The sequence below is a fragment of the Saccharopolyspora endophytica genome (genome assembly GCF_018070075.1).
GTDB lineage: Bacteria > Actinomycetota > Actinomycetes > Mycobacteriales > Pseudonocardiaceae > Saccharopolyspora > Saccharopolyspora endophytica.
This window is the reverse complement of the sequence record NZ_JAGPXE010000010.1, coordinates 1-55,173: the sequence shown is the minus strand read 5'-3', so window position 1 is coordinate 55,173 and position 55,173 is coordinate 1. Positions and strand designations below refer to the sequence as shown.

61 protein-coding genes, 1 tRNA gene and 1 pseudogene (1 of these 63 only partly in view) are annotated in these 55,173 nt (G+C 67.3%); 37 read left to right on the top strand and 26 right to left on the bottom strand.

Annotated elements, in window-relative coordinates; genetic code table 11:
- From KBO27_RS22190 to KBO27_RS22170, 5 genes are all read left to right on the top strand, one after another.
- Positions 1-647, top strand: the 3' portion of a protein-coding gene (locus KBO27_RS22190; protein ID WP_210971818.1) for a hypothetical protein. Its footprint begins 202 nt before the window's first position; only the last 647 of its 849 coding nucleotides appear in the window; its start codon lies off the left edge, out of view; its stop codon occupies positions 645-647.
- A complete protein-coding gene (locus KBO27_RS22185) occupies positions 640-1,422 on the top strand; it encodes a TRM11 family methyltransferase (RefSeq protein ID WP_210971817.1) in 783 nt (260 codons plus the stop codon). Before KBO27_RS22190 ends, KBO27_RS22185 begins: the two co-directional genes overlap by 8 nt.
- The gene (locus KBO27_RS22180) at positions 1,419-2,471 is read left to right on the top strand and encodes a DNA-methyltransferase (protein WP_210971816.1); all 1,053 of its coding nucleotides are present in this window, start codon (positions 1,419-1,421) and stop codon (positions 2,469-2,471) included. Before KBO27_RS22185 ends, KBO27_RS22180 begins: the two co-directional genes overlap by 4 nt.
- A gap of 417 nt (positions 2,472-2,888) precedes the next feature.
- Positions 2,889-3,269 (top strand): hypothetical protein, encoded by a 381-nt coding sequence (locus tag KBO27_RS22175; protein ID WP_210971815.1) that lies wholly within the window; start codon positions 2,889-2,891, stop codon positions 3,267-3,269.
- 284 nt (positions 3,270-3,553) lie between these two features.
- Positions 3,554-5,359, top strand: coding sequence for a recombinase family protein (locus KBO27_RS22170; protein WP_210971814.1), 1,806 nt, complete (start codon positions 3,554-3,556; stop codon positions 5,357-5,359).
- On the opposite strand, the gene KBO27_RS22165 is transcribed toward KBO27_RS22170, so the two are convergent.
- Positions 5,325-5,396, bottom strand: a tRNA-Ala gene (locus KBO27_RS22165). The genes KBO27_RS22170 and KBO27_RS22165 overlap by 35 nt on opposite strands.
- Before the next feature lie 330 nt (positions 5,397-5,726).
- Entirely contained in the window at positions 5,727-6,188 is a 462-nt protein-coding gene (locus KBO27_RS22160; protein ID WP_210971813.1) for a nuclear transport factor 2 family protein, read from the bottom strand.
- A gap of 88 nt (positions 6,189-6,276) precedes the next feature.
- Here KBO27_RS22160 and KBO27_RS22155 point away from each other — a divergent pair, with 88 nt between their 5' ends.
- Entirely contained in the window at positions 6,277-6,843 is a 567-nt protein-coding gene (locus KBO27_RS22155; RefSeq protein ID WP_210971812.1) for a TetR/AcrR family transcriptional regulator, read from the top strand.
- A gap of 279 nt (positions 6,844-7,122) precedes the next feature.
- On the opposite strand, the gene KBO27_RS22150 is transcribed toward KBO27_RS22155, so the two are convergent.
- Positions 7,123-7,785, bottom strand: a complete 663-nt coding sequence (locus tag KBO27_RS22150) for a hypothetical protein (RefSeq protein ID WP_210971811.1) — start codon at positions 7,783-7,785, stop codon at positions 7,123-7,125.
- A 26-nt stretch (positions 7,786-7,811) separates the two neighbouring features.
- Between KBO27_RS22150 and KBO27_RS34920 the strand changes: the two are divergent.
- Positions 7,812-8,219, top strand: a pseudogene (locus KBO27_RS34920) (phage terminase small subunit); the annotation flags it as partial.
- A 56-nt stretch (positions 8,220-8,275) separates the two neighbouring features.
- Here KBO27_RS34920 and KBO27_RS22145 read toward each other — a convergent pair.
- Genes KBO27_RS22145 through KBO27_RS22135 form a run of 3 tightly spaced genes read right to left on the bottom strand, consistent with a single transcriptional unit; the run spans position 8,276 to position 10,206 of the window.
- On the bottom strand, positions 8,276-8,722 hold the full coding sequence (locus KBO27_RS22145; RefSeq protein WP_210971810.1) for a hypothetical protein: 447 nt from the start codon (positions 8,720-8,722) through the stop codon (positions 8,276-8,278).
- A gap of 6 nt (positions 8,723-8,728) precedes the next feature.
- The gene (locus KBO27_RS22140; protein WP_210971809.1) at positions 8,729-9,871 is read right to left on the bottom strand and encodes a putative T7SS-secreted protein; all 1,143 of its coding nucleotides are present in this window, start codon (positions 9,869-9,871) and stop codon (positions 8,729-8,731) included.
- Between the two features lie 8 nt (positions 9,872-9,879).
- Positions 9,880-10,206, bottom strand: a complete 327-nt coding sequence (locus KBO27_RS22135) for a hypothetical protein (protein ID WP_210971808.1) — start codon at positions 10,204-10,206, stop codon at positions 9,880-9,882.
- A gap of 190 nt (positions 10,207-10,396) precedes the next feature.
- Between KBO27_RS22135 and KBO27_RS22130 the strand changes: the two genes are divergently transcribed.
- Entirely contained in the window at positions 10,397-11,230 is an 834-nt protein-coding gene (locus KBO27_RS22130; RefSeq protein ID WP_210971807.1) for a hypothetical protein, read from the top strand.
- On the opposite strand, the gene KBO27_RS33875 is transcribed toward KBO27_RS22130, so the two are convergent.
- Positions 11,199-12,116, bottom strand: a complete 918-nt coding sequence (locus KBO27_RS33875) for an SAM-dependent methyltransferase (RefSeq protein WP_307870546.1) — start codon at positions 12,114-12,116, stop codon at positions 11,199-11,201. The genes KBO27_RS22130 and KBO27_RS33875 overlap by 32 nt on opposite strands.
- Positions 12,014-12,340, bottom strand: a complete 327-nt coding sequence (locus KBO27_RS22115; RefSeq protein WP_210971804.1) for an acyl-CoA dehydrogenase family protein — start codon at positions 12,338-12,340, stop codon at positions 12,014-12,016. Before KBO27_RS22115 ends, KBO27_RS33875 begins: the two co-directional genes overlap by 103 nt.
- Positions 12,341-12,528: 188 nt before the next feature.
- Between KBO27_RS22115 and KBO27_RS22110 the strand changes: the two genes are divergently transcribed.
- On the top strand, positions 12,529-13,371 hold the full coding sequence (locus tag KBO27_RS22110; protein WP_246537824.1) for a sulfite exporter TauE/SafE family protein: 843 nt from the start codon (positions 12,529-12,531) through the stop codon (positions 13,369-13,371).
- Positions 13,372-13,545: 174 nt separating this feature from the next.
- On the opposite strand, the gene trxB is transcribed toward KBO27_RS22110, so the two are convergent.
- Genes trxB through KBO27_RS22090 form a run of 4 tightly spaced genes read right to left on the bottom strand, consistent with a single transcriptional unit; the run spans position 13,546 to position 16,652 of the window.
- Positions 13,546-14,508, bottom strand: coding sequence for a thioredoxin-disulfide reductase (gene trxB, locus KBO27_RS22105; RefSeq protein ID WP_210971802.1), 963 nt, complete (start codon positions 14,506-14,508; stop codon positions 13,546-13,548).
- Positions 14,509-14,522: 14 nt separating this feature from the next.
- Positions 14,523-15,200, bottom strand: coding sequence for an arsenate reductase ArsC (locus tag KBO27_RS33870; protein ID WP_246537789.1), 678 nt, complete (start codon positions 15,198-15,200; stop codon positions 14,523-14,525).
- Positions 15,181-16,278: an ACR3 family arsenite efflux transporter gene (gene arsB / locus KBO27_RS22095; protein WP_210971801.1), complete on the bottom strand. Its 1,098-nt coding sequence runs from the start codon at positions 16,276-16,278 to the stop codon at positions 15,181-15,183. The genes KBO27_RS33870 and arsB overlap by 20 nt, the downstream gene beginning before the upstream one ends.
- Complete coding sequence (locus KBO27_RS22090; RefSeq protein WP_210971800.1) at positions 16,275-16,652, bottom strand: ArsR/SmtB family transcription factor; 378 nt, start codon at positions 16,650-16,652, stop codon at positions 16,275-16,277. Before KBO27_RS22090 ends, arsB begins: the two co-directional genes overlap by 4 nt.
- 112 nt (positions 16,653-16,764) lie before the next feature.
- Between KBO27_RS22090 and KBO27_RS22085 the strand changes: the two genes are divergently transcribed.
- Positions 16,765-17,844, top strand: a complete 1,080-nt coding sequence (locus tag KBO27_RS22085) for an ArsO family NAD(P)H-dependent flavin-containing monooxygenase (RefSeq protein ID WP_210971799.1) — start codon at positions 16,765-16,767, stop codon at positions 17,842-17,844.
- Here KBO27_RS22085 and KBO27_RS22080 read toward each other — a convergent pair.
- Together KBO27_RS22080 and KBO27_RS22075 are read right to left on the bottom strand one after the other, a co-directional pair.
- Positions 17,841-19,064, bottom strand: coding sequence for an MFS transporter (locus KBO27_RS22080; protein WP_210971798.1), 1,224 nt, complete (start codon positions 19,062-19,064; stop codon positions 17,841-17,843). The genes KBO27_RS22085 and KBO27_RS22080 overlap by 4 nt on opposite strands.
- 4 nt (positions 19,065-19,068) lie before the next feature.
- Positions 19,069-20,403: an NAD(P)-binding domain-containing protein gene (locus tag KBO27_RS22075; protein WP_210971797.1), complete on the bottom strand. Its 1,335-nt coding sequence runs from the start codon at positions 20,401-20,403 to the stop codon at positions 19,069-19,071.
- A 126-nt stretch (positions 20,404-20,529) separates the two neighbouring features.
- Between KBO27_RS22075 and KBO27_RS22070 the strand changes: the two genes are divergently transcribed.
- Positions 20,530-20,835: a thioredoxin domain-containing protein gene (locus KBO27_RS22070; protein ID WP_210971796.1), complete on the top strand. Its 306-nt coding sequence runs from the start codon at positions 20,530-20,532 to the stop codon at positions 20,833-20,835.
- A 13-nt stretch (positions 20,836-20,848) separates the two neighbouring features.
- Here KBO27_RS22070 and KBO27_RS22065 read toward each other — a convergent pair whose 3' ends face one another.
- Positions 20,849-21,388 carry a DinB family protein gene (locus tag KBO27_RS22065; protein ID WP_246537787.1) on the bottom strand — a complete coding sequence of 180 codons (540 nt, stop codon included), beginning with the start codon at positions 21,386-21,388 and terminating at the stop codon, positions 20,849-20,851.
- Between the two features lie 150 nt (positions 21,389-21,538).
- On the opposite strand from KBO27_RS22065, the gene KBO27_RS22060 reads away from it, so the two are divergent.
- Together KBO27_RS22060 and KBO27_RS22055 are read left to right on the top strand one after the other, a co-directional pair.
- Positions 21,539-22,378 carry a helix-turn-helix domain-containing GNAT family N-acetyltransferase gene (locus KBO27_RS22060; protein WP_210971795.1) on the top strand — a complete coding sequence of 280 codons (840 nt, stop codon included), beginning with the start codon at positions 21,539-21,541 and terminating at the stop codon, positions 22,376-22,378.
- A gap of 73 nt (positions 22,379-22,451) precedes the next feature.
- Entirely contained in the window at positions 22,452-23,540 is a 1,089-nt protein-coding gene (locus KBO27_RS22055) for a flavin-containing monooxygenase (protein WP_210971794.1), read from the top strand.
- A 340-nt stretch (positions 23,541-23,880) separates the two neighbouring features.
- Here KBO27_RS22055 and KBO27_RS22050 read toward each other — a convergent pair whose 3' ends face one another.
- A complete protein-coding gene (locus KBO27_RS22050) occupies positions 23,881-26,340 on the bottom strand; it encodes a heavy metal translocating P-type ATPase (RefSeq protein ID WP_210971793.1) in 2,460 nt (819 codons plus the stop codon).
- Complete coding sequence (locus tag KBO27_RS22045) at positions 26,337-26,546, bottom strand: heavy-metal-associated domain-containing protein (protein ID WP_307870545.1); 210 nt, start codon at positions 26,544-26,546, stop codon at positions 26,337-26,339. Before KBO27_RS22045 ends, KBO27_RS22050 begins: the two co-directional genes overlap by 4 nt.
- 129 nt (positions 26,547-26,675) lie before the next feature.
- Here KBO27_RS22045 and KBO27_RS22040 point away from each other — a divergent pair, with 129 nt between their 5' ends.
- On the top strand, positions 26,676-27,095 hold the full coding sequence (locus KBO27_RS22040; RefSeq protein ID WP_246537821.1) for a MerR family transcriptional regulator: 420 nt from the start codon (positions 26,676-26,678) through the stop codon (positions 27,093-27,095).
- A 335-nt stretch (positions 27,096-27,430) separates the two neighbouring features.
- On the opposite strand, the gene KBO27_RS22035 is transcribed toward KBO27_RS22040, so the two are convergent.
- The 6 genes from KBO27_RS22035 to KBO27_RS22010 all read right to left on the bottom strand — a co-directional run bounded on the left by KBO27_RS22035 (position 27,431) and on the right by KBO27_RS22010 (position 34,325).
- Positions 27,431-28,558 (bottom strand): hypothetical protein, encoded by a 1,128-nt coding sequence (locus tag KBO27_RS22035; RefSeq protein WP_210971790.1) that lies wholly within the window; start codon positions 28,556-28,558, stop codon positions 27,431-27,433.
- Entirely contained in the window at positions 28,555-30,603 is a 2,049-nt protein-coding gene (fxlM, locus tag KBO27_RS22030) for a methyltransferase, FxLD system (protein ID WP_210971789.1), read from the bottom strand. Before fxlM ends, KBO27_RS22035 begins: the two co-directional genes overlap by 4 nt.
- Before the next feature lie 45 nt (positions 30,604-30,648).
- Complete coding sequence (locus KBO27_RS22025; protein WP_210971788.1) at positions 30,649-31,755, bottom strand: lanthionine synthetase C family protein; 1,107 nt, start codon at positions 31,753-31,755, stop codon at positions 30,649-30,651.
- The gene (locus tag KBO27_RS22020) at positions 31,752-33,647 is read right to left on the bottom strand and encodes a lantibiotic dehydratase family protein (RefSeq protein ID WP_246537820.1); all 1,896 of its coding nucleotides are present in this window, start codon (positions 33,645-33,647) and stop codon (positions 31,752-31,754) included. Before KBO27_RS22020 ends, KBO27_RS22025 begins: the two co-directional genes overlap by 4 nt.
- A 188-nt stretch (positions 33,648-33,835) precedes the next feature.
- Positions 33,836-34,015: an FxLD family lanthipeptide gene (locus KBO27_RS22015; protein ID WP_246537786.1), complete on the bottom strand. Its 180-nt coding sequence runs from the start codon at positions 34,013-34,015 to the stop codon at positions 33,836-33,838.
- A gap of 88 nt (positions 34,016-34,103) precedes the next feature.
- Complete coding sequence (locus tag KBO27_RS22010) at positions 34,104-34,325, bottom strand: hypothetical protein (RefSeq protein WP_210971786.1); 222 nt, start codon at positions 34,323-34,325, stop codon at positions 34,104-34,106.
- Positions 34,326-34,625: 300 nt separating this feature from the next.
- On the opposite strand from KBO27_RS22010, the gene KBO27_RS34660 reads away from it, so the two are divergent.
- The 3 genes from KBO27_RS34660 to KBO27_RS21995 all read left to right on the top strand — a co-directional run bounded on the left by KBO27_RS34660 (position 34,626) and on the right by KBO27_RS21995 (position 39,298).
- Entirely contained in the window at positions 34,626-37,691 is a 3,066-nt protein-coding gene (locus KBO27_RS34660; RefSeq protein ID WP_210971785.1) for an orotidine 5'-phosphate decarboxylase / HUMPS family protein, read from the top strand.
- Entirely contained in the window at positions 37,688-38,164 is a 477-nt protein-coding gene (locus KBO27_RS22000; RefSeq protein ID WP_210971784.1) for a GNAT family N-acetyltransferase, read from the top strand. Before KBO27_RS34660 ends, KBO27_RS22000 begins: the two co-directional genes overlap by 4 nt.
- Positions 38,165-38,467: 303 nt before the next feature.
- A complete protein-coding gene (locus KBO27_RS21995; RefSeq protein ID WP_246537785.1) occupies positions 38,468-39,298 on the top strand; it encodes a 5'-3' exonuclease in 831 nt (276 codons plus the stop codon).
- 441 nt (positions 39,299-39,739) lie between these two features.
- Here the strand turns inward: KBO27_RS21995 and KBO27_RS21990 are convergent, their stop codons facing one another.
- Complete coding sequence (locus tag KBO27_RS21990) at positions 39,740-40,015, bottom strand: hypothetical protein (RefSeq protein WP_210971782.1); 276 nt, start codon at positions 40,013-40,015, stop codon at positions 39,740-39,742.
- A gap of 1,222 nt (positions 40,016-41,237) precedes the next feature.
- Here KBO27_RS21990 and KBO27_RS21985 point away from each other — a divergent pair.
- The 15 genes from KBO27_RS21985 (at position 41,238) to KBO27_RS21915 (ending at position 51,548) form a co-directional block, all read left to right on the top strand.
- Entirely contained in the window at positions 41,238-41,402 is a 165-nt protein-coding gene (locus KBO27_RS21985; protein WP_210971781.1) for a hypothetical protein, read from the top strand.
- Between the two features lie 111 nt (positions 41,403-41,513).
- Positions 41,514-43,214, top strand: a complete 1,701-nt coding sequence (locus KBO27_RS21980; RefSeq protein WP_210971780.1) for a ParB/RepB/Spo0J family partition protein — start codon at positions 41,514-41,516, stop codon at positions 43,212-43,214.
- 218 nt (positions 43,215-43,432) lie between these two features.
- Positions 43,433-43,864 (top strand): hypothetical protein, encoded by a 432-nt coding sequence (locus KBO27_RS21975; RefSeq protein ID WP_210971779.1) that lies wholly within the window; start codon positions 43,433-43,435, stop codon positions 43,862-43,864.
- A 158-nt stretch (positions 43,865-44,022) separates the two neighbouring features.
- Positions 44,023-44,613, top strand: a complete 591-nt coding sequence (locus tag KBO27_RS21970; protein ID WP_210971778.1) for a hypothetical protein — start codon at positions 44,023-44,025, stop codon at positions 44,611-44,613.
- Positions 44,614-44,747: 134 nt separating this feature from the next.
- Positions 44,748-44,885, top strand: coding sequence for a hypothetical protein (locus KBO27_RS21965; RefSeq protein WP_210971777.1), 138 nt, complete (start codon positions 44,748-44,750; stop codon positions 44,883-44,885).
- A gap of 242 nt (positions 44,886-45,127) precedes the next feature.
- The gene (locus KBO27_RS21960) at positions 45,128-45,565 is read left to right on the top strand and encodes a hypothetical protein (RefSeq protein WP_210971776.1); all 438 of its coding nucleotides are present in this window, start codon (positions 45,128-45,130) and stop codon (positions 45,563-45,565) included.
- 80 nt (positions 45,566-45,645) lie between these two features.
- Positions 45,646-46,557, top strand: a complete 912-nt coding sequence (locus KBO27_RS21955; RefSeq protein WP_246537784.1) for a bifunctional DNA primase/polymerase — start codon at positions 45,646-45,648, stop codon at positions 46,555-46,557.
- Between the two features lie 315 nt (positions 46,558-46,872).
- A complete protein-coding gene (locus KBO27_RS21950; RefSeq protein ID WP_210971775.1) occupies positions 46,873-47,319 on the top strand; it encodes a single-stranded DNA-binding protein in 447 nt (148 codons plus the stop codon).
- Between the two features lie 82 nt (positions 47,320-47,401).
- A complete protein-coding gene (locus KBO27_RS21945) occupies positions 47,402-47,575 on the top strand; it encodes a hypothetical protein (protein ID WP_210971774.1) in 174 nt (57 codons plus the stop codon).
- 351 nt (positions 47,576-47,926) lie between these two features.
- Complete coding sequence (locus tag KBO27_RS21940) at positions 47,927-48,388, top strand: hypothetical protein (RefSeq protein WP_210971773.1); 462 nt, start codon at positions 47,927-47,929, stop codon at positions 48,386-48,388.
- Positions 48,385-48,678, top strand: a complete 294-nt coding sequence (locus KBO27_RS21935; protein WP_210971772.1) for a hypothetical protein — start codon at positions 48,385-48,387, stop codon at positions 48,676-48,678. The genes KBO27_RS21940 and KBO27_RS21935 overlap by 4 nt, the downstream gene beginning before the upstream one ends.
- A 102-nt stretch (positions 48,679-48,780) precedes the next feature.
- A complete protein-coding gene (locus tag KBO27_RS21930; protein WP_210971771.1) occupies positions 48,781-49,155 on the top strand; it encodes a hypothetical protein in 375 nt (124 codons plus the stop codon).
- Positions 49,152-49,379, top strand: a complete 228-nt coding sequence (locus KBO27_RS21925; RefSeq protein WP_210971770.1) for a hypothetical protein — start codon at positions 49,152-49,154, stop codon at positions 49,377-49,379. The genes KBO27_RS21930 and KBO27_RS21925 overlap by 4 nt, the downstream gene beginning before the upstream one ends.
- A gap of 445 nt (positions 49,380-49,824) precedes the next feature.
- A complete protein-coding gene (locus KBO27_RS21920) occupies positions 49,825-50,844 on the top strand; it encodes a DUF4192 domain-containing protein (RefSeq protein ID WP_210971769.1) in 1,020 nt (339 codons plus the stop codon).
- Between the two features lie 149 nt (positions 50,845-50,993).
- Complete coding sequence (locus tag KBO27_RS21915) at positions 50,994-51,548, top strand: hypothetical protein (protein ID WP_210971768.1); 555 nt, start codon at positions 50,994-50,996, stop codon at positions 51,546-51,548.
- A gap of 415 nt (positions 51,549-51,963) precedes the next feature.
- On the opposite strand, the gene KBO27_RS21910 is transcribed toward KBO27_RS21915, so the two are convergent.
- Positions 51,964-52,167 (bottom strand): DUF397 domain-containing protein, encoded by a 204-nt coding sequence (locus KBO27_RS21910; protein WP_210971767.1) that lies wholly within the window; start codon positions 52,165-52,167, stop codon positions 51,964-51,966.
- Positions 52,168-52,173: 6 nt separating this feature from the next.
- Positions 52,174-53,007 carry a helix-turn-helix domain-containing protein gene (locus KBO27_RS21905; RefSeq protein ID WP_210971766.1) on the bottom strand — a complete coding sequence of 278 codons (834 nt, stop codon included), beginning with the start codon at positions 53,005-53,007 and terminating at the stop codon, positions 52,174-52,176.
- A 156-nt stretch (positions 53,008-53,163) separates the two neighbouring features.
- Between KBO27_RS21905 and KBO27_RS21900 the strand changes: the two genes are divergently transcribed.
- The 5 genes from KBO27_RS21900 to KBO27_RS21880 all read left to right on the top strand — a co-directional run bounded on the left by KBO27_RS21900 (position 53,164) and on the right by KBO27_RS21880 (position 55,081).
- Positions 53,164-53,415, top strand: coding sequence for an HC3 family zinc finger protein (locus KBO27_RS21900; RefSeq protein WP_210971765.1), 252 nt, complete (start codon positions 53,164-53,166; stop codon positions 53,413-53,415).
- The gene (locus KBO27_RS21895) at positions 53,412-53,612 is read left to right on the top strand and encodes a hypothetical protein (RefSeq protein WP_210971764.1); all 201 of its coding nucleotides are present in this window, start codon (positions 53,412-53,414) and stop codon (positions 53,610-53,612) included. The genes KBO27_RS21900 and KBO27_RS21895 overlap by 4 nt, the downstream gene beginning before the upstream one ends.
- Positions 53,609-53,950, top strand: a complete 342-nt coding sequence (locus tag KBO27_RS21890; protein WP_210971763.1) for a hypothetical protein — start codon at positions 53,609-53,611, stop codon at positions 53,948-53,950. Before KBO27_RS21895 ends, KBO27_RS21890 begins: the two co-directional genes overlap by 4 nt.
- Positions 53,951-54,167: 217 nt before the next feature.
- Entirely contained in the window at positions 54,168-54,578 is a 411-nt protein-coding gene (locus KBO27_RS21885; RefSeq protein WP_210971762.1) for a hypothetical protein, read from the top strand.
- Between the two features lie 68 nt (positions 54,579-54,646).
- The gene (locus KBO27_RS21880; protein ID WP_210971761.1) at positions 54,647-55,081 is read left to right on the top strand and encodes a hypothetical protein; all 435 of its coding nucleotides are present in this window, start codon (positions 54,647-54,649) and stop codon (positions 55,079-55,081) included.
- Positions 55,082-55,173: the final 92 nt, after the last annotated feature.

The window sequence follows — 55,173 nt, the reverse complement described above, 5'->3', positions numbered from 1 at the left end:
CCTACACCGCGCCTGGCGACCGGATCATGCTCGCGGCCCCCGAGTCCCCGACGACCGGTTCGAGCCGGACGCGTCGGGACCGGCTCGTGGAGTCCGTCCTCCGACTCGGCCGCGGCGCGGCTACCGACCCGGACTCCCGGCCTCACAGCGATCAGGAGTTCGCCGCGGCGGGTGGGGAGCTGCCCGCCACCCCGGGGTCCGGGTCCGGACTCGGACCCCGGGGCGGCGACACGACCGATCCGGTCGCGGACCCGACCGACCGGCAGTCCACCGGCGAGCAGTCCGGTCCGGGTTCCGGCGACTTCGAGTTGATCATCGCGGGCTGGTCCGAGCAGCCCGCGGACCCGTTCGCGATGGCGGACTTCACGGCCGCACTAGCTCCTGCCGGCACCGTCGTCGTGCTAACACACAGTAGCGATCACCGGCGGGCGCGAGTGGGCCATTCGGGTCAGTTGTCGCGGGCCGCAGCCTTGACCGGATTGATCTCGAGCGACCGGCTGATCCTGGTTCACGAACGCCCGTCCGCCCCTCGGCCGGCGACCCGGCGCAGGCGCCGGGAGATCGCTATCGGCGGCCACCGCCGCATCCACACCACCGCCTCCGTGTTCCGTCGTTCGACCCCGCTTCCGGAGGTCCGCCATGCCTAAGACCGCCCTGCGCCCCGGCAGCGTCTGGGACACCGGCCGCACCTCCCCTACCCAGCAGGTCGCGGACCGACACGTCGGGGCCACCCGCGGCGACACCGCCCTGACCCCGGAGGTCGCACGCCAGATCATCACTACCTACACCGCTCCCGGCGACACCATCTGCGACCCGAACCCGGGACCGGGACTGGTCCTGGCCGAAGCCCTCCGGGCGGGCCGGGACGCGCTCGGCCTGCCCACTGAGCCCCGGTGGGAATCCGCCTTGGCAGCCAACCTCGACCTCGCCCGCCTCGCCGGCCCGGTCGGCACCGCGACCCTGCTGGACAGCGTCGACGACCCCCGCGCCGCCGAGCTACCCGGTGCCGTCGACCTCGTCCTCACAGGGCTGCGGCACACCCCGCGCAGCGACCCCAGCCGGGTGCTGGTCGGGCTGTATGAGGACCTGGACGCCGTCGCCGACTGGGTCTGGCCCGGCGGGCACATCGTCATCACCTGCCGCCCGTGGCGCCGTCACGGCCGGCTGCTCGACCTGCCCGGCAAGATCCACGACGCCGCCGACGCGATCGGGCTCGTCCCCGCCGACCACTGCATCGCCCTCACCGTGCCCATTCGAGGAAACAGGGTGCGCCCGAGAATCGTCAGCCGCGCAGGTCGCCTCCCGGAAAGCACAGATATTCACGGCCGCACGACCGCCATCTCTGCTCATCTTGACGTGCTCGTTTTCCGCCTCCCCGCAACCGCACGTCGCGAAGAAACTCCCGAACGAGGTGTTGCGTGAACAGGCTCCACTATCGTGAGGACGCCATCGAATTGCATGTTGGCGATGCACTTCAGGTCATGGAATCACTGTCCGGTGCCTCGGTGGATTGTGTCGTCACCTCGCCGCCCCACTGGGGATTGCGTGATTACGGAACCGCAGTGTGGGTCGGCGGAAGCCCCGAATGCCGACACACCTTGGGAACAACACCCCATCAACGCCGAACCACCAAGAAACGTACATCCTCGTGGCCTCGTTCGAGCGTGAACAAGCGTTGCAGGAAGTGCGGCGCTCTCGCGCATGATAGGCAATATGGCCTAGAACCGACGATCGATGATTACGTTGATCGGCTGCGGAAGGTGAGCGCGGAAGTCTGGCGCTTGCTGACCCCACAGGGGACGTACTGGCTCAATCTCCGGGATAGTTTTAGTTACCACAACAGCGGCACGGGAAGCACGCGCAAAATAACGAAAGAAGAGGCGCCCTCTGCCGTTCGCCACAAAAGTCTCATGGGAATTCCATGGCGGGCTGCTCTCGCTTTGCAACAAGACGGGTGGATTATTCGCAACGCGATGGTCTGGCACAAGCCCAACGGCATACCGGACCCGGCATCAGACCGATTCTCGTCCCGCTACGAGATGGTCTTCTTCTTGGTGAAGCAGCCGGACTACTACTTCGGCGCAGCCCGCGCGCTCGAACCGTTGTCGCAGAGCCGCCCGGAGCATCGGAAGAACCATCGTGGGGGCAACAAGCCGCACACGGTCCGGTCCCCGTGGCAGCCGCGGGGAACCGGGAAGAATGTCGGCGACGTCTGGTCGCTCTCCACACGACCACTGCCGGATGCACACTGTGCTCCGTTTCCAGTCGACCTTCCACAGCGGTGTATCGCGGTGGGCTGCCCGGAAAACGGCCGCGTTCTCGACCCCTTCTCTGGCGCTGGCACGACGGGCCTCGCCGCGCGACAGTTGGGCCGATCCTTCCAAGGAATTGACTTGCGGCCGGATTACCACGACATATTCATTCGTCGGCTTCTCGGTGAGCTACCCAGCGGCACCGGAGAGGCGGCCTGACCGAAACGAGGACGATCCAAAACGGCGCGCAATCATGATTGCGAATCAACAGAGTGCGACCACCTGATCCTCCTTACTGAAATCTGGACCGCGCGTCGACCGTCCCACGCCGGCCACCCAGTACCGAGCGCTTCCCCGTACGGGTGTACCTCGGGACGCCGAGGTCCAGTCGGTCGGTGGAGTACTGGCCCCGATGAGTGCCCGAGAGCAGTCGGGGAGTCGAAGTCCCACTGATCGCCCACGCCGACACCCCCAGCCACCACAGCGCGCGGCATGGCGCGTGCCCGCGCCCTAGTGGTAAGGGCCGCGGGCGACCCGGCTGGGGTGTGTCCGCTGCGTCGACGTTTGCCCAACCGGTCAACCAGCGCCCGCGACCTCCCGCTCGGCAGCGGGCTCGCGGGCCCGAAAGGTGCGCTCATGTGCCCCGACGAACCCCACGCCCAGCACGCCTCGACCGATGGAGGCGAACACGAACCCGGCAACCTCGCCAAGTTGCCCCACCTCGGCGACAGCGCCGGCGTTACGGTTCCGACCGAACCCCAGCCGCGGGGCAACGCCAGCGCCTCAGCCAGGAAGACGCGAAGGCGAGGCAACGCCCGCCGGACCGGCCAGAACCTGGTCGTTCGCGGTGTCCGCCGCGATCCACCAGATATCCACAAGCTCGCGCAAGTGGTCGCCAGCCTCGCGGCAGAGATGTTGGAGGACGAGACCCACGATGAGCAACCGGCACCGGCCGACACCGACGCATCGGACACCAAAACGACGGCTGACCAGCGACAACCTCGCCGGGCAGCGTAGGTCCGGGAGTTCCCTTCAACACGCACCGCCACCACGCCGAGCACGCGGTTACGCAGCGCTCGCAAGGAGGTCTGACGATGTCCCCCATACCGCCTCAACCACACGACCTCAGCCGGGGAAATCGAACCTGGACCCCTTGGAACCGGTCCGGGTCGGATCTACAACCGGTGGCGCCATGACCTGGGTCACGAAGTCATGGCCGACAGGTTGGCCGCTGCGCCGCTGTTGACCAATCAGCCGTTGGACGAAATCCCTTTGATCACACCGAATCACGAAGGGCTGTCATGACCAGCGCATACGCTGACTCCAATGACGAGTTGCAGCAGGAGATCGCTGTTCCTGTCGAGCACCCCGCGGACGACGTGGAACCAGGCGCGCGGGCGGTGATCTACCTGCGCGTGTCCTCGACTGGGCAGGTTAAGACCGACTACGACCCCGAGGGCATCTCCATCCCGGCCCAGCGGGAGGCGTGCCTGCGCAAGGCCAAAGACTTGGGCCTGACCGTCATCGATGAGTATGTCGAGCCCGGCCGCTCAGCGACGGAGATGACCAAACGGGAAGCATTCCAGCGGATGCTGGCACGCGTGCGCGCTCAGGGTGATGTCGACTACGTCATCGTCTACATGCTCTCCCGCATGGCGCGGAACCGCTACGACGACGCCATCGTCATGGCTGACCTCCGCAAGCGCGGCGTCACGCTCGTCTCCGCCACCGAAGCGGTCGATGACTCGCCCGTCGGACAGCTCATGCACGGCATCCTGGCCACCTTCAACGAGTACCAGTCCCGCCAGTCCGGCGCCGACATCGCCAACAAGATGGGGCAAAAAGCCCGTACTGGCGGGACTCTCGGACGCGCCAAGATCGGGTATCTCAACCACATCGACCACTCCGACGGCCGGGTGATCCGCACCATCGTCGTCGACGACGAGCGGGCGCCTTTCGTTCAGCTCGCCTTCGAGCTATACGACACCGGGGACTACACGCTCGATGAGCTGGCCGACGAACTCTACGACCGCGGCCTAGGCACCCGCCCTACCGCCAAGCACCCGGCGAAGAAGGTCTCGATCAACAAGCTCTCCCAGATGCTGCGGGACCGCTACTACATCGGCTACGTCACCTACAAGGGCGAAGAGGTCCGCGGCCGGCACGAGCCGCTGATAGACGAAGACCTCTTCGACAGGGTTCAGGACCGAATCACCGCCCGGTCCGCGGCCAAGGAGCGGCGGCGGGTGCACCACCACTACCTCAAGGGCTCACTGTTCTGCGGGCGCTGCCGACGAGCCGGGGTTACCCAACGGATGATCATCCAGCGCACCGTCAACTCCAAAGGCTCCGAGTACCTGTACTTCTTCTGCCGCAACCGGCAGAACAGCACCTGCGACGCCCCACACGTCAACGCCGAACTGGTTGAGGACGCCGTCGAACGGCACTACGCCACGATCCGCTTCAACCAGTCGTTCATCGGCGATGTCCGAGCCCAGATCGACACCGTCATCAGCGAGCAGGAGAAATCCGCACGACTGCTGCACCAGCAACTATCCAGCCAGCTTGCCGAACTCGACACCCAGGAGGAGAACTTGATCGACCTCGCAGCCGACGGCACCTTGCCGCAGACAAAGGTCAAAGCCAAGCTCCGCGGCATCGAACGCCAGAGACGGCACCTTAACCAGCGCCTCGACACCGCCTCCGCCGACCTCACCGATGCCGCCCGCCTGATCGACGTGAGCCTGAAGCTGCTCGAACGGCCCGAACAGTTGTACCGGCGGTGCAACGACGAGCAGCGGCGCCTGCTCAACCAGGCGGTCTTCCACAACATCTACATCGAGGATGAGGAGGTCACCGACCACGATCTCCAGGAACCGTTCAGTCAGCTCCATGCCATCCAGCAGACGCAACGATCAACGCGAGACGCACAGCACAGCATGCCCGCCGTTCCGGAGCCCCGAGACAGCAAAAGAGCCACCCGCCAAGCGGGTGGCTCGTCCTCGCCTTCCGGCGTCGCGGTACTACTCCAGGGCCTTCAGTCAGGCACGTGTTCTAGTAGTATCTCTAAGGTGGAGCTGAGGGGATTCGAACCCCTGACCCCTTGACTGCCAGTCAAGTGGGAGCCCACCGGCATGCTCAAGCCCATTTTCCCAGGTCGCTGTGAAGTCTAACCCCCACAGTAAAGGTGTCTACCATGACCGATCCGACGTTTCCATGTTTCCGCAGGTCACGACCCTTTCGCCACATTGTGTTCTCTCTCCGTCGGGAGGCTGGTTTGGTCCAAGTGGTCTCGGAAGCCTCGCACGAGGCACCTTGACTCCCCTGAAGCAGACCTCCTCTCCGCCATGCTCCGCGCACCTGGATGGCGCAGCATCACGGCTGACGTCATCGGGTACGCCCCTTTCAAGACAGGAGGGGTGGTCTCACGGTACGGGGAAGTCAGAAAACCCGTTCGATGCGCTCGACCGCGATCTACCGGAGTGGGATATCGACGCCGTACTCGTCCGTGGGCCGAGGGCCGTGGATGCGCCGATCAGCTTCAGCGATGGCAACGTCGTTAATGCTCGCTTCGCGGCGCCGCATGAGGCCGTGCTCGTCGAACTCCCACAGTTCGTTGCCGTAACTGCGCCACCACTGGCCTTCTGCGTCGTGGCACTCGTACTGGAAGCGGACGGCGATCCGATTCTCGCGGAAGCCCCAGAGACTCTTACGCAGCGCGTAGTCCAGTTCGCGCTCCCACTTCCGGGTCAAGAACGCGATGATCTCCTCGCGGCCACGGACGAACGTGTCCCGGTTCCGCCACGTCGAGTCCGGTGTGTAAGCCAGGGCCACCCGGTGCGGGTCGCGGGTGTTCCATGCATCCTCAGCCGCCTGGACCTTCTGCAGGGCCGTCTCCTGCGTGAACGGTGGGTACGGCGGGCGATCTTCCGACATTGTTTGCCTCCTAACGTTGAGAACGTTCGTTCTCTATAGGTGGGAGCCTACGATAGGGAACGTACGTTCTCAATGCCAAGGAGTCCGGATGCCAGCCCCAATCACCGACGAACAGAACCGCCTGGACCGCGAGACCCTGCTCGATGTAGCCGAAAGGCTGTTCTACGAGCAAGGGATCCAGGCGGTCGGCATGGATGAGGTCCGTGCCGTATCCGGCCTGCCGCTGAAGCGGATCTACCGACTTTTCGCGGCGAAGGAGGACCTCGTGGTGGCGGTGCTCAAGCGTCGCGATCAGCGATGGAGGGCGAGCCTGACGGCCCACGTGGAGGCGGTCGAAGATCCCCACGAGCGCGTACTCGCGATCTTCGACTGGCTTGCCAAGTGGTTCGCAGAACCCGGCTTCCGCGGATGTGCCTGGATCAATGCCCACGGCGAACTCGGACCCGCATCCGAGGCGGTGCGAGCCGAAGTCCGGGCGCACAAGCAGGCATTCCACGACCAGATCGCGGTGTGGGTCCACGCCACCGGGCTAGCGGTGGTTGAACCGGTCTTCCTACTCGCTGAAGGAGCCATCGTGGCGGCCGGCATCAGTGGCGACCCCGCCCCAGCCCGCCACGCGCACGCAGCCGTCGCGACGCTGCTCGGAACACCTTGATTACAGCCACGCCGTCAACAACCTCTTTGCCTGCAACACCACAGGCTGAGCGCTGTGTCGAACTCGTGGCGCGCGACGTTGGATGACACCAGGCGATGAGGTAACAGGAGTTGCAGCCGCACCAGGCCGCGGTGATTGAGCAGGTCGCCGACCTGGTGTTCGCCGTTTCAGCCCGAGAAGGCTGACAGGCCACCTAAGCGTGCTGCGAACGTCTGGAAGACGAAGCCAGATCGTCAAGGCCGTTGCGTCGGTACGAAACGAACGAAGCCCGACGTTGAATCAAGATTCGACGGGCCACTCCAATGGGTGCCGAATTAGGGCTCGACCATCTACGTAGTTTCCTTTTCGATCTAGCTTCGGTGGTTCGAGGGTTCCGTTGGCGCGGCGTATCCATGTCCGGTTCTGGCTGTCGCGAAACCAGAGAACCGTACCTTGCTTCAGTAGCACTGCCCTGGCGAAGGCATACGCGGCAGGCCCGGCAAGGAAGTGTTCTTCTGGATCTAGCTCCCTTAGCGACTTTTCGGTTTCTCGGGCTATGAGCTCTTTCGCTCGTTGGGTGGCGAAATCGAGAGGTATGGTTACGATCTTCTCAGTGGGCTCAGCTAGTTCCAACATAGCTTCGTCGGCCTCTAGCGCGACGGGCTGAACGAGGACTTGGTGAACTGGCAGTCTACTTGCGTTTACGAAGCGAAGGTTGACCTGGAACGTGCCGGCTTCGTGATCGGATTCGACTGCAAGCCAACCCGAAATTTTGGATGCCTGTTCAAGCTCCTTTTGTTCTTTCAGGTGCTCCAACTGTTTCCATGCCGCTCGCGCTGCCCAGACGGCGGTACAGAACGCGGCAAGTGACACAAGCACGGTCAAGCACGACGCGATAGCCGAGACCCAGCTGGGGTTCAACGACGAGAGCCAGGACAGGAAGTCACCCCAGACGCTACCCATTCCGTGATCGTACAAGGAGGTGAAACATGCCCGGAAAGCCCAGATCGCGCGGGCCAGTCCCGAAGCGGTCGGACCAGCGCATCCGCCGAAACAGGCCGGACGTTCCGACTGAGACCGTGACGGCCCTGGGCACGGTGACACTTCCTGGACTCGGCTTGGAGGCCCCGCATCCGTTGGTCGCCGATTGGTACCAGGCGCTCACGGAGTCGGCTCAAGCGAAGTACTTTGAGCCTTCGGACTGGCAGGCCGCGCGGTTCGTCGCACACGAGATGGACCGCTACATCCGATCGGCGCGGCCGTCGTCGCAGATGTTCGCCGCGCTCATGTCAGCGATGTCGGACCTGCTGGTCACCGAGGGCGCCCGGCGCCGGGTTCGGATCGAGATCGAGCGCGGGCAGGCCGTGGAGAAGGCCAGCGTGTCCGCGATCGAGGACTACAGAAACAGCTCGGGCTCTAGTCCGCTAGCGCGAGCTTTGGCCGGTGAACGACGCTATGCACCAGTGCTCTGGTCGTATTCGTCGATGTCGCAGCGATCGATGTGGCCTTGGCGTAGCACCTCGAGGGCGCGATCTGACACGACAAGATCGCCCTTCGCGGTGAGGCCGAAGTCGTCGTGTCCGGGCTTGCCGGTGACGTGCAGCCAGAGGAATTCGGGGAACTCCGTGCGACCGATCATCGGCAGCGTGTCACGGGCTTCTTCTTCGATAGTGACGTCGGCCTGTCGGATCTCGTAGCCGCTGAGACCGGAACCTTCTAGCAAGCCACGCAGGTGATCGGTAACCATGAAGGCCGGGTAGGCCTCCAAGAGATCATCTCCGAGCCAGTTGTCGATGACGTAGGCAAGGTGCAGGACCCGAGGCGGGTGAACACTGCGATCCAGCTCGGTGTCGTCTCCGATTTCGCCGGGGACGTCAGGAGTCAGCTTGTGGTGTGTCATGTGTCCTCATCGTACTGGTGGCCTGAACTGGTGCCCGTACTTGTCGTCCATCTTGGTGGCCTGATCAAGCAGGTCTTGCTTCGTGGCGTTGGGGTTTTCCTTGTAGAAGGCGGTCCAGTCCTTGCGAATATCGCTCAGGTGCATCTTTGAGTTGAGCTCGTTGGGGATCCCACGGAGGTTGTCGAGCGAGTGCATCTCGTTCGGAGCAATGTCCAGGTGGGGGTAATGCTTCGTGATGACGGCCTGCTCGACGGCATGGTGAACCACCACCTGGCCTTTGAGATCGGGGTAGGCCTCGAAGAAGTTCTCCCGGTAGGCGCCTTTGCCGATCCGATCGGACCAGCCGAACCGGGCCTTCTCTCCGATGCCTAGCGCTTCACCGATCCGCTTGCCCGCTTTACCGAGCTTGGTCCCACCTGCGGCCCAGCCCACGAAGGGCACGGCCGCCGCTGCGGTCAGCGCGGCCTCGGTGCCTTTGCCTTGCAAGGCGTAGACCCCGGCATGGGCGAGATCGACGACCTCGCCGATACCGGGAATCAGCCCGGCCGCGTCGGTGAGGGCGTGCGCGATGGTTTCCCCGGTGGACTCCTCGTCCTCCGTGGGTATCGCTTCGGCCATCTCGTTGAGGGCCTTCGCGGACTCGCCGGCCACGGCTTCGAGTTGCCGCCGGGCGCGGTCGAGGAGCTCGCGAGCGGCTTGCCGGTATTCCTCGCCGGGGTCGTGAAACACCGGCGGTAACGCGGCCGGGTCGCCTTGGCCGGAGTTGTACTGGGCGACCGTCTTGTTGTGGGCTTGCTGCGCCTCATGGGTGAGCTGTTGGCCACGGCGATAGAGCTCGATGGCTTGGTTGGCCTGCATCTGAGCCCAGCCAAGGCAGTTCGCGTAGCTCTCGACGGCCTGGGCGCCGTAGGCCATCGCATCACCGAGCTTGAGCCACTTGGGCCACTGGTTCCCGCTGTGTTCGGCGTAGGCCTCGTAGGCGGGGCCGGTCCACGCGCCGGTGTCGATGCTCTTGAGCGCTTCGGCGTCAGCGATCACATCGGTTGCTCGGTCCCGCAACGTCTGCGCGTACCGGTACAGGACCTCAAGCTTGCCGGGAACGAGTTCGTTAGCGAGTTCGGTCTCGCCCAGTTCCTTACGGTCGACCATCACTCGCCCTAGAAATGTTCGTCCATTGCCGCGGCAGCCGGGTCGCCGGCCAGGTGCCCCATCGCGGCGCGATCGGTTTCGCGGTAGGTCTGCGCGGCTTCGCGTAGCCCCTCCCCGGTGTCGTCGGCCTTGTCCACCAGGTAGTCGATGCCCGCGCTGGCCTTTTCACAGAAGGCCACCAGCGCATCGCACAGGGCGTCGTCGCCGACCGTCTGGGCATCGCCGTCACACAGCTCCGCGAGCTCGGCAGCCTTCTGATCGGCCGCGATCTTCTGCATCGCTCTCGCGGCGGTCTCCAGGATGTCGACGTCCACGTGGAAGCCCGGTCCGTCCACGTCAGCGCACCTCCTGATCTCGATCAAGGCCATCAGACAACCGCGTGCACCGTACGTGCCGGACCTGGGCGGCACGCCGGGGTTGATCAAGAGAACCCGATCGGAGCAGTCAGCGCTGAGAGAGGGACGTAGTGCGTCGCCTACGGAATACCGGTCTCAGCTAGGTGGGTAGGTCATCTAGCCTCGACGCGTGGAGACCGAGGGCGATCTTGACGGCTATCTCGATGAGTTCGTGGATCTCACGGACCAGTTTTTCGTGTGGTTGAACGATCTACCCAGGCCAGAGCCCGGCAGCGACTTCGCGGTCGACGCCGAACACGACCAGCTTCCGGTGTCGACCTACACCCGGACAGTGTGGGGACTGTCGTGCGCCGCAGACCATTTGATGGTGCTGCGGCGGCTCATGCCCGATGAACTGGAAACCCGGTTCGTCGCCCCCTTCACTCTGCTCAGGAGCGTGTACGAGGTCGCGTGCCAGACCGCCTGGCTGATCGGCCCGGAGGAACCTGAAGAGCGGATTACCCGCCTCTATCAGCTCTTCACTCTTGAGGTAACCAACGCCAAGACCGCGCTTGCGAGAATGCACGCACCGTTCCCAGGAGGAGACGAACTCGTCAGTTCATGGGCCGTGGGGGTAACAGACGAGGTCGACAGGCTCAAGGGCATGCTGATGCAGCGTCGTGGAACAGCTGCGACACCGAAGATCCTCGACACGATCACGGGCGGGCAGGCGATCATCGATGCTCGCTCCGGAATGGATCCCGCATTCAGCGGGCCCACATCCAGCGACGGCCGTGACCTCGATCCACTGCCGGTCAGCATCTGGAGAATGCACAGCGGAGCGGCCCATAGCCGCATGTGGATCTATGACTCCTTGACCAAGTCGGATGGTCCGGATGATGACGGACGAATCCCCCTGCTCGGGAGCCTCAACCAGATCGGAATCTCGATGCAGGTCAACCTCTACGTCCTGAAGGTCCTGGCTGAGATCGTCAACGACCGCGTGGTTGCGCCAAACGAGTAGACACCGTTCGCCGAGCCCGGGACCCCCCACAGAGCCCCACCGCAAACAACCAGGCGGGGTGGGGTGTCATGCCCATCGAGCTGCCGCGGAAGCGGCGTTCGATCTCTTCGGCCAGGACGGCCGCAGCCGAGCCGTCGGCGGGGCTGTGGAAACTGGTGAGCACCACATACGACCCTGGTGGCAACGCCGCAGTGTAGGCCCTCATGATCTCGGCTGGCTGGTCCTGATCTTCAACGTGGTGCAGGGTGCCTGCTTGGATCAATGCGAGTGGCCGGTGGAAGTCGATCGCCCCGGCGACGATGTGGTCGTTGAGCACCGCACTGGGACTGCGCAGATCAGCGACTGTGAAGTAGGTGTGTGGGTCGCCGGCCAGGAGGGCACGGCCGTGGGCGGCGACGGTCGGATCGTTGTCAACGTAGACCGTCACGGCCTCCGGGTTGGCGCGTGTGGCGGCTTCGTGGGTGTTGTCGGCGGTGGGGAGCCCGCAGCCCAGGTCCAGGAACTGGTCGATACCTGCTTCGGTGGCGAGGTAGGTGATGGCACGAGTGAGGAAGTGGCGACCGGCTCGCGCCAGCGCGGGGGCTTCGGGTGCGATCTGCACGATCTGCTCGTAGACCTCGCGGTCGACTGCGAAGGTTGTCCTTGCCGCCAAGGAAGCGGTCGTAGACGCGGGCGATACTGGCTCTGGTCGAGTCAATCTGGCCTGGTGCGCTGTGCATCGTGGGTAATTCCTGCCTGTGGTCTGGCTATTCGGCCGACGGCGGTCTCCCGCTCGCGGGGGCGTTATGCGGTGGTGGCGCGGCGCGACCAGGAGGACTTCGCCTTGTGGGTGGCGGTTTGCCAGAACCGGTATCGCTGGACGTCGGCGGTGCCGGCGGGTGCCCACAGGTGGTGGAGGTCCCGCGTGAGTCGTTCGATGGGGGCGCTCGCGCGCAGCGCGCGGGCACCGAAGACTTCCTGGGCGAGTCGCGCGGAGTCCAGGCCACGCTCGATAGCGACGTGCTTGGCGTTGAACAACTCGGCATCGCAGTCCTCGCCCTGCTCGAGTAACCAGGCCGCGTAGTAGACGAGGTGGCGAGCGGCTCCGCCGACAACTCGGCATCGGCTCACGCCGTGCCCGCGCACTCGCCCACCAAATCCGCCAGCTGCACACCGCGCCAGCCGACGTCGTCCAGCGGTCTGGACCGTGGCGCGACCTTGGATGCGAGCCACAGCAGCCCCTCCCCGTGAGACAACGGCAAGCACCAGGCATCTTGGCCAACCAGAGCGAGGCGTGAGTGGCATAGGGTTGCGCCGTGATGGCCACTGGTGGCGGGGACAGCGAAACGCAGACCAACGCGCGTGGGGATGCAGGCCACCGGAAGCCGTCGTTGACCTGGACATTTGCGGCTGGTGCGGGAATTGGTGTGCTCGGCGGGATGATCGGGCTCGGTGGCGCGGAATTCAGGTTGCCGCTGCTGATCGGCCTCTTCGGATTCCTCGCGCTGCAGGCCGTGATCCTCAACAAAGCGATGAGTCTGATCGTGGTCCTCACCGCGTTGCCTGCACGTTTGGTGTCGGTTCCCTACGCCGAGGTCGTCGCCCAGTGGTCGGTGATCGTGAATCTGCTCGGTGGCACGCTCATCGGAGCGTGGGTGGGGGCCACGTGGGCAACGAGGATGCGTTCAGCCACTCTGTATCGAGTGCTGGCGGCACTGCTTGTCCTGATCGCGATAGCCCTGGCATGGAGCCATTTCGGTGGTACCGGAGCACTGGATCTGTCACCGGTGACCCGCACGGTCGCGGGCATCGCCGCGGGGCTGGCGATCGGTGTTGTCGCCGCGTTGATGGGTGTGGCAGGTGGGGAGCTGCTGATCCCGGCGATCGTTCTGCTGTTCGCAGTTGACATCAAGACCGCTGGAAGCCTGTCGCTGGCAGTCTCACTGCCGACGATGCTGGTGGCTTTCGCTCGGTACAGCCGCGACCAGAGCTTCCAGGTGCTCCGCGGCAACGCGAAATTCGTGGCTACCATGTCCGCCGGATCGATCATCGGGACTGTGCTGGGTGGGCTCCTGCTAGGGGTGGTACCCGATGCCGTGCTGATCCCCTTGCTGGTCAGCTTGCTGCTGCTGTCCTCGGTCAAGGTATGGCGACACCAGTAGTACCGTCGCTTGCAAGCCCCTGATGTTCGAACCCCGCGATTGATCAGGAGCTTCGAAGCGCCAGGCGGAGAGCAGCGAGGGCTTTCCGATCGAGCTTGTGGCTGAACGAGGCCCAGGCGGGCCGGGGATCTTGCTCATCGTGGCAAGGCCCGGCCCACAGGGCTCTGTGAGGGCCTAGCGTTGGCCGTAGCCGCCGCCGACCAGCTCGGATGCGATCTCGGCCTGCGGGGTCTCGTGCTCGGCGAGCCAGCGCTCGGCGTCGATCGCGGCGGAGCAACCGGACCCGGCGGCGGTGATGGCCTGCCGGTAGGTGTGGTCCACCAGGTCACCGCAGGCGAACACGCCGGGGATGCCGGTGTGCGTGCTGGGCTGCTGCACCTGCACGTAGCCCTCGTCGTCGAGGCCGACCTGGCCGCGGACCAGCTGGCTGCGCGGGTCGTGCCCGATGGCCACGAACATGCCGCTCACGGCCAGCTCGGAGGTCTCACCGGTGACCGTGTCGCGCAGCTTCAGCCCGGCGACCTTGCCCTCGCCCTGGACCTCGTCCACGGCCTTGTTGGTCAGCCACTTAATCTTCTCGTTAGCCCGAGCGCGCTCCAGCATGATCTTGGAGGCGCGGAACTCCTCGCGGCGGTGGATGATCGTCACCGACTTCGCGAAGCGGGTCAGGAAGGTGGCCTCCTCCATCGCCGAGTCACCGCCACCGATCACGGCGATGTCCTGGTCGCGGAAGAAGAACCCGTCGCAGGTGGCGCAAGCGGACACACCGCGGCCGAGCAGGGTCTCCTCGCCCGGGACGCCGAGGTAGCGCGCCGCGGCACCCATCGCGAGGATGACCGCGCGAGCCTGGTGCTCGACCCCGCCTGCCACGACGGTCTTGACCTCACCGGAGAGGTCGATGCGCTCGACGTCCTCGGTGCGCAGCTCCGCACCGAAGCGCTCGGCCTGCGACCGCATCTGCTCCATCAGGTCGGGACCCATGATCCCGTCCTTGAACCCGGGGTAATTCTCCACGTCGGTGGTGGTCATCAGTGCGCCACCGAACTGGGTTCCCTCGAAGATCACCGGCTCCAGCTCTGCCCGGGCCGCGTACACCGCAGCGGTGTAGCCGGCCGGACCGGAACCAACGATGATCATGTTGCGGACCTCGCTCACTGCGCGACCTCCGGAACGAGCTCGGCCAGCAGGGCGCGGACGCGCTGGTCGATGTCGTCGCGGATCGGCCGGACGGCGTCGACGCCCTGTCCGGCGGGGTCGGCGAGTTCCCAGTCGAGGTAGCGCTTGCCGGGGAAGACGGGGCAGGCGTCGCCGCAGCCCATGGTGATGACGACGTCGGCGGCTTCGACGGCGTCGGTGGTGAGCTTCTTCGGGAACTCCTGGGACAGGTCCAGTCCGAGTTCGTTCATCACCTCGACCACGGCGGGGTTGACGCTGTCGGCCGGGGCGGACCCGGCCGAGCGGACGGCGACCTTGCCCTGGGCGTGATGGTGCAGCAGGGCTGCGGCCATCTGGGAGCGTCCGGCGTTGTGGACGCAGACGAACAGGACCTCGGGGGTGGAGGACACGGGGGCTCCTTGGTTCTGGGCGATGTCGGCCAGCCGCTCGCGGGCGTAGCGGGTGGCCAGAGTGGTCAGGTGGGTGTGCACGCGAGCGGTGGCGGCCAACTCCCGGTAGGTGTCGGAGACCACGTGGTGGATGGTCTCTTCGTCGAACACACCCCGGAATTGCTGCCGCAGTTCCGCGGCGGCGTGGTCGAGGAGCAGGGCGACCTGCTGATTGCTCGGCCGGTATTCCTCGGCGTCGTGGTGGCTAGGTGGTGGTGTGGACATGGTCGGCCTCCGTGGTGGTGGAGGGACGGTTGAACCAGCGTCTGGCCGCCAGCGAGACGTAGACCAGGCCGACCAGGACCGGGACCTCGATCAGCGGGCCCACCACACCGGCCAGGGCCTGGCCGCTGGTGACGCCGAAGGTCGCGATCGCCACGGCGATGGCCAGCTCGAAGTTGTTGCCCGCAGCGGTGAACGACAGCGTCGCGGAGCGCTCGTAGTTCAGGCCGATGGCCTTGCCCAGCCCGAACGAACCCGCCCACATCACCGCGAAGTACACCAGCAGCGGCAGCGCGATCCGCACGACGTCCAGCGGGTTCGAGGTGATCGCATCGCCCTGCAGCGCGAAGAGGATCACGATGGTGAACAGCAGCCCGTACAGCGCGACCGGGCCGATCTTGGGCAGGAACCGGGATTCGTACCAGTCACGGCCCTTGGCGCGTTCACCGAGCTTGCGGGTGAGGTAGCCGGCGACAAGGGGGATGCCGAGGAAGATCAGGACGTTCTTGGCGATCTCCCACGCCGAGACCTCGAGGCCCACTTGGGGCAGGCCGAGCCATCCGGGCAGCACTGAGAGGTAGAACCAGCCCAGTGCGGCGAAGGCGATGACCTGGAACACCGAGTTCAGCGCGACCAGCACGGCGGCGGCCTCGCGGTCGCCGCAGGCCAGGTCGTTCCAGATGATGACCATCGCGATGCAGCGCGCCAGACCGACGATGATCAGCCCCGTCCGGTATTCCGGCAGGTCGGGCAGGAACACCCAGGCCAGTGCGAACATCAGCGCCGGGCCCAGCACCCAGTTCAGCAGCAGCGAGGAGGCCATCAGCCGCTTGTCGCCGGTGACGGTGTCCAGCCGGTCGTAGCGGACCTTGGCCAGCACCGGGTACATCATCACCAGCAGTCCGAGCGCGATCGGCAGCGAAACGCCGTCGATGGCCACGGTATCCAGTGCGGGGCCGAGTCCGGGGATCCAGCGTCCGGCCAGCAGGCCGAGGATCATCGCGGCGCCGATCCACACCGGCAACAACCTGTCCAGTGTGGACAGTTTCGCCACCACGGCGTTGTCTTGCGTCTGGGTCATGCCGTCACCGCCACGTCCTGCGCCGGGGCCAGCGATTCCGACAGCAGTCGCAATGTGTCGGGCTTGACGCGGTAGTAGATCCACGTGCCGCGCCGGTCGCCCTCGATCACTCCGGCCTCGCGCAGCACCTTGAGGTGGTGCGAGATCGTGGGCCCGGACAGCTCGAAGGCGTCGGTGAGGTCGCACACGCAGGCCTCGCCGCCGGCGTGGGAGGCGATCAGCGACAGCAGCCGCAGGCGCACCGGCTCCCCGATCGCCTTGAACACCTTGGCGAGGTCAGCGGCCTGGTCGACGGTCAGCGGCTCCCGCATCACGGCGGAGGCGCACGGTTCGGCCTGGTCCCGTGAGACGATCAGGACGTCTTGTTTCGGCATGCGTCTAACTTGACATCCATCGATATAGGAACGCAAGCTCGACGACAGGTTTCCCGTCGGGCTGTGATCGGCGCCTCGCCGCGCGGGGTGCGGGACTGCTCGACTCAGGTGGATGGAGGTTGTGGTGCCCGAGGCCCGGGATGTGGTGGTGATCGGCGGTGGGCAGGCGGGCCTGGCGGCCGGGTACTTCCTCCGCCGCGCGAAGCTCGATTTCGTCATCCTCGATGACCAGCCCGAGCCCGGTGGGGCGTGGCGGCACTACTGGGATTCGCTGCGGCTGTTCTCGCCCGCCGAGCACAGCCCGCTTCCCGGGTGGTGGATGCCTCGCCAGCCCGGCGAGGAGTTCCCCACCGCCGACCACGTCGTGGGCTATCTCGCCGAGTACGAGCGGCGCTACCAGCTGCCGGTGCAGCGGCCCGTGCGCGTGGACGGTGTTCACGACGCCGGTGCGTGGCTGGCCGTCGACACCGACCGCGGGGCGTGGCGGGCGCGCATCGTCATCAGCGCCACAGGAACCTGGAGCCAACCGCACCTGCCCTCGTATCCGGGAAGCGAGGTCTTCGCCGGGCGGCAGTTGCACACCGAGTCCTACCGGTGCCCGAAGGAGTTCGCCGACCAGCACGTCGTGATCGTCGGCGGCGGCAACTCGGCGGCCCAGATCCTCGCCGAGGTGTCCACTGTGGCCGACACGACCTGGGTCACCGCGCGGCCGCCGCGGTTCATGCCCGATGACGTCGACGGCCGGGTCCTGTTCGACGTGGCCACCCAGCGCGAGGCCGCACGCCGCTCGGGACTTCCCGATGACGGCGGGGCCGGGCAGCTGGGCGACATCGTGATGGTCCCGAGCGTGCTGGAGGCTCGTCAGCGTGGAGTGCTGCACGCTGAGCCGATGTTCGACCGGCTCACCGAGCGCGGCATCGCCTGGGACGACGGCCGCGAACTCGACTGCGACGCGATCATCTGGTGCACCGGCTTCCGCCCCGCCCTGCGACACCTCGCGCCGCTGGGCCTGCGCATCGAGAGCGGGATCGTCCCGACCGAAGCAACGCGCAGCGTCGCCGAACCACGGCTGCACCTGCTGGGCTACGGCGACTGGACCGGGTGGGCCTCGGCCACCCTGGTGGGCGCCGCGCGGACCGCGAAACCAGCGGTCGCCGACATCGCGCAACGCCTCGCACGGTCCGCTGGTTAACCGCCCGTCCGGACGGCGGGTCGGGTGGCCAACGCGAGCAGCGCGCTCACTGCCGTCATGGCTCCCAGCACGAGGAACAAGGCCGGGAATCCACCCAGGGCCGCCGCGATCGCCGAGCCTCCCCACGGTGCGAGCGCGATGGCGATCATCAGTGGGGCCGACAGCAGGCCGCTCAACCTCCCGTAGGCGGCGGTGCCCCACCGGTCGCTGACCGCGGTCGCCTGCAAGAGGGTGAACACACCGCGGGCCATCCCGACGAGCATCGCCGCGACGATCAACAACCCCTCCGGGCCGGGGACCATCCCGAGGACCGCGGTGGTCACCGCGCATGCGGCGAGGATGATGACGGTGCGGCCACGGGGCCCGGTGCGTCGTTGCAGCTGTGCGTACCCCAGCCGCCCCAGGACCTGGCCCACCCCGCCGAGTCCGAGCGCCCACGCCGCCAACTGCGAGTCGAAGCCGCGCTCGCTCAGCAGCGGAACCTGGTTGATCACCACCGCGTAGACACCGAAACCGCCGAGGGCCATCGTCGCCAGCAAGGCCAGGAACGGTCGACTCCGGGCGATCTCGGAGGCGTGACCGTTGCCCGCTGAACGCTCGGCGTGATCGGCGTGCGGCCACGGCAGCCGCAGCCCGGCATGCAGCGGGATCGTGACGACTCCGACCACGACGGCCAGCACCAGGTAGGTGCCGCGCCAGTCGAGGTGGTCGTTCAACGCCGCGGTCAGGGGCGCGAACACCGTGCTGGCCAGGCCCGCCACCAGCGTCAACGCGGTCAGCGCGCGCACGCGGTCGGGCCCGTACCAGCGGGTCAGCGCGGCGAAGGCAGGCGGGTAGAACGTCGCCGCCATCGCAAACCCCGCCACGCCCCAGGCCAGCAAGAACGATCCGTAGCTGGGTGCGTGCGCGATGCCGACAACGGCGATCACGGCCACCACCGAACCGGCGGTCATTACGCCACGCGGGCCACGCCGATCCAGCCATCGGCCGACCGCGATGCCGGCGAGCGCGGAGACGATCTGGCTGGTCGAGAACGCCCACGTTACGGCGGGCAGCGACCAGCCGGTGTCCCGCGTGATCGCTGGCGCCAGCACCGGGAAGGCGTAGTACAGCACGCCCCAGCTGGTGATCTCGGTGATGCACAGGGCGATGAGCGCGCGACGCCGCCGCACGGCCTCGACAGGCGGTGCGGCGGCGGTCGTCCGCGGTTCGGAGTGCATGCGGTCAGCGCTCAGCGGCTCCGGGCGCTGCCAACTCGACGGTCTGCTGGGGCGCGGCGCAGCATCCACCTCCCTGCTCGACCTCGGGCTCGTCGAACAGCCCGGCCCCGCCGCACACCCCGGTCTCCGGCAGGACGAGCTCGACCCGCTCGGCGGACTCGGTGTCGCCTGCGATCGCGGCGGCCACGCTGCGGACCTGCTCGTAGCCGGTCATCGCCAGGAATGTCGGCGCCCGCCCGTAGCTCTTCATCCCGACCACGAACACCCCCGGTTCCGGATGCGCCAGTTCCTTGGCCCCGTGCGGGTAGACGGTGCCGCAGGAGTGCACGTTCGGATCGATCAACGGCGCCAGCGCGGTCGGCGCCTGCAGCACCGGGTCCAGGCCCAACCGGACTTCCGAGAGCCAGGACAGATCCGGCCGGAACCCGGTCAGCACCACGACCTCGTCGACGGGCTCGCTCTTGTGCCCCTCGAACGAGGTCAGCACCAAGCGGCCGTCGCCATCGGCCTCGACGGCTGCCGTGCGAAAACCCGTCACCGTGCGAACGTGTCCGGCGTCGACCGCCTGCTCGGCGCGCTGCCCCAGCGCCCCGCGCTCGGGCAGCTGATCGGCCTCGCCGCCACCGAACACATCCCCCGAGCGGCCCCGGCGCAGCACCCACACGATCTCCGTGCCCGGCGCCTCCTCGGCCAGCCCGGCGAAAGCCACCAACGCGGTCAGGGCCGAATGCCCGCTGCCGGCCACGGCGATGCGCTTGCCCGCGAACCGAGCCCGGACCTGCGCATCGGAAACGTCGGGCACCTGGTAGCTGATCCGATCCCGCGCGGCGCGCTCTCCGACGGCGGGGAGTCCGTCGCCGCCCAGCGGGTTCGGGCTGCGCCACGTCCCGGAGGCATCGATGACCGCCGACGCGGTGATCCGCTGCTCGCCGCCCGCCGTCTCGAAGTGGACCGTCAGCGGCTCGGAGGTCCGTCCGGCATCCACGACCCGGTCCCGGCCACGGCGAGCCACGCCCATCACCCGGGCACCGAAGCGCACTCGCTCCCCCAGCGCCGCCGCAAGCGGCCGCAGGTAACGCTCGACCCACTCCGCACCCGACGGGTAGGCCGCCGGATCCGGCCCCTGCCAGCCCTGACGCTCCAGCAACCGCGCCGCGGCCGGGTCGATCAGCTCCGACCACTGCGAGAACAACCGCACGTGCGACCACTCCCGCACCGCAGAACCGGCTTCCGAACCCGCCTCCAGCACCAACGGCTCCAGACCCCGCTCCAAAACCTCGGCGGCTGCCGCCAGGCCCACCGGGCCCGCACCCACCACCACAACCGGATTCTCGTCCACGACACTCCCCTTTGCATCGATCCGCTTCGATGAAGTTGCCTCGAATGTATCGACGCACATCGATTGACGCAAGCATCGATCCGGGTCGATACTTGGAGTCCGATGCCGACCGGAAGGGACAGCTGAATGCGGATCACGGTGTTGACCATTCCGGGATGCCCGAACGCCTCGCTGGCTCAGCAGCGAATCACCTCCGCTCTGGCCGGCCGAGCGGCCGATGTGGACCTGGTCGAGGTACATGATCAGGCCCAGGCGATCGAACGGGGCATGACCGGCTCACCGACAGTCCTGCTGAACGGATCTGACCCGTTCGCCCAGCCCCAGACCGCGCCAAGCTTGTCGTGCCGCCTGTACCGGAACGCCGACGGCACAGTCGACGGGGCACCGAGTGAGACCGCGCTGCGTCAGGCAATCGACGAGGCGCTTGGTTGAACAACCGCCTAGCTCAGCCACGGGTGTCGAGCGTGAGCTGTCGCCGGTGGAAATCGAAGTGCTGCGTCGGGAAGTGGTAGACATCGGCCAACGTCATGAAGTCGGCGAAGAACGGGTCCCAACGGGTCGGATAGTGCATGCCTCGCCGCAAATCCTCTTCACGCTCGGCATCCAGCCGGCGATGCAGTCCGTCGATCACGCGGTCCATCTTCGCCGTCATGCGCCGAGGACCGAAGACTCTGGGTCCACCGCACGACCCCCAGTAGTTGACCGCGTCGAACGGCTTCGTCGAGGCGTTGAGCAGCACGGCGAAGCCTCGTGACACTCCTACGGGGAGCCGCCCGAACAAGCGAACCAAGATCACGAGATTCCGGGCGATCATGTACCCGAACAGCATGTGAAACAGCAGCTGCTCATTGGTCCACCGCGTGCCCTTGCTCATCTGGCCCAACTCGGCCTCCGTAGCGCGGGAGAGCAGCTCATGGAATCCCGCGCGTGCTCGCTCCATCTCCTCATGAATCACCTGCCGGTCCACGCAGGGCATTTCGCACATGACTTCCTCCCACCCCGAAGTCCACACGCCTTGAGCACCCACAGGCTGCTCGGCCCATACGGGCCTGTCCATACCTGCGCGCGAACGCCACGCCGGTTTATCGATACGAATCGATTGACGAAACCATCGATGTGCGTCGATACTTGCAGCATGACGACGACGGCTTCTGAGACCGGGCTGCTGCCGGCCGAGGACGCGGCCACCTACGCCGAGTGGTTCGCGTGCCTGGCCGAGCCCACCCGCGTCCGCCTGCTGCACGCTGTGGCGGCGGCCGGCACGATCAGCGTGGGCACCTTGACCGAACAGCTGGGCATCAGCCAGTCCACCTGCTCGCACCACGTGCGCAAGCTCGCCGACGTCGGGTTCGTGCTGCTGCACAAGGAACGCACCACCACCTTCGTCTCGGTCAACACCGCCTGCTGCACCGGCTTGCCGCACGCAGCCGACGCGGTCATGGGCGTCGTCGCCCGCCCGTGCTGCCCGGACAACCTCCCCGAGGACGTCACCATCCGGCAGCTGCAACCCGGCGACTGGACGGACGTGCGTCGCATCTACGCCGAAGGCATCGCCACCGGCAACGCCACCTTCGAAACCGACGTCCCGCCCCGCAAGTCCCTGGAAGCCAAGTGGCTACCTCAACACCGCTGGGTCGCCGAGGTCGACGGGCAAGTCGCCGGATGGGCTGCCGCGACCCCCGTGTCCAACCGCGACTGCTACTCCGGCGTGGCCGAAACATCGGTCTACGTCGGCGAGGACTTCCGAGGCCGCGGCGTCGGAAAATCCTTGTTGCACAAGCAGGTCACCGCCGCCGACGCCGACGGCCTGTGGACCCTGCAGACCTCCATCTTCCCGGAGAACCGGGCCAGCATCGCCCTGCACAACTCCGCCGGCTTCCGCACCGTCGGCCTGCGCGAACGCATCGCCCAGCACCACGGCGTCTGGCGCGACACCGTCTTCCTCGAACGCCGCCGCAACTGCGACAACGACTGACCTGATCTAACGGCAATTCCCCCACCCACACCCGTCGCCCGTTGTGAGGGCGTCGGTCGATGAAAGGTGCCCTGTGAACCTCTGCGACGCCATCGTCATCGGCGGCGGCCAGTCCGGACTCGCCGCCGCCCACGCCCTCCGCACCCAGGGCCTCCGGCCCGTCGTGCTGGAAGCAGGAGCCGAACCGGTCGGATCCTGGCCGCACTACTACGACAGCCTCACCCTGTTCTCACCAGCCCGATTCAGCGCCTTCCCCGGCGTTTTCTTCCCCGGCGACCCCGACCACTACCCGCACCGCGACGAAGTTGTCGACTACCTCCGCCGCTACGCGCGCAGCCTCGACGCCGACATCCGCACCCACCACCGTGTCAGCGCCGTCACCGCCGACAACGGCACCTACACCGTCCACACCGAACACGGCGACACCCTGCACACAGGCCTCCTCATCGCCGCGACCGGCGGATTCAGCCGCCCCCACCGGCCCGAAGTCCCCGGCCTCACCGAGTTCGCCGGCACAGTCCGGCACGCATCCGACTACCGCAGCCCCGAACCCTTCGCCGGACAACGCGTCCTCGTCGTTGGAGCCGGCAACTCCGCGGTCCAGATCGCCGTCGAACTCGCCGAACACGCCCACACCACCATCACCAGCCGCACACCCCTGCGCTACGCCAACCCCACCCTGCTCGGCCGCGACCTGCACTGGTGGACCGCCACCACCAGACTCGACATCCTGCCCCTCGGCCCATGGCTACGCACCATCCCCACCACCCCAGTCTCCGACAAAGGCTCCTACAAAGCCGTCATCGAAGGCGGTAAACCCGACCACCGACCCCTTTTCGATCACCTCAACACCACCGAGGTCACCTGGACCGACGGAACTCGCGAACGCATCGACGCCGTCATCCTCGCCACCGGCTACCGCCCCGACGTGTCCTACCTCCAACCGCTCGGAGCCCTCAACCCGGCAGGTGCACCTCGACATCGACGGGGCCTCTCCCTGACCTGCCCCGGCCTCGGGTACGTCGGATTGGAATGGCAAACCAGCTTCTCCTCCGCCACCCTCCGCGGAGTCCACCGCGACGCCCACTACGTCGCCAGCCACCTCGCCACAGCCGTCCGCACCCACAAACACCACCACTGCTGCAGCCCAACACCTGCTTAAATTTCTGGATCTGGGCACCAGCGAAAGAACACGTAACCGTTCGCCTTAAATTCTCCGCACGTCTGCTGCTCCAAGCCAAGCTCTCGTCCCCAGAGCCCAAGACAGATGCGTACACGTGGGCGGGTACGGCCAGCCCAACTAGGTTGGGCGAGGTGTTGAGCACCTCGCCCAACCTCGGGATCAACGGGGCGCCCATGGAGATCTGCGCGCAGACCACAAACACCGCGGCGGCCGGTAGCGCCAGCATCCCGCGGGGAGCGACGGTCTTGTCAGAATCCTGCTCCGAGGACCGTTCCCGGAACCAGTGGCGGATGGTCAGACTTGGTTATTTCGCGACTGATCAAGCCACAGTTCGCTCGGCGGATTGCTGATCTGCTGCGCCGCGGGCGCGGCCGACGCTGGTGATGGCGTTGATCAGCAGGGAAGGGCGGGTGCCGAAGGAGTTAAGGAAGATCGTGGTCACGGAGGCAGCCATGGCGACCATGGCCCACACCGGGGAGATCAGCCCGGTCGAGGCCAACGGGATGCCCAGACCGTTGAAGGTGAACGCCAAACCGACGTTGGTCCGGGTGCGCCGGTAGGCGCGGGCGCTGATCTCACGGGCGTCGAGGACCGCCGTGACATCCTCGCGCAGCAGGACGATGTCGGCGGATTCCACCGCGATGTCGGTACCGCCGCCAGCAGCCAGCCCCACGTCGGCCTGCATCAGCGCTGGGGCATCGTTGATGCCGTCGCCGACCATGGCCACACGGGTGCCATCGGCCTGCAACTCGCGCACGATCTCGGCCTTGCCGTCCGGGCGCACCCCGGCGTGCACCTGCTCGATGCCGAGCTGGCCTGCGACGTGGCGTGCGGCACGGTCGTTGTCGCCGGTGACCAACACCGGCTCCATCCCGGCCCGGCGCATGGCCGCGACCGCCGCGGCGGCGTCGGCCCGTAGCTGGTCGCCCAGCGCGATCGCACCCCGCAGCACCTGGTCAGCGGCCACCGCGATGACGGTGTGCCCGGTTGCTTCCTGCTTGGTGATCCAGTCCGACAACCCCGCCACGTCCACGCCGGTGTCGGTGAGCAATCCAGGGCGGCCCACCAACACGTGCTGGCCGTCGACCGTGGCACGCACCCCGGAGCCGGTCATCGACTCAAAGTCGTGCGCCTGCGCCACGGTCACGCCCGCCTCCTCGGCCGCAGCCATGACAGCGCGGGCCAAGGGGTGTTCGGAGTGGTGCTCGGCCGCGGCGGTCAGCGCCAGCACGGCGGCGGTGTCACCGTCGGTGGAGGCGACGGCCCGCACAGTGGGGCGGCCTTCGGTGACGGTGCCGGTCTTGTCCAGCACGATGCGGCGCACCAGCCGGAAAGTCTGGAACGCCTCGCCGGTGCGCATGACGATGCCCCGGTCGGCGGCGTGCCCGGTGCCGCGCACGATGGCCAGCGGCGCGGCGATCCCGACCGCACACGGGTAGCCCATCACCAGCACCCCGAGGGCGGCGAACACCGCCCGGTGCACGTCCGGCTGCCCAGACGTCACCCACCCCGCACCGAGCCAGGCCAGCAGCGCGATCGCGGCCACGCTGAGCACAGTGGGCGTGTAGACGCGCAGCACCCTGTCGACCAGGTGCAGGATGCCGGGCTTGAGCGCCCGGGAATCCTCGACGTGGCGCACCACCTGGGCCAGGAAACCTTCCGCTCCGGACGCGGTGACCTCGACCAGCAGGCTGCCCGTGCCGTTGATCGCTCCGCCCACGACGTCCTCGTCCGGTCCACGCTCGGTGGGAACCGGTTCCCCGGTGACCAACGCGAAGTCGATGGCCGAGTAGCCGGAGCGGATGCGCCCGTCCAGGGGGATGCGCTCGCCGGGCCGGACCCGCACGAGCTGGCCGACCTCGACCTGCTCGACGGGCACCTCGGACTCGCCGGAGTCGGTGACCAGGCGGGCCAGGTCGGGCTGCAGGTCCAGCAGTTTCTTGATCGACTGACTGGAGCGAGTCTTGACCAGCAACGACAGCCACTCGGAGAAGATGTGGTAGGTCCCCACGATCGCCGCCACCGCGAAGAACTCCGCGGTCGGATAGTCCGACAGGACGCCGGTCAGGCCGATGATGCCGCCGGTGATGCCGGCGAACGCTCCAATCTCCAGCAGCACGTGCTGGTTGAGGATGCCGCGGCGGGCGGACTGATACGCCATCCGCAGAATGTGCGGGGCCACCCCGAACACCATCACCCCCGCCAGGGCGGCGGCGATCCACCCGTTGACCGGCGGATCCAGCCACCCCGCGAAGCGGGCCGCCAGGGCCAGCGCACCGGGGGCGGCGACCGCGGCGGCCCACCCCGCCGCCCGCGCCCGCCCGGTGGGGCGCAGGATCGAGAACACCAGCGCCAGCGCCCCGACCAGCAGGGTGGCGCACGCGATCGTCCACCAGCCCTCGGCGATCTGCACCATCGCGGCCAGACTCACGCCGATCGCGGTGAACAGGCGTTTGCCCTCGCGCAGCAGGTCGCGTTCTTCGTCCTCGAACGCCCGCAGCTTGCGCGGGTCATACAGGTCATAGCCGATATCCCGCAATGTGCCCAAGATCCGATCGGGCGAGACACGCGCGGGCTCGTAGTCGACCAGGGCCTGCTCGTGGGTCAGGCTCACCGCCACCGTGCCCACCCCGTCCAGCCGTCCCAGGGCCTTCTCGATCGTGCCGGTGCACAGCGAGCAGTGAAGCCCCCCGATCCGGGCCCGAATCCGCTCATGCCCCGGCGTGGGACTGGGCTCGGAGGCCCACAACTCCGGCTGATCCGCGACGGTCGTGCTCACTGGCTCGCCCCCTCGACAACCTCGTAACCGGCGGTCTCCAGCCGCTCGACCAGCACACCGCGATCGGACAGTTCCGGGCCGATGCGGACCCGCACCGCACCGGTGGTGTGATCCGCGGTGACATCCCGCACCCCCTCGACCCGGCGCAACACCGCGTCGATCCGCTGCTCACAACCGCCGCACGACATCCCCAACACCTGCAACACCAACGTCTCCATGACCACGCCCTCCGTTCTCCTGACCTGTGGTTTTTCATCTCGAAAGCACGCTAGAACCCTGCCCCAGGGGTAAGGTCAAGGATGAGCGCAGCCACGCGAGAGGAGACAGTTGTGGACATGACCGTGGGTGCTGCGGCCCAGGCCGCAGGCGTGACCGCGAAAGCGGTCCGGCTCTGGGAGTCCAAGGGACTCCTACCGCCTGCTGAACGCACGCAGGCCGGCTACCGGATCTTCACCGACGACGACATCGAGGTGCTGCGATTCATCCGCCAGGCCAAAACCCTGGGCCTGACCCTGCCCGAGATCAAAGACATCATCGACCTGCAGCGCGACGGCGCGGCGCCATGCGGGCGGGTCACCGAACTGCTCGACGCCCACATCGCCGACATCGACCGCACCCTCCGTGAACTACGCCAGCTGCGCCGCTCACTGGCCACAGCCCGCCGTACCGCCCGCGAAGGCCAGCGCCGCGGCGAAAACGCCGTCGTCTGCCGCATCATCGAAAACCACGCCAACGCCGACAACAGCGCCACGTAAACCGAAGGGAAAGCCCAAACTTTCGCGTTCGAGGTACCCCGCGGGCCTTCGGGCTCCGTGGGATCTTTTGTTTCTGGCAGCGGACTTGTTGCTCGCTGCGGTTCTCACACTGTCAGCTCATCCGCGGTCGAATTCCGCCCACGCCGCCACTCTCGTGCAAGCTTGGCCGCTATAACACCGGATGCCGCTGCCAGCACTGCCGCACCGCCATCACCACCTACCACCGCCACAGCCGAACCCACGGACACTACCGACCCACCACATCCACGACCTCCGCCACACCAACGCCTCCTGGATGCTCGCCGGTCGAGCCGACCTCGAAACTGGCTCGACCGTCACCGGTGCCTGATCAGCGTCCGCAGGTGCTCTTCGGCGTGGTGGACCGCAGTGGTGATGTCCTGGTCCTGGCCTGCGGACATCGTTCGTTGGTCGAGCCCTGAGACGGCGAGTACGGCGGTGAGTTGGTGTTTTTGTTCAGTGGTGAGCTGGGCACAGAGCGTCTGGTTCCGCATGGCTTCGCGTGCGGCGTAAGCGTCTGAGAGCGCGGCGGAGACGACTGTCTGTCGCAACTGCGTGATTGTCTTAGTGGAGAGGTCGCCAGCCAGGTCCAATGTGGTCACCCCCAGGCGGACTCGGAAAGCTGTGGTGCTGGGTTCTGTGTCGTTCATCAGCGCAAGCGTCGTGTCGACCGCGGAATCGACTTGGTCGCGTCGATCTGTCGAGCTGCCTTGTCTGCAGGACAGGCGTAGAAGTTGGCCGACGGCTGTTTCCCAGGTTTCGCTGGGGATGGTGGAGTCGATCAGGGCCGTCGCCTGCGAGCGGTGGTCTTGTTCGAGCAGGGCCATGATCTTGATTTGGCGGCCGTCGAGGAGCCGGTTTCCGATGCCGCGATGGGCGGCGATCGTTTCGGCAGCGTGGGTCCAGCACCCAGCGCGCGCCAGGGCGCGGGCGCCGTCGATGAGCACCGTGCTCCACAGTTCCGTGCAGATGCGGCGGTGGTGTTCACGGGTGTGAGTCCAGGCCGAGAGGTCGATGTCCTGGCCGCGGATCGTGGCCACCTCGCGGTGTCGGGCTGCGTGATAGAGCTGCTGGAGCAGTTCGTAGGCCTCGGTGGGCTTGCCTTCGCGGATGAGTAGACGCGCGATGTTGGTCAGTGGCATCAATGCCATCACAGCAACATCGGGGGTGACATCCCGCGGCTCGGCGAAGATCGTGTGCAGACGCCAGCAGAGGTCTTCAGCGAGATGTGCAAGGCCGATGTCGGAGGCGATGAGGGCGGCGACGTTGATGACGCCGCTGGCGCGGGCTACCTGTTGGTGGTGGTCCGCGCCAGCAGGCCAGTCGGTCAGTGCGGTGAGCTCCGCGATCCGCTTCTCCAGGGGTAGCCCGAGTGGTTTGGGGCGGCGCACCAGGGGGATCTGTTCGGCGAGCGCGGGGTTCACGGCTGGGGCCACGGTCGTCACCAGTCGATGACCAGTCGGCTGTGGGGTTTGTCGATGACGAACCGGGGGTCGGCGGCTTCGAGGAGGTCGCGGTGGGTGTCGGTGGCCATCCGGAAACCGGGTTCGGGGGCGTCGTTGCCTCGTTCGCGGGCCCAGGTGGCGAATTCGGTGGCGACCTGGTCGGCCAGCTCGGTGGCGCGCGGGCCGTGGCCGATGACGCCGGGCTCCCAATAGCGGCCGTCTTCGTCGTCTCCTGTGCGCACGGTGAGGTAGGCGAGGCTGTCGCCGTCGAGGGCGGCCATGGAGCCCCATGCGAAATGCGGCGTGAAGCCCGGGCGCTGTCCGGGCATGCGGGACAGGCCGTTGGGCAGTGTGCAGGCGAGGTGCAGGTAGACCCATTCCCAGGAGAAGCCCTGGCGGAGCTTCATGCCGGTGTAGATCTTGTGCGCGGGTTGATCGAGGATGCTGCGCATCGCGTCGCGGTCCACCTGCTGTTCGGTGTAGGTCTCCAGGTGGACATCACCAGGTCCGTCGTGGTGGACGAGGGTACGAATGTCGTCGGCGACGCCTTTGCGCAGCGGAATGAACGTGGCCATCTCGCAGGAGACTGTCTTCCACGTCAGACCGTTGGCGTCGCGCTCGAAGGCGAACGACCGCGAGATCGACCCACGGATGCGCATGGGAATCACCAGCCGACCGGCAGGGGCGAGCTGATCCAAGACGCGGGTGGGAATGTCGCCGGCACCGACGGTGAACTGAATCCGGTCAAACGGAGCCTGCTCGGGCAATCCGGCCGCGCCATCGCCCAGCAAGGCGGTCACGTTCTCGATACCGGCGGCCGCCAGGTTGGCGGCCGCACCGGAGACCAGGTCTTCGTCGACGTCCACGGTCCACACATGTCCGCCAGGTCCGACGAGTCGACCCAGCAGCGCGGCGTTGTAGCCGGTCGCAGCGCCAGCTTCCAGGACGCGGTGGCCAGGTTGTGGGGCGAGCTGTTCGAGTTGGGTCGCCACGATTGACGGGGCGGAGATGCAGGAGATCGTTTCGCCGTCGTCAAGGGCGTCTTTGATAGGGACGGTGCCCTCGCCATAGGCGGTGGCCGGGTCGGCGTCGGGCACGAAGGTGTGGCGTTCGACGGTGCGGAATGCGTCGATGATCTCTTGGGTCTGCAGGCGCCCGGATGCGGTCAGGCGGGCCACGAGCTCTTCGCGGAGCTCGGCGGGGTCAGTGGTGATCATGTTGTTCATCCGCGGAAGGTTAGGGGCCGGCGAGCGCGTGTCCGAGGGCGACACGGTGGTCGAAACATCGCTGTCGAAGGTGGTTTGCTGGGCCAGCCAGGCCACGGCGGCCTGCTCGGCGGGTGGGGTGCCCGCGCGGTTGAACGCGAAAATCGCGTGGTGGGCCAGCACCGCGCGCAGGCCTCTGGTCAATCGACCGGTCGACGCGAGGTCGGCAAGCGCGCTCCCGGCTGCCGTGAAGGCGGCAACGCGCTCGGACCAGTGTTTTTCGGTGGTCTCGCGTTGAGCGGCGTCGGCGTGCATCAGGCGCCGCATCGCAGCGAGCCGCGAGGACTGTTCCTGCTCATCGGGTGGAATGACCGACGGTCGGAGCGCGGCGAGTCGGGACCAGACATCACCGATCTCGAAGGGATCCAATCCTGCCGCTCGGTGGAGCGTGGACAGCAGCAGGATGCAGCGTTCGCGGTTGCGCGAATCGCCGGTGGCGGCCAGCGCTGCCGGGCTGTCGGCGCAGAACAGCTCGTGGGCGATCGCCATGCCTTCCGCGCCGCCGAATGCCTCGACCTCCGGCTCGTAGATTCCGGGCGCCCAGCTGGTCGCGTGCTGGTCGGCGACGAGCCGGTCGAGAACGTCGGCGACGGGCTTTTCGGCACGGAGCCGGAGCTTGCCTTCCTTGCGCAGGAAGTGGAACCGCTGCCCTTCCAACCCGGAGACCAGCGCAGCGGCGCCGTCAGAGCTGATCCCTCTGGGATCGGGGAAGGCGATGGTGGCTTGCGACCACGGCTCCTGATCGTTCGTCGTCTGCAGGTCCTCGTCGTTCCAGGTCATCGGCGTTTTCCTCGCTCCTGTTCAGCTCATGTGGGGTGAGTCGGGTTAGGTGATCAGCAGTGCTCGGGTCCAGCCGGTCCGGTCAGGGCCGTCGGCCGCGAGGAGCGCGCCGGTGCGGCCCTCGAGGAAGCCGGGCTTGTCGACCGTGTCCAGCTCGTCCGCCAGCCGGTCCTTGAGGTGCTCGAGGTGGAAGGAGAACCGCCCCGGATCGGTGGCGTCGACGGCGAGCGCGCGGGTGGCCGTCAGCAGCCCTGCCCATCCATGACACAGGGACGCGTCGGTGACCAGGCTGGTGCTTGCGGGGTCGGCGAGGGCAGACAGGGCGATGTCCTCGGCGGCGCGGCATGCCAGCTGGTCGCCGGTAGCGTGTGCGGCCAGCTGCAGGCTGCGGGCGATCCCGAGAGCCCCGTAGCACCAGGACGGCCGCGCCGGCACCGAGCCGGGCGCGTATCCCTGTTCGGCAAGCTGGTCACGGGTCATCCAGTAGTGGCCGCCGAAGCGGCGTAACCAGTCGGCGAACACCCTGATCGCCTCATCGCTGCCGGGAGGGCGGATGCCGTGGCGGGCGGCGAGGGCCAGCAACGCCAGTGGCCCGGCGATGCCGTGTGCGACGCCATGGTTGCTGTGACCGCCGGGTACGGCGTCGTCGTGTCCGGGCGACTCGAGCGTCCACCACCCAGGTAGCTCGGCGCCGTCGGCGGGCTCGCTCAGGGTGACGGGGTGTGCGAGGGATACCAGGTAGGCCAATACCTCTGTCAGCAGTGGTGAGCGCGTTGGTCGGGTGAGTAACAGTGCGCCGAGGCCGGTGAGTCCGCGGATGAGGTCGAATTCCGCCAGACTCGGTTGACACCGGCTTCCTCGACGTCGGGTAGCGGAGGCGAGGCGGATGGCCACGAGCCGGTCGACCGCCTCATGAATCCGTGGTTCGGTCCGACCGGCGCGGCCGAGCACGAACTCCAGGGCGGGGGCGCCGTGGAACAGCGACGCGTTCGCCCCGGTGCTGACGCCGCCGTCGATCGCTTCCCGGAGCAGTCGGCGCGCGTGCTTGAGATCACCGCGCTCGATCGGCAGCAGTGCCATTCCGAGTGTGCCTTCGGACAACGCCTGGGTCTGGGGCGGACTGGCTGTCAGGCTCAGGTTGGGTGAGGTCATCGGTTCGACCTCACGGGTACGACGATGCTGTGTGCGCGGCCTTCGATCCAGCCGTTGGCGTCCTCCGGTGGGGCGTCGTGCAGGACGGCCGCCGTTGAGGTCCGCAGATGTGTGCGCAGCAGGTCCAGATCCATTTCTCGGCTGAGATCCAGCGGGAGGTGCTGATCGTCAACGGCCAGCAGCACTCGCTCGGGTACCCCGGCTCGCTTCCGCCAGGCATGCAGCGCATCCGCCCACCGAGATGTCGATGCCTGCTGATCGGGCAGCGCAGCGGGGCGCAGCAGCCATCGGGCAGTGGTGAGGATGCTGCGTCGGTACCGCAAGGCCGGGGTGAACGGCAGCGTGAACGCCGCACCCCAGTCGAACCACGTCACCTGAGGTGTGCGGGCTCGGCTGAGCTCGGCGAGGAACCGGGCAATCGGTGGGGTGTAGTTGTTCCACACGAAGTTGATCGCCGTCGGTGCTATCGGTTCGATGCGCTGCCCAGTCGCCGCGACCGCCAGATACAGGTGCCCGCCGGAGAGGCCGACGACAAGGTCGGCCGGGCGCAGCACCGTCTCGTCACTGCCGCGGAATTCGCCGACGCTGAGCACCTCGGGCAGGACCTGGGGTGCGCGGGTGAGCAGGTCGGCGTCACTACGACACGGGTGAAACGACAGCTGCACGGGCTTGGCGCCAGGTGTGACGGTCGGCAGATCAGCCGGATAGCCCGCGACCTCCGGGAGGAGGTGCCAGAACCGGCCGCTCATCGACCCTGCAGCCCGTGACACCGTCTGCACGCGCAGCCGGAAACCGCCTCGCTGCAGGGCCTCCCGGGAACGGGACTGCACCTGTGCGCACACCTCGAAGTGCGGCGCCGGCCTCGACGGCGACGATCCTGCGGCGGCTTCGAGTTCTTCGATCATCGCACCGGTGACCTGCACCTCCCGGCGGCCTTCGAGCGCCGCAGAACCCGCGAGTTCTAGCAGCAGCCGGTCACGTCGCGTCATCGTCCTCGGAGGCTCTGAGACCGATCCGAATCCTGCCGGTAGCCCCAGTCCACGGTCGGGATCGATGAGCTGTTCCAGGCTGATCTCGACACCTTCGCCCCACCGGTCGGAGAAGCGTTCGACGTAGTCACACCACGCCGGAGTCCCCTGCTGGTGCCGGGTGAGCCGTGCCAACACGGTCGCCGCGGTCTCCACCTCAACCCCCACCGCCTCTGGCAGCCGCACGTCGGCGTCCAACCGGACATCACATGCGTCCTGCCCAGTTGGTTCATCCCCGCCAGCGGGCACGATGCTGGCCGGGTCAATGACGGTGGCCGGTGCCCTCAGAGCAGAGCGGAGCAGCCCTACCCGAAGCAGCTCGGCCACGAGCGAGACTGGCCGTTCAGTCGGGATGTCGGGGAATTCAGCCGCGAGCTTGCCCAGCAACGCCTCGTGGCTGATCGGGGATGCGGCCGCCTCCAGCACCACCGCCACCGCCGGAGTCACCGCCAGCGAGAACTCCGAAGCACCCTCGGCCGGCACCCGCACACACTCGCCCCACACCTGTGCCAGCGGGTTCACGCATACCTCAACTGCCGCCATCCGCGCCGCGTCGGTTTCACACGAAGCGATGCGCGCGGCCACCGCTCGCGGCGCGGGCCGAGTGACGATCTCGTGGCCGTCACCGACCCGCACCGCCGCGGTCTCACCGAACTCAAGGACCGCGACCCCCGCGAACAGGCCGAACGGTGTGGACCGGTGGCCATACCGGATTGCGTAGCGAGCCAGAGCAAGCCCGGCACGTCGAGCACGTCGCACGTCCATCGACTGGCCGGCCAACACTGCCTCCACGCGATAGGCCAAGTCCGGGCTCGTACTAGTCACCGCGCGCCGGAACTCCTCGTCGGCCCACACCGGCGCCATCCAGGACTGCCACTGCTGGAGCGTGCCGCCCTGGCCCGGCCACTCCGGCAACGGTGGGGCCTGGACGTGGGTCGCAGCGCGCAACACCGCTGCGCCCGCGCGCCGATACGACCTCACCCGCGACCGCGTCATCACTCACCAGCCTCTTGATGCCAAAACCTCAACCGGACAGCGCCAGGACGGCAGCTCTACGAGGTCGTGCACGCACTCGGGCAGGAGGAACCACACCCGTCCCCGGTGCTGCACATCAAGACCGTCTCTGCGGCCGGAGTGCCCTCGATGAACGTGATATCCAGGTCGAACGGGTCGCCTTCTGCCAGCCCGTCCGTCTCGGGGCGGTTGCGCTGCTCAATAGCCGGAGAACTCATCATTTTCCTTTCACTTTTCGTGGGGTGCGAAACGATCTCGGTTCGCGACCAGGGCCGCACGGCACCTCCCGCCGTAGCGGAAGCGCCATCACGTGCCACGGGTGTCAGACGCGACGGAAGAGGCGCTCGTCTGCCTGTCGATGACCATTGGTGGCCGGAGCACCTCGGCGAGTTTGACCAGCACCTCGGCCAGCTGCTCGCGACGCTCAGGCGTACAACGACCGGCTGGCAGATCGAAAGCCATAGCATCGATCTCCCACTGCACCTCACGCAGCAACACGGCGAGCTGACCGTCTTGGATCACCACCACGCGTTCACCAACGCCAACACCGCGCTCGGTGCACCCAGCCAAGCGTCAATGCCTGGACCCCACCCGAGGTAGAGCGAGCGAAAACGCCTATCCGTTGCCTTTCGTACTACGCCCGTCAGCCGCGACATGGTCCTCTCCCCCGGTATTTCACCTTCGCCGTCTCGCGACGATCACGGCCTAACCGTGCCCGTCACCCAAGGCAGACCGGAAGACGACGACGCACCGGAAGTGATCGGTTCTGATCAGTGAACCGGGCCGGATACTCTGATCGCAGCAATGCCGTGGTGGGAGGGACCCTGCGTGACCCGCGACCTGACGTGGAGCCCGCACGAAGTCAAGGTGCTGCGCGAAGTCCAGCACCTCAGCCAACGTTCCTTCGCCGAGCACCTCGGGTTCGCGCAGAGCACCGTCGCGAACTGGGAAAAGGCCACGCGTGAAGGCACCTTGCATCACGAGACCCGGGAAGTTCTCAATCGAGAGCTCGACAGGCTTTCCGACGAGCACCGGGAGCGGTTCGACCGCCGCTGCTCCGTGTCCCCCGGCAAGCTGGGCGCCGGATCGGCAACACGCACCAGGCACATCATCGCCTCGCTCGGTGATGTCGTATCCCCACTGCCGTACTACGCTCCCGCGAGCGCGGTTGAGGCGTTCGGTTCATTCCTGTCCTCAGCCACGCGGGTCTTCTTTCTCTCCGGTCCAGCTGGAACAGGGAAAACGCAGCTAACACACCATCTCGCCGACCGATGTGCGAACGATGCGGATCTCCAGATCTTCGCGGTGACTGAGTGGACCGACGAGCATGTTGACCTGGCGAGCGAAGTTCTCCGCTACGCGTCGATACCTCCTGGCCAGGATGCTCTCCTCACGCTCGAAAAGCAGTGCGCGGGGCTTTCGCGGCCGTGTGTCGTCGTCATCGATGGCGTAGCCAACGACCACGATTTCGCGTTCATCGGTCGCCAAGTCGAAGCGATCCTCCGGCAAGTCACGACCCCGCACCTGCGGTTCTTCATTGCGATGCGGAGCCCGTTGGCCGTTGAAACGACTGCGTACCCGCTGATGCACGCCAACATCTACACCTCAGCGAAAAGCCCGGCGGCTCGACGCAGTGTTGAACTTGCTCAGTGGACCCCGGCGGAAGCCCGTTCGCTGTGGGACCAGACTCGAACGGAGCAAACCCCGCCGTACGACCAGCTGCCCAGCGGAGTTCAGAATCTCGCCCGGACGCCCGTCTACCTGCGGCTCGCGTTGGCGGCCTCGCTACGGACACCGAGGGACGACCTCAACGGGTACGCGCTCCTTGATCAGTGCGTTCGCGCGATCATCGGCGACAGCGACGCCGTCGTATCGCTGCTGACCGACCACGCTTACCTCGAGTGCCGCGAAGAACTTCCAGACACGATGCCCGCGGCCACACCCGGGCTCACCCACGTGAGCGCTACGCACACCACCCTCCTGCCGGCCCACGTCACGAGGAACATCGCACGCCAACACGGCGACCGGCTCGAGTTCACCCACGACATCCTTCGCGAGTTTTTCGTCAGCACGGCCCTCGCCGATTACCTCCATGCACAAGGCCGGTGCCTCGCCAGCGTACGAACCCTCAACGACTTGACGGCACGTGCGGCTACCTCAGGTACCACCCGAAACATCACCGAGCTGGTATTCCAACGACTCGACAACATCGCTCCCGATTTGCTCAGGTACGTGGCCACGGCGCCGGCCGCCTCGGTCGAGTCGACGTTGCCGCTGTTGATGGCCGTGGCTGACAACAGCAGGTTTGCGACCCCGGAATTGCTGCGGCAAGTTGTGCGGCGAGCCGAGCACGAACCGTCGCTCGACCTGTGCCGTTCGCTTCTTCACGTTCGATCGGTACCCGCCGCGCTCGGACCCGGCCTTGCCACCTGGCTTGTCGCTCTACTGCGGCGCTTCGGCACGGCCCTGTGGCCCGACATCACCAGATTCGTGGAGCACACCTTCGGTATCGCTGAAGCTCGCGACTTGGTCGATGCCGCGGATCTGGCGGTTGGCGATGAGGCGATCTTCATCGCGCGGCACTTCTATCTCTTCTCGACCGCGACGGACCTCCTCCACCTCGATGCCTTCCTCGGTCATGCGAACTGGCGAGTCCGCGCCGCCCTCGCGGAGGGAATCAATGATGACCGTGCTCCGCTGGACGCCTCATCACTCAGGGTTCTCGAACGACTCGCTCACGACCCCGACTACAAAGTCCGCGCCGCCGCAGCCCGCGCTGGCGCACGCGTGGCGGGAAGCTCGGCACAGCGCCATGTCGTCGCTCTCCTGCACGACGACAATTGGCACGTTCGCGAGCTCGTGCTCCGCAGCCTCGATCAACGTGCCGCCAGCGACCAAGGCGACACGCTCGTGCAGACAGCCTTGAACACGACCGACGCGGATCCCAGCTGGCAACACTGCCCGCAACACGTGCTGCCCAGTTGGCACCGGCTTCGAATCTTGCTCGAGACCGATCCCGGTCCAGGCCAGGATGATGACCACCGTGCGCTTCTTCGTCTCCTCAGAGAGGTCCGCACCGGCTACCTGGAGCTGTCGACGACGCGTATCCGTGCCATCATGCACCGGGCACAACGCAGCGACCACTGGCTCGTCCGTCAAGAAGCAGACCAACTAGCCACGGAGATCGACCAACAACCTGCTCACTCGAGCGCGCTGCGAAATCGTGAGCGTTTCCGCAGGACACGAGACACGCGCGCAGTCCAGATCGCTCTCGACGTCCACGACGTGGATCACGCCATCGGAATCGCCGAGGCTGCAGTCAAGGCCGGGGCAGACTTCGTCGAAATCGGCGACCCTCTGATCAAAGAAGCTGGCGTCCGCGCAATCGAACAGGTCAAGACCGCAGTCCCAGACGCAATCATCGTCGCCGAGATGATGTCCGCGGACTGGGGGCGAGACCAAGTTCTGCTTGCCGCAGAGGCAGGCGCCGACATCGTCCTTCTCATCGGCCCGGCCACCACCGCCAGCGTGAGCGCAGCAGTGGACGCGGGCCAACGTCTCGGCGTCCCAATCCTGCTCGACGCTCCCGCCAACACGACCAGCCAATGGGTCATCGACATGGAACGTGCCGGCGTCGACGGATTCGCCATCACCACCAACATCGACGTCGGCATCGGCAGCGCAACCGCATTCGAAAAAGCCCAGACACTCCGCTCCTGGACCCGGTTGCCCGTCGCCGTCAGCGGGGGATTCAGCGTCGCAGACCACACGCAACTCACCAGCGCGGATTGGGACATCCTGATCGTCGGCCGAAGCGTCACCGATGCCGTCGACCCGATCACAGCTGCGGCCCACATCGTCGAACTCGCTCACCAGACCGGAAGGCAAGCATGAAAACCCGGCCCCTCAACCAGCACGACATCCCAGCCGTCATCGACCTGATGAAGCTCGGCACGCCCTTCGTCCGTCCCCGCACGGAATCCGACTACTGGCTCTACGCCAACCTCTTCTCCAGCACGTGCCCCGTCGCCGTCGACGGTGACGACCTCGTGGGCGCGGTCATCGCGTTTCGTAGCCAAGACCACCCCGAAGACATCTACATCCAAGATGTCGTCACCCATCCCGAGCACCGCCGTCGCGGCATCACCACCGCGCTGCTCAACGCCGTCCGCGACGAGGCCCTCCGCTTCAACTGCACCCGGCTTTACCTGACCTCCGAACCCGAGAACACACCCGCCCACCACACCTGGACCCGCCTCGGATTCACCAACGTCGCCGGTGACCAGACCGTCAACGGCGTCTCGGTAATCTCCGATTACAAAGGCGTTGGCAAGCACCGAGCTGTCTACGAACTTCAGCTCACGTAGGGCGGACGCCCACGCGTAGGCGCCGAAGTCCGTCCATTTCAGCTTCGGGGCCCGCCTGACTCTCCGAAGCGGCGGCGGTGATCGTGCCCTCTCCGCAGGAGTCCTTAGGTCGAGACCGGCGAGTGTTCCCCGCGTGCACGCGGGGAACACTCGCTGCGGAACCGCTGAGGCGACGCTGGGTGATCCGGTAGGCTACCGGCACCTGTCCAGGGCTGCGTACTACCGGACGAGGGACTTCCAGCCCACCACAGTCGCCGAGTTGTTTATAAAGGCGGTGCGGTGATGCCTGCTCAAGTCCCATTGTTGCTGGTCGACGGCCACAACCTGCTCTGGAGAGCAGCCTTCGGGTTTCCCGCGGAGATCCGCTCGCGGAACAAAACCCGTGACCTCACCGCCCCCTTCGGCTTCTTCGCCCTGCTACGGGTCGCGATCCGCGACGAGCTACCGGCGGTCCCCGAGGTGATCGTGGTCTTCGATGGTGAGCACGGCTCGGTCGAACGCCAGGACTCCGATACCGACTACAAGGCAAACAGGGAGCTCGACGACGGTGCGCGCAAGGCCCTGGAAGCGATCCCGGTAGTCCAGCGTGGACTCCACCTCTACGGCATCCCGTGGATCGAGATCGAGACCGCCGAAGCCGACGACGTCATCGCCACCCTCATCACACACACGCGTGACCGACCCGCATGGATCTTCTCCACCGACCGCGACTACTACCAGCTGCTCAATGAGCAGGTCCGAGTGCTCAACACGGCGATGCACCCCGGCAAGAGGCACATCGGCCCCGACGACGTGGCCGCCCGCTACGGCGTCGGTCCAGCGCAATGGCCATCCTTCTGCGCGCTGAAAGGCGATCCCGCCGACAACATTCCCGGCGTCCGCGGCATCGGCGCGGCCACCGCTGCCCGGCTTCTCGACGGAGGGCTCAGCCTTGATGACCTGCCGGCCTCCGGTCGGCTCACCGGTGCCGGTGCCAAGGGGAAGCTCGTCGAGCACCAGTGGCAGCACGTCTTGGCCTGGCGTGACCTCATCCGCATGCGCACCGACCTGCCTCTGCCCCTAGAACCGACCGGTGACGCCGGCGGTGAGTTGCTCAAGCCAGCCGAAGTGATCGAGAAGCTGGAGCTGTGGTGATCGACTCAAACCCCCGCAACCCGCCCGGCGTCGGTGCTCACGGTCATGGCCCACCCTGACGACGCCGAGCTGTGGGGCCGGCGGAACGCTCGCTCATCTCGCTCAGGCAGGCGCTGCCGTGACCATCGCGGTTCCCGAACACGCCGATGCCACGCGCAACGCGGAAGCTGCTGCAGCCGCACACGTGCTGGGGCCACGGGCCACCAGCCGTACCCGACCGTCAATGCGACCACGCTGCACGACTTGCTCGACGCGACCCGTCCCGAGATCGTCATCACGCATCCGCTAGAGGACGTACATCCCGATCACCGGCACCTGGCGGCCACGCTGACCGCGGCCCTGCCCGAGATCGTGCTCGCGACCGGCTTCCCACGCGGGGTCTACACCGGCGATTCCTCAAACGGGTTACCTGGCGATACCGCCTGCGGCGGAGCCCCCTCGTCACCGTTCGGATTCCGGCATCCCGTTGTCGTCGAGGTAGCCGCGCACCGCCTTCTCAATGGCGGAGCCAACCACGGCGGGATTCTCATCCATCCATGCCTTCACGGCGGCTTTAGCGCCTTCTTCGATGGCAGACTCGGTGGTGATCGGCTTGTCCGCGCACCAGGCGTACAGACCGCGATCGGTTCCGCGCCTGATGGCCTCGCTGACGTCCTGACTGTTCCTGTTCAGCCAACTCTCGAACGAGGCTGATGCAGTGTCGGTGTCGTCGCCCATTTACTCCCCTTCAGTTCGGTGCACGTCACAGGTGCGTGTCGGGGTCGTACTCCTCGATATCGCAGCGTCCGAGATTTCCCTGACGGAAGTGTTCCAGGGCGGTTTCCGAGACGATGAGACGACCTCGGGGTGTGAGGCCCAGGTCGTCGCGGCCTGCTGTTCCGGTGACAACGAGCCAGCGGAACTCGGGGAACTCGCTGAGTCCGTGTCGCTCGAGCCGTTCGTGTCGACACCAGCGCTTCGCACATGGCATCGCTGCCGATCGCCTGAGCATCGTCGTCACAGAGGTCTGCGAGTTCCGAGGCATCCTGGTCAGCCGCGATCTCGGCCATCGCGTTCGCTGCGGTCTCCAGAACGTCGACGTCGACATGAAACCCTGGCCCGTCCATCGCGCACGCCCCCCACTTCACTTCACGCTGCCGGTCATCCTGATCGTCTGCACGACCGGGCGCTCGGTACCCATTGGGGCCCGGGGGAGGGTGCCCATTTGATTCCATCGCCACCCGAATAGAGCACCCCCACAATCTGGCCCCGGCAACTGGTGCTCGGTCGAGGAGCCCGCCTGGCGAATAGGAGCCGGGCTTCAGCTTCGTCGCCCCTTCCACACGAGGCCACCGATCGGCTCCTGATCGCCGCGGTAGCCGCCCTGCACCACGGACACCGCGTTCCCGCCGAAATCTTCCTCTACGCCAGCACTTTCCAACTCACCCTTGCCACACCTGGGAACAGTCACGGAAAACCACGTGCTCCTCGAGCACACACCCGGCTCGACGGCGCCGAAGCCGAGACCCGCACCAGCTCGCCGCGCGGAAACGCGTACTCGGATCGATCGAGTGCACCGGATGGCACCACGGCGAGCGGCTGACCTGCGCCAACGCGCTGCATCCCCTCCCGCTCGATCCCGTCACCGCAGTCCCCCTGTCGCGTAGAGCGCGTGACCGGCGGACGCCATCCACCTGCTGATCGCACCCGCCAACGCACCGCCCCACCGCAAGTAGAGGACGCGCGGCACGCCCCCCGCGCCCGGTGGGGCGTGCGCACTCTGCCCCGGCAGCGGCTCGGCGTCCAGCCGCGAAAAGCGTGCGGCTGGACCCCGACCCGCTCCCGGGGCCCTGGCGAGTGCGCCCCACCGGCCACGGCGGGGCGCACCACAGCGGTGTGAGGAGGCGGGACCGACCACTTGCCCTTCACGCCGGCCAATTCCGAGTGAAGGAGCCGCGCGATGACGCCGGAAGAGGAGCAGCAGTACATCGCCCAGATCACCAGCCCGGAGCACACGCGCATCGCCGACGAAGACCATCGGCGGCGCGAGAAACGACGCCCTGAGCTGCTGCGGCAGGGGCTGATCCCCGAAGGACTCAAGACCTCCAGCGAGAAGAAGAAGTAGGGCACAAGCGGCGCGAGCGGATCACTCCGCTCGCGCCGCTTTTCGCCTCCTCCTACCACACCTTTATCCGAATTCCCGCAGGGCACAACCATGCCCAGAAACGGAGCCACGATGAGCACCACCGGCACTGACCAGATAACTCCTGAGACCGCGCCCGCCATCACGGAGCAGTCCACCGCCGAGCCGGACACCTACCCGTACGTCCTGCGCGGAGTCGATCCCCGCGAGGTGCGCGCCGACGGCAACAGCCGAGAAGTCGGTGACGTCCGCAAGCGTCGCCCCGAGCTGGTGGCCTCGGTCGCCGAGCACGGGGTGAACCCGATGGTCTCGATCATCAACGTCGCCCCGGCCCCCGAAGACGGAGTCCTCGACGTGCTGGTCGGGTTTCACCGCCACGCGGCCGCAGTTGAAGTCAAGGGCCTTGAGAACCCCGATCTGACCATCGACGTCCTGGTCCACGCGCCGGGCACTACCCGCCAGGACATCCTCGTAGCCCAGGGCATCGAGAACTTCCACCGTGAGGGCTTCAGCCCGACCGAGGAGGCGGGGCTCTACGAGCAACTGGCCCTGGCCGGGCTGGGAGACGACGCGATCGCCCAGAAGCTCACGCGCCCGGTCGAGCGAGTCCGCGCCGGCCGCGCGGTTGCCGCCACACCGCGCACCCGTGAGGCCGGGGACACGGTGCCCAACACCGACCTCCTGGTCCTAGCCCAGCTCTCGGAGTCCGCCGATGACGAAAAGGCGCACGACGAGCTAGTCGCCGTCCTCGAGCGCGCTCCCCACGACTTCGAATGGAAGCTGGGCCAGCTGCGGCGCCGTCGCGACCAGCACGCCAAGAAGGCCGAGGAGGAGCAGCGCCTTGTCGAGCAGGGTTACGCCCTCCTCGACAACGCCTATGACCTGCCCGAGGGCACCGCGCGGTTGGACAAGCTGTGCACCGGCGACGACGAGACTCCGCTGGATCCCGCCGAGCACCGCGCCTGCCCCGGACGCGCCGCGGTCGTCGACGTCGACCCCGGGCTCACGGTGAGGATTACCGAGCTGTGCACCGGCTTCGCCGCGCACGGTCACCGCACCATCGACTCAGTGCGAGTCGCGGCCGCGGAGGACCAGCTGCGGGCCGACGGCGTGCCGGTCGCCGACCCGGATGCCGAGGGCGCGGTCCAGCTGCGGGAGCTGTTCGCCGACGAGACGGCCGAACGTCCCCTAACCGTCGACGAGCACGCCGGCTGCCCCGGGCATGCTGCCTACGCCGAGATCCGCTGGTCCAGCGTGGACATCCACTACGTGTGCACCGACTACTCCGCGCACGGCCACATCCTGCGCACCTCCCCAACCGCGCAGCCCGAGCCCGACCCGGCATTCAAGTCCGCCGAGATCAAGCGCGCGGCGGCGAACAACAAGCTGTGGCGCGAAGCCAAGGCCGACCGCCGGGAATGGCTTGCCAAGTACTTCCACGGGTGGCGCAAGCGCAAGCCCGCGGACCTGCCCGCTCGCGTGCACCACTGGCTCGCGCTGGCGCCGGTGCTGGCCAACGACTACCTCGAGGAAGCCGCGCCGGCCAACCGCTACGCCTGCACTCTGCTCAAACTCGGCGAGCCCGAGGGCTACCGGCGCGATTCCAACCCGCTCGTCGTGCACCTGCGGAAGAAGTCCACGACCGAGTCCCAGGCCGTGCTCATCCGCCTCGCCCAGGTCATCGGCGCCTGCGAGCAGCACTGGGACCGCGCCTACACCGAATCCGCTGGCGACCAGGACGAGGACGACGAAGCCGACGGCGACGACGGCGACGGCGACCCGCAGATGGCGTGACTAGCGCCGCACGTGCCAGGGCGGCGCGGACGGGACCGACCAACCCATCCGCGCCGCCCCAGGTCGAGATCGTCACGAGCGACCTCGTCACGACCGAACCCTCGACCGCCGACCAGCGTTCGCTGGTCTGAACTCCCGCTGAAAGCCCAGGCCCTGTGGGCGGTACCGACCAACTCGCCCCCAGAACCGGAAATCCCGAGTGAAAGGAACCGACCGGCATGACATCCGTGGAGGTTGTCGTCGGCTACGACGCCGACGGGCGCCCGCACAACATCGTGCTCGTCGACGGTCATGAAACCGAGGTCACCGTGTACGAGATCGACCCGCGCGCGAAGCTCCTCCAACGAGGACGGGCAGGCAACTGGATCCTCCAGCAGGAGAGGCGCGCATCGCAGGCCTCACCCCAGGCCGCGTCTCTAATCCGCAGCTGGGCCTACCAGACGGTCCACGACGGCTACATCACGCCGGACATCGAGGACACAGCTTCGCCCATTCCAGACGCCGTGAATCAGGCCGGTGCCACGGTGCGCCGCTTCCACGGCCCGGACGGCACGACCGGCGTCAACACCAACACCGGCCCGGTCGAGAACAACCTCACCGACCGCGTCGTCGACGAGCACGGCGACGTGCACGGCGGCCTGACGTTCTAAACGAGCTGCTGGATTCCGTCTCTGCCCGGCGGCGCGCCGGGCCGGGGTCAAGCCGCGAAAAGCGTTCGGCTTTCCACCTTCCCCCGGCACCGGGGCCTGTCGAATGGCCCACCGAGACCGGGCAGCGCACCAATTCCGACTGAACAGGGAGACAGACGATGACCGCGGAAATCCCCCCGCCGCCCCATTACCGCGAGACCCGAATGCGCGGGTTGTGGGCTCTTTCCGGGTGCGCCGACTGCGGCGGCACTGGCGAATTCCTCGTGACCGATGACGAGGACCCCGACCTGCGCTACCCGCAGCCCTGCGACTGCCTGTGGTGCCCCGAGGCCGAGCTTGAAGCCCGATTGGAGGAAGAGGACGACCCTGCACGGCAGGCCGAGCTCAGGGACGAACTGGACCGCCGCGACGCCGAGCAGGCCTGGCAGCACATCGCTGAGGAGATCGGTCCTCGCCACGTCGGCGGCCGCTACTGGTCCGGCTACTCGCGCAGGGCCTACACGGTTGAGGACATCTCCATCTCCGACCCTGATGACGTCGTGGGTCCACGCTGGTCGATCACGGTGCGCTGGGACGACGGTCGTGTGGCCACGCACTACACGGCGTGGAACCCCGACCGCGATGAGGTGCTTTCCCCGCCACCTCAGCCTTCGGCACCAGCACCGCCTCGTCCGCATGGTGAGGACTGCCCACGCTGCCGATCCCGGTTCGCGGTGATCCGCGCAGCCCATCGGGCCGGCCTGCTCTAGCCAGCACCGGCGGCCACTGCGCTAGCCGCCCGCCAGCACGAGGTCCGACCCCGAGCGGCCGATGACCAGTGAGCGACTCACCGGACTGCTTTCGTCACCAGATCTCCGGTGGTTGTGCCCGGTCTCGGCGGGGCGTGCGCACTCTGCCCCGGCGAGACGTGCGCAACCACCTGCTGTGTGCGGAGGGGACCGACCCCCGCGCGCACCGGGTGCTGACCAGCACCACCGTGGCCAAGCGCAAGCAGCGCGCCTTCGACCTGCTGGCCGTGTGAAACGCCGTGGCCCACCCGGCGCGTGCCGGGTGGGCCACTAGCAGACCGGCGCATCGCCCCGTACGGGGCCCGCGGCCGAAGCCACGGCCGACCAAAGAATCCACCGATCTTTTCCGAGTGAAGAAGGACCGGCAGAGCCGGCTACCGCTTCACACCGCCAGGGTAGCGCAGCTCCCAGACGACGGACCTCCGTCTTCCGGTCTCACGACCGCCGGGCACCCAGCACAGCCAGGAAAAACGCCATGACGATCTTGCTCGCGGCACCGTCGGAATCGCCACGCATGTTCGGTCTGCACGACTACTGCCGCAGCTACGTGCTGCCCTCCGAGGTCGACACCAACATCCCGAGAACAGGAGGCGCGGGCGAGTTCGGCTCGTGGAACTACGCCTGCGGCGTGCTGGTCGAGGTCAGCCGCCGCCTCCGCGCGGCGCCGCTGTCGCTGCACTACCGCGAGCTGGAGACCCCGGGTCACCTGCCGATGGGCATCGAAGTCACCGCCGTTGTCGACGACACCCGGCGGCGGATCAGCGTGGTCTCGCGCCTCGAGACGGTCCCGTGCGGCCCGCGTGGTGACTACTGGGAGCTCTCCGTCGACGATGCCGTGCCTGACGACGGTCGCCACAGCCATGCGCAGTCGCTGCCGTGGCTGGTCCACCGCGCGCTGCTCTCGACGAGCTGATCGACAGCGTGCGCAGCGGGTTTGGTGCGACGGATTCCGGGTGGTCGGCCCTTACGCTCCCATCCAGGAAGGACGGCACTATGAGTAGTCCAGCCACGATGCGCCCCTGCCCGTCCAGACCGCCGCGGCTGATGCGAGCCGCGCTGGAGGCCGCCGAGGCCGGTCTGGCGGTGTTCCCGCTACGACCACTGAGCAAGAAGCCGGTGCCGAAGGACTGGGAATCCGTCGCCACCTGCGATCCCGAGCAGATTTGGGCCTGGTGGCAGGCGGTGCCCTACAACGTCGGCATCGCCTGCGGTCCGTCAGGCCTGCTCGTCGTTGATCTTGATGATCCCAAGGACCAGCGGGCGCCGGACCGGTGGTCCGGCGCCCACCACGGGCGCGACGTGCTCGCCCAACGGGCCGCCGAGGACGGCCAGCGGTACCCCGACGGCACCTACACGGTGAGGACTCCGTCCGGCGGTGAGCACCTGTACTTCCGGGCCCCTGCCGAGCCAGAGCTGCGGTCCCGGGTCGGTTGCTGGTGGCGGGTCGACACTCGCGGTGCCGGCGGGTACGTCGTCGCCGCCGGGTCGATCACTCGTCGCGGCCGCTACTGGGCGAGGAACCAGGCCGCGATCGCTCCCTTGCCGGAATGGCTGGTCACCGCTCTGACTCCCCCGCCTCCGCCGGATCCGGTCGGCCTGGAGCTTCCTGCCGGGCGGGCCGGCGCCTACGTCGCCGCCGCGCTCGAGGGCGAGACGCGGGCAGTCGCCAGCGCGCCCACCGGCCAGCGACACAACACCCTGCTCCGGGCTGCCGCGAGGCTCGGCTTCCTGATCGGGGGCGGCGCGCTCGACCAGCGCACCGCCGAAGCCGCGCTGTTCGACGCAGCCCGAGGCCACATCGGACAGGACGGATTCACCGAGCACGAGGTGACCCGGACGATCCAGGACGGCCTGGCCTGGGGCCGCGAGCGGCCGCGCTACATCGCTGCCGACCGCACCAGCTAGATCCAGCGACTTCGGCGATTCCGGCACCCAGGCAGTGCGCCGGGAGTAGTTCGGGGTAGCGGGCGGCCGGGTGCCGTGCCGGAGCTGTCGAGCTACGCGGATCAGATCAGGACGAGGCAGGCGGCACAAGGGCGCCTTCGGCGTCGGCTTCGCCGAGGCGCTCACGCGCCCCCTTGCACCACCCACCACGCCCTGATCCGGGAGTCGCAGATCGACAGCCCCTCGGGCACGGACCCGGTCACCAGCCGGGTTGGTGCAGGTGGCGAGCGGGTTGTCGGTGATTCCGAAATTCACCGACTTCGCAGGAGGTACATCATGGCTGGCGAGATCGAGATGACCGTTGTCGGCAACCTGACCGCGGACCCCGAGCTGCGGTTCACCCAGTCCGGCGCCGCCGTCGTCAACTTCACCGTGGCCAACAACCCGCGGTACTTCGACAGGCAGAGCGGCGAGTGGAAGGACGGTGACCCGACCTTCCTACGCTGCAACATCTGGCGGCAGATGGCCGAGAACGTATCCGAGTCCCTGACCAAGGGGATGCGGGTGCTCGTCCAGGGCCGCCTGCGGCAGCGCTCGTTCGAGACCAAGGAGGGCGAGAAGCGCACCGTCATGGAGCTCGAGGTCGACGCGATCGGCCCCGACCTGCGCCACGCGACCGCGGCGGTCAACAAGGCCACCCGCTCCCAGAGCAGCCAGGCCGCCGACAACGGCCCCTGGGACGCCGCCCCCGCCGGTGCCGCCGCCGGTGAGCCGCCCTTCTAATCCGCAGTAGCCCCCAACGGGGCACGGCACTTCGGTGCCGTGCCCCGTTTTTCATGACCAGACCTGCCGAAAGGCCTTGCTCATGCAGCACATCGCCCTGCACCTCATCCGCACGGCCCGCTACTGGCGAGAACTCCGCCTGCTGTGCTGGCTCGCCCTCGCCTACCCGCCCCGTCGCCTGCGGCGAACCGCCGCGATCGAGCCAGGCGACATCGACGCCAGCCAACGCCGAGGCCACCACCGCCACACCCACTAACCTTCGCCGCTTGCGACCGCTGGGGCTGCGCGCCCGTCCGCTGCTCCCACGCACCCCGTGGCACGAACGCCACGCTGCTGCAGGGTCGTCATCTGTCTAGACGGCGCCGGTTGTAGCCGGTGGCAGTGGTTTTCTGCCCGCCGTGAGTCTGCTGGAGCGTAGGCCGCTCCACGCAAAACGGCACCCCGGAGGGGACCCCGCCGTGTTGCGTTCCGGACCCACCCTCCAGCTCACGCGGCCGCAGGCAGAACGACCACCGTGCCACCCGCTCGTCCACGAGCTCTGCTGAAACACCCTGCGGTGGCGGTCGTCTGCCCATTTTTCTGTTGTCTGAGGAAAAGGACGCACACGATGTTGCCTGATGTCGTTGCTCAACGCCGCGACCCCTTCCACACCGTCATCCTCTACGGCGGCCACCTCATCGGGGTGCTCACCGAACACCCCGAACACAACCGCGTGGGCGTGCTCTTCTCCGGTCCCACCGGCCGTCGATTCCGGCTGCCGGACGCCGACACCACTTCTCGCGCCACCGCGTCGTTGATCGTCGCCGCGTTGAGCTACCACTACCAGCCCCACGAGATCGCCGTGCGCGACACCGGCAACGGATTCGTGCTCTGGTGTCCCACCTGCCGAGGCGCCGGTGTCCCGGCAGGCATGGGCTACACCGACGAACGCACCGCGCTCGAGCGCGCCGCGGTCGACCACGCCGCCGTTTCCGGTCACCCAGCCACGCTCGTGAACCACCCGCAGGCGCTGCCGCCGGATTTGGCACCGGACAACGCGGTGGCCACCGACGAGAGGAACATCCGATGAACGACGACCTCCGCACCCAGCTGCGGCGCGACCCCCTGGTCCTCGACTTCGCCGACCGAGTTCGCCGCTGCGGCCAGCCCCGCTCGTTCTTCGAAACCATCGACGGAAGCCCGTGCCCGATCTTCATCAACTCGATCCGGCAGGGCTACCCGCAGCGCGGCGGAACACTCCAGGCGCCTCCCACACTCGTCGCCGAAGTCGTCATCGAGCTCGCGTTCAACCCCACTCCCCCACCATCACGGCCCGCGCGGCTGCTCGCGTCGGTTCGATCACGGCTACTTCGCCGCTAACCACCACTCCACGGCCAGCCCGGATTCCCTCCGCACTCGGGGATCCGGGCTTTCCCGTGCGCGAAACGAATTCCATGCGATCAGGACAGGAAGTGAGGACCCATGACTTTCCCCGAGCACCCGTGCGCGCGAATTGAGGCGCTCGAGCGTGCGCTCGAGCAATCCCGCACAGAGCTCCAGACGTTCCGCACGCACGTACGCGACCGGATCATCCAGGCACACAAGGACGGCGACATCTGCCGTGACGGGATGAACGGCGGGCTCCGCGACCTCGGCCTGCCTGAATACATCGCCGGATGGAAAGGAACCGTCACCCTCAGCGTCGAGGTCTACGTCACCGGAACAGACAACGAAAACACCGCCCGGCAATGGGCCGAAGACGCTCTCACCGTGTCCTCACAGGACCACGACGTTCGCGTCGACGACATCGACCGCCAAACCCACGGATTCGACGAGGCCGACGAGGAAGACCTGTGAAGACCACACACGAACTACGCGCGCTCGCGCGTCAGGCGCTCACCCGAGCCCGCGCCGGGGAGACCGGCATGCGCGAGCACGCACGCAACCTGCTCGACGAAGCCCGGCGGCGCGAACTCACCGAACACTCCCAGACCGTAGGCCGCCGCAACGTCACAATCGCCACCTACCGGGCCTTCCTCCACCAACAGCTCCAGAACCGAACACCGGCTGGCAGTCCCTAATGGACCACGAGCACGAAAGGGACTGCCGGGGCGGGGATGTCGATCTGATCCGGGGGACTACTCAGCACTCCCGGATTCGTTCCGGCCATCCACGACACGGCCACCTCACCACCGGCTCCCGCTGCCCACTCACCGGCCGGGCACCGACTTGCCCTGCGCGAGGCCGTCGAGTCACACATCGGACGCGACGGATTCACCGCCACGGAGGCCAGCACCACCATCCGTGCCGGTCTCGCGTGGGGCATCCAACGCCCGCGCCACATCACCGACACCAACCCCCGGACGCGCGACTCCCGGTAGCGGGTTCACCCTCCTCCGGCCACGCGCCACCTCCGGGAAGTCCCGCCGCACTCCTCAGATCGACAGCCCCTGGCCCACCGCCCGCTGGTGGGTCAGGGGCTGTTTGCCGTCACCGCACACCACTTTTGGCAAGGAGACACCCTCGATGGACAACACCGCTGCCCTCTCGCTCGACACCATCGGCGAGCTCCTCACGGCCGTACCCCACATGCTGGGCTACTACCCGACCGAGTCGCTGGTGCTGGTCAGCCTCCACGACAACGCCAGCGGGCAGGCCCGGCTCGGGGCCACCATGCGCATCGGCCTGCCCACCCCGCAGGAGTACACCGACCTCGTCACCTACCTCCTCGCGGGCCCGCTGCACGCGGTGTGCCCGGACGCTCTGGCCCTGGTCCTGCTCTCGCACGACAACGCCTCCGGCGAGGGGCTTCCGCACCATCGGCTGGTCAGCACGTTGCAGCTCGCGCTCGCGGCTGCGGGCATGCCGGTGATCCAGGCCGTGTGGGCACCGGAAATCCGGCACGGCGCCGAGTGGGTCTCCTACTTCGACCCTGACCTTCGTGGCCGCCTCGGCGATCCCCGTGCCTCGCTGGTGGGAGCCGAGCTCACCGCCCGCGGCCAGATCGTGTTCGACAGCCGGGAGCAGATGTGCGCACTGATCGCCCCCGCAGACGGCGGCGCCACCGCCGCGCGGTGGGCCACCCAACTCGACGGGCTCGCCCTCGAGGCCCCCGGCCCGGGCGATGAGCTGGACCAGCACGTGCAGGACATCAACGAGGTCATCGACGGGATCGCCGACGGCCAGGACCCGGATGAGCACACCCTGGTGCGCATCCTGCACTGGCTCCAGACCACCCTGATCCGTGACGGCATGCTGCCCACCCTGCTCAGCAGCGACAAGGCCCACGCGGCCGAACGCCTCTGGCTCGCACTCGTGCGCAACGCCCCCGCGCCCGAACTCGCCGAGCCCGCCGCGCTGTTGGCGCTATCGACCTACCTGCGAGGCGAAGGAGCACTCGCCCGCATCGCCGTAACCCGCGCGAAGGAAGCCAACCCCGACCACATCCTCGCCGGCCTCCTCGAGCGCGCACTCGACCACGGCATCCCGCCCGGCGACCTCGCGTCCCTGCTCGCCGACACCGTCGACACCACCACCGAGCACTAACCCCGTACGCGCCCGCCACCCCCAGGCCCGGTTCCCGACGGTCACACCACGACCGCCCGGAACCGGGCCCCCTTTTTTCTCTGCCCACCCGCCGTCCTCACCGCGGCGACGGTGCCGCACGGCACGGGCACCAACCCGAAGGGAAAACCATGATTCGCGACATCCTCGACGCGGTCGACCGGGAATGGTCACCGGTGGCCGACATGATCCAGTGGAGCGAAGACGAAATCCACCGCGCACAGCAACACCATCCCGACATCGCAGACCTGCTACACCACAGCTTCTCGCTGCTGCGCCCGACCCACGACCGGATGTCAACGGAATTCGTCTACCGCGGCCACGCCCGCGAACTCATCCGCCGCCTCGCCCACGGCGAGGACACCCGGCCGGCCACCGCCGCCGAAATCGTGCTCGCCCTCGGCCAGGCCTCCCACACCGCACCCCTCAACGACACCGGAGTCGGACTGCTGTTTCGGATGTGGCACGAAGCCTTCCCCGAACACGACGACATCGATCCACACCACGAACACCGCGAGAACCTTCACGGCCGGCGCATCGACGACGCCGAAGCCGAGACACGCGCGAAACTCGCCGTCCCCGACCGCCAACTCGGCACCATCGACTGCGCCGGATGGCACCACGGCGAACGCGTCACCTGCCACTACGCCCCGGCCACCCACCCGCACTCCGGCCGACGTTCGTGACCACTCCAACCAGGGCGCCCTCGCACTACGCCCCGCGGACAACTGCCAACACCTCATCGGTCACCCCGAAATCCCGGACAGCGACGCGGACGCCCGGCCGCTGGCCCTCTCCGGCGTAGCCGTGCTAGGCGACTCCGGAGGCGTCTGCGCGACCTCGGTCACGAGTTGAGATCGGCCCTCTACCCGCGTCTGATCCCACCGCAGGCGTCACCCTTGCCGATGCCGAGTCCATGCTGCACCAGTTCCGAGAGACCGGTGCGCCGGACGACATACCGTTGCGGGTTGTCCTGAAGGGAAAGAGGCGCGTCGCCGCTCACTCTGCGCTGTTCTGGACGAATCGCGTCGAGTAGCGACTGAATGCTGATACGACGAGGCCCCCGCGCCTGGTATCCAGTGCGGGGGCCTCGTTGTCTGCTCATTCAGGGCGGTCGAACTGGCCACCCTTGGCGGCGTCAATGAACGCCGTCCACTGTGCGCGGGTTGCGGTGAAGAACCCTTGGTCTCGGTTCTTGGTGTCACGGACGGCGGCGCCGTCACCGACGCGCCCAACCTCAACGCAGTTTTTCTCTGCGCTGTAGCTCGATTTCCGCCATACACCGGGGCGGGGTACGGTTGTCATGGGAATTTACTCCATTTCCTTAACAAGATCAGCGATGAGCTCGGCGGATGCGGCCGGGCTCATCGCTTTTTCGTGCAGCGCGTCTACTGCGGCTTCGCACCGGGTCACCGTGCGACGGTCAGTGATCGCCGCCGTCGACCCGAACGGTTCGATATAGACCACGGGGCGTGTGTCTTCGAACGTCATGAGCGTCCACGATCCACGGATCACTTCCGCCGGTGGCTGCGCCATCGGTACGACGCGAATCGTGATGTTGGGTCGTTGGCCGCGGTCGAGGAGCCGATGCAGTTGGTCGCGCATGACCTCGGGCGCGCACATCGAGTTGCGAAGCGCGAAATCGCCGATGAACGCGTCAAGGGTGGTTGGTGGCTCGTCGGTGAGAACATGCTGCCGTCCGAGGCGCGTCATCGCCGACTGCTCGGCCTCGGCTCCGCTGGACCCGAATGCAGCCACGGTCTCCCGTGCGTAGTCGAAGGTCTGCAGCAGGCCAGGGACCAACAGCGGCTCGACCGCGATGATGCGCTTCGCGGTGCGCTCATACTCGGTCAACGCGGCGAGCTGGCGGTCGACGCCGGGCGCGAGCCAGTCCGGATCGCTGGCGGCCTTCCCGAGTTCGAGCAGTTGCTCGCGCTCGTCTCCGTTTACCCTGAGCACAAAGAGCAGGCTCGCAAGGTCGGCCTCGGTCGGCACCTGCTTGCCATTTTCGACGCGGCTCACGTAGCTATGAGCCTTGCCAATACCCTCGCCGACCTGCGTTGTTGTCATGTCGGCTGCGCGACGGTGCCGCCGGAGCTCGGCGCCAAGCGCCCGCGCTCGTGGGCTGTCCGCTGTGTTGGCCATGCACAAAATCCTATCCCGCGATCACCGGCAAACGACATGTCACCCGGTGGGAGTATTGATCCAAATTGTGCTCGCACAACATGCTAGAACGCACACAGAGTCCATGTCGCACATCATGGCTCTTTGCTACGCACAAGCATCGATAGGAGGGGGCCTATGTGGAGCCCTCACCCGTTTCACTGGGTACCGGCCGGCGGCCAGCGGCACGCGAGCACAGACGCGCATCCCAACGGCGGCCACCTCTACCCCGACGGAACCGCGGTCACCACGCTGTGCGGCGACTCCACGCTGCAGGCCGACAACGGCGATCACGCCTGGCTGTGGTCGGAGTGCGAAACTTGCCGAGCCCACACCTACGACCTCGCGGGCACCCCACCGCCGCCCGCGCTACTGGCGGTGGCCTCATGAACCAGACCGCGAGCCTCATGCGCGCCGCGATCATGTCCATCGGCGCAGCCGTCGACAACGTCGAAGCAGGTAAGGCATCCCCGGACGACCGGGAGGAACTTGCGCGGGTCTGCGACCGCCTCGCCTGCGCACTGCGGGCCGACGAGCTCCCGGTCGCCATCGACGGCGACGTGATCTCGGTGGTGATCGACCGATGAGCACTGTTGCCTTATGGAGCGCCGCGACCCTCGCGCTGATCACGGTGTGCGGCTTGCTCGTCGCCTTCTACTACCGCGACAGCGGCAAGCACAGCGGCGCGAGCGAGGGCGCACTGCTGGTCAAGCAACTCATGGACGAAATGGCAGCCGAGCAGCGCGAGCCACGCCGCACCACCTGGTCTGGTGACCTCGCCGACGACGTCGCCCAGCTGGAGCACACCGTGCAGTTCCAGCGCCCCGTGCTCGACGACAACGATCACCCGCTGATCGGCGCGGGCACGTACTCGACCGAACCCCGAGTGCTGCAGCAGGTCTTGGCGGCGCTGCGAACTCTCTGAACCTTGCCTCTCCGGTGCCTCACCCCGAGGTGATCGCCGCCGCGGCACCGGAGCGGCCACGCGAGCCGCGCTCCCCCAACCGCGCCGCGTGGCCATCCCGCCCTACGTGGCGGGTTTCGCGGCCCGGGCCGAGGGGGCACGAGCACGGATCCCCTCGGCCCGGGCCACGTCGACACCGCCCCGGGCATCGCCTCGGCGTCCACCGTTGGAGATCACCATGCACCTGCTCACGCTCCCGTTCACCACCGACAAGCTCCGCGAGCTCGACGGCGACGAGGCGATCACCGAGGCCGGGCGCCTGGCCGACGAGGCAATTTTCGCGGTCGTCGGGCAGCTCGCCGACTGCATCCTCGGCCGACCGGCCTTCGGCGACAACGACCGTGTCGCGTGGCTGCGGGCACAGGCCGAACTCTCCGAAGGCGAGCAGCATCAAGCCCTTCGCGAATGGCACCTGGTCAAGATTCGGATCTGCTGCGCTGCGGACTTAGACGCGACCGGCGATGTGCTCAACGCCTACCGATACGGCGCAGCTTGGGACCAGATCGCCGAGGCCGCTGGCCTCACCGTTCAACAGGTCAAGGACTGCTGGGGTGCCTACTGGCTTCGCTGGCACCGCCAACTCGCGTAGCCCTGAACGCCACCTGCGCAGCTCGCGTAGGCCGATCATGTCACCGTCGTGCTCTACCCTCGATCGACATGAGGTTTCGTCCTGTCGTCGTGTTCGCCCGGCTCTGCGGTGCGGCCGGTCTGGGCGTGTTCCTGGGCGCCGCCCTCGCGGGCCTGATCAACATCGTCACCGGCACCGCGTTCGCCCGTGGTGACGCCTGGGTGACCGGCGTGCCCGTGCTCGCGGTGCTGGGCGCCCTGGTCGGGCTCGCCGTCGCCTGGATCACGCGCCGGTGGTTCGCCCCGCAGGCCCCGCGCCGGCGGTTGCTGTTCACCGGCGCCGGGCTGGCGGCCCTGCCCCTGGCCGTCGCGGTCGCCCAGGGCGAGCCCAACACCGTCATCGCGTTCACGCTCATCGCCGCCGCGGTCGTGCTGACCGTGACGCTGTGGGCGCGCGGGTATCGCCGGGAAACCGCCCAGGTGCGGGCGATGATGTACGGCTACGGCCGCCCCGCCGGCCGGTGACGCCCGACGGCGGGCCGGAGACGCGGCCGCTGTTCGAGGAGCCGGTCGAGCCGGGCCCGCTCCCCGAGCAGGTAGTGCCCCCCCCCCCCCCC

Bases quoted from the DNA above. Each gene is read 5' to 3' on its own strand.
- KBO27_RS22025 (WP_210971788.1), bottom strand. From the start codon at position 31,755: ATGACCTCACCCAACCTGAGCCTGACAGCCAGTCCGCCCCAGACCCAG.
- KBO27_RS21920 (WP_210971769.1), top strand. From the start codon at position 49,825: ATGGACAACACCGCTGCCCTCTCGCTCGACACCATCGGCGAGCTCCTC.
- KBO27_RS21910 (WP_210971767.1), bottom strand. From the start codon at position 52,167: ATGACAACCGTACCCCGCCCCGGTGTATGGCGGAAATCGAGCTACAGC.
- KBO27_RS22070 (WP_210971796.1), top strand. From the start codon at position 20,530: ATGCGGATCACGGTGTTGACCATTCCGGGATGCCCGAACGCCTCGCTG.
- KBO27_RS21990 (WP_210971782.1), bottom strand. From the start codon at position 40,015: ATGGGCGACGACACCGACACTGCATCAGCCTCGTTCGAGAGTTGGCTG.
- arsB (WP_210971801.1), bottom strand. From the start codon at position 16,278: ATGACCCAGACGCAAGACAACGCCGTGGTGGCGAAACTGTCCACACTG.
- KBO27_RS21890 (WP_210971763.1), top strand. From the start codon at position 53,609: ATGAGCACTGTTGCCTTATGGAGCGCCGCGACCCTCGCGCTGATCACG.
- KBO27_RS21915 (WP_210971768.1), top strand. From the start codon at position 50,994: ATGATTCGCGACATCCTCGACGCGGTCGACCGGGAATGGTCACCGGTG.
- KBO27_RS21975 (WP_210971779.1), top strand. From the start codon at position 43,433: ATGACATCCGTGGAGGTTGTCGTCGGCTACGACGCCGACGGGCGCCCG.
- KBO27_RS21945 (WP_210971774.1), top strand. From the start codon at position 47,402: ATGCAGCACATCGCCCTGCACCTCATCCGCACGGCCCGCTACTGGCGA.
- KBO27_RS21955 (WP_246537784.1), top strand. From the start codon at position 45,646: ATGAGTAGTCCAGCCACGATGCGCCCCTGCCCGTCCAGACCGCCGCGG.
- KBO27_RS21960 (WP_210971776.1), top strand. From the start codon at position 45,128: ATGACGATCTTGCTCGCGGCACCGTCGGAATCGCCACGCATGTTCGGT.
- KBO27_RS21935 (WP_210971772.1), top strand. From the start codon at position 48,385: ATGAACGACGACCTCCGCACCCAGCTGCGGCGCGACCCCCTGGTCCTC.
- KBO27_RS22090 (WP_210971800.1), bottom strand. From the start codon at position 16,652: ATGCCGAAACAAGACGTCCTGATCGTCTCACGGGACCAGGCCGAACCG.
- KBO27_RS21895 (WP_210971764.1), top strand. From the start codon at position 53,412: ATGAACCAGACCGCGAGCCTCATGCGCGCCGCGATCATGTCCATCGGC.
- KBO27_RS22015 (WP_246537786.1), bottom strand. From the start codon at position 34,015: ATGAGTTCTCCGGCTATTGAGCAGCGCAACCGCCCCGAGACGGACGGG.
- KBO27_RS22040 (WP_246537821.1), top strand. From the start codon at position 26,676: ATGACCGTGGGTGCTGCGGCCCAGGCCGCAGGCGTGACCGCGAAAGCG.
- KBO27_RS22060 (WP_210971795.1), top strand. From the start codon at position 21,539: ATGACGACGACGGCTTCTGAGACCGGGCTGCTGCCGGCCGAGGACGCG.
- KBO27_RS21980 (WP_210971780.1), top strand. From the start codon at position 41,514: ATGAGCACCACCGGCACTGACCAGATAACTCCTGAGACCGCGCCCGCC.
- KBO27_RS22160 (WP_210971813.1), bottom strand. From the start codon at position 6,188: ATGTCGGAAGATCGCCCGCCGTACCCACCGTTCACGCAGGAGACGGCC.
- KBO27_RS21940 (WP_210971773.1), top strand. From the start codon at position 47,927: ATGTTGCCTGATGTCGTTGCTCAACGCCGCGACCCCTTCCACACCGTC.
- KBO27_RS33870 (WP_246537789.1), bottom strand. From the start codon at position 15,200: ATGTCCACACCACCACCTAGCCACCACGACGCCGAGGAATACCGGCCG.
- KBO27_RS21885 (WP_210971762.1), top strand. From the start codon at position 54,168: ATGCACCTGCTCACGCTCCCGTTCACCACCGACAAGCTCCGCGAGCTC.
- KBO27_RS22170 (WP_210971814.1), top strand. From the start codon at position 3,554: ATGACCAGCGCATACGCTGACTCCAATGACGAGTTGCAGCAGGAGATC.
- KBO27_RS21900 (WP_210971765.1), top strand. From the start codon at position 53,164: ATGTGGAGCCCTCACCCGTTTCACTGGGTACCGGCCGGCGGCCAGCGG.
- KBO27_RS22145 (WP_210971810.1), bottom strand. From the start codon at position 8,722: ATGACACACCACAAGCTGACTCCTGACGTCCCCGGCGAAATCGGAGAC.
- KBO27_RS21880 (WP_210971761.1), top strand. From the start codon at position 54,647: ATGAGGTTTCGTCCTGTCGTCGTGTTCGCCCGGCTCTGCGGTGCGGCC.
- KBO27_RS22140 (WP_210971809.1), bottom strand. From the start codon at position 9,871: ATGGTCGACCGTAAGGAACTGGGCGAGACCGAACTCGCTAACGAACTC.
- KBO27_RS22020 (WP_246537820.1), bottom strand. From the start codon at position 33,647: ATGGCGCCGGTGTGGGCCGACGAGGAGTTCCGGCGCGCGGTGACTAGT.
- trxB (WP_210971802.1), bottom strand. From the start codon at position 14,508: ATGATCATCGTTGGTTCCGGTCCGGCCGGCTACACCGCTGCGGTGTAC.
- KBO27_RS21905 (WP_210971766.1), bottom strand. From the start codon at position 53,007: ATGGCCAACACAGCGGACAGCCCACGAGCGCGGGCGCTTGGCGCCGAG.
- KBO27_RS21970 (WP_210971778.1), top strand. From the start codon at position 44,023: ATGACCGCGGAAATCCCCCCGCCGCCCCATTACCGCGAGACCCGAATG.
- KBO27_RS22155 (WP_210971812.1), top strand. From the start codon at position 6,277: ATGCCAGCCCCAATCACCGACGAACAGAACCGCCTGGACCGCGAGACC.
- KBO27_RS22065 (WP_246537787.1), bottom strand. From the start codon at position 21,388: ATGTGCGAAATGCCCTGCGTGGACCGGCAGGTGATTCATGAGGAGATG.
- KBO27_RS21950 (WP_210971775.1), top strand. From the start codon at position 46,873: ATGGCTGGCGAGATCGAGATGACCGTTGTCGGCAACCTGACCGCGGAC.
- KBO27_RS22085 (WP_210971799.1), top strand. From the start codon at position 16,765: ATGGAGGTTGTGGTGCCCGAGGCCCGGGATGTGGTGGTGATCGGCGGT.
- KBO27_RS22150 (WP_210971811.1), bottom strand. From the start codon at position 7,785: ATGGGTAGCGTCTGGGGTGACTTCCTGTCCTGGCTCTCGTCGTTGAAC.
- KBO27_RS22080 (WP_210971798.1), bottom strand. From the start codon at position 19,064: ATGCACTCCGAACCGCGGACGACCGCCGCCGCACCGCCTGTCGAGGCC.
- KBO27_RS21985 (WP_210971781.1), top strand. From the start codon at position 41,238: ATGACGCCGGAAGAGGAGCAGCAGTACATCGCCCAGATCACCAGCCCG.
- KBO27_RS21930 (WP_210971771.1), top strand. From the start codon at position 48,781: ATGACTTTCCCCGAGCACCCGTGCGCGCGAATTGAGGCGCTCGAGCGT.
- KBO27_RS22175 (WP_210971815.1), top strand. From the start codon at position 2,889: ATGTGCCCCGACGAACCCCACGCCCAGCACGCCTCGACCGATGGAGGC.
- KBO27_RS22110 (WP_246537824.1), top strand. From the start codon at position 12,529: ATGGCCACTGGTGGCGGGGACAGCGAAACGCAGACCAACGCGCGTGGG.
- KBO27_RS22000 (WP_210971784.1), top strand. From the start codon at position 37,688: ATGAAAACCCGGCCCCTCAACCAGCACGACATCCCAGCCGTCATCGAC.
- KBO27_RS22185 (WP_210971817.1), top strand. From the start codon at position 640: ATGCCTAAGACCGCCCTGCGCCCCGGCAGCGTCTGGGACACCGGCCGC.
- fxlM (WP_210971789.1), bottom strand. From the start codon at position 30,603: ATGACCTGGAACGACGAGGACCTGCAGACGACGAACGATCAGGAGCCG.